Annotated in this window: 44 protein-coding genes and 2 tRNA genes (1 of these 46 only partly in view); 21 read left to right on the forward strand and 25 right to left on the reverse strand. The window is 50.0% G+C overall.

Going from position 1 to position 42,497, the window contains the following annotated elements; genetic code table 11:
- Both mrcB and hrpB read right to left on the reverse strand, forming a co-directional pair.
- On the reverse strand, positions 1-392 hold the 5' end (the start) of the coding sequence (gene mrcB, locus J5067_RS22670) for a bifunctional glycosyl transferase/transpeptidase (protein WP_264652073.1). It extends 2,086 nt beyond the left edge of the window; only the first 392 of its 2,478 coding nucleotides appear in the window; its start codon is at positions 390-392; its stop codon lies off the left edge, out of view.
- 135 nt (positions 393-527) lie between these two features.
- Positions 528-2,990, reverse strand: coding sequence for an ATP-dependent helicase HrpB (hrpB, locus tag J5067_RS22675; protein ID WP_264652074.1), 2,463 nt, complete (start codon positions 2,988-2,990; stop codon positions 528-530).
- Between the two features lie 166 nt (positions 2,991-3,156).
- Here hrpB and thpR point away from each other — a divergent pair, with 166 nt between their 5' ends.
- From thpR to panD, 9 genes are all read left to right on the forward strand, one after another.
- Positions 3,157-3,699: an RNA 2',3'-cyclic phosphodiesterase gene (thpR, locus tag J5067_RS22680; protein ID WP_264646003.1), complete on the forward strand. Its 543-nt coding sequence runs from the start codon at positions 3,157-3,159 to the stop codon at positions 3,697-3,699.
- Between the two features lie 4 nt (positions 3,700-3,703).
- Positions 3,704-4,435: a DNA/RNA nuclease SfsA gene (gene sfsA, locus J5067_RS22685; RefSeq protein WP_264652075.1), complete on the forward strand. Its 732-nt coding sequence runs from the start codon at positions 3,704-3,706 to the stop codon at positions 4,433-4,435.
- A gap of 179 nt (positions 4,436-4,614) precedes the next feature.
- Entirely contained in the window at positions 4,615-5,070 is a 456-nt protein-coding gene (dksA, locus tag J5067_RS22690; protein WP_196905643.1) for an RNA polymerase-binding protein DksA, read from the forward strand.
- A gap of 102 nt (positions 5,071-5,172) precedes the next feature.
- Positions 5,173-6,030 carry a tRNA glutamyl-Q(34) synthetase GluQRS gene (gluQRS, locus tag J5067_RS22695; protein WP_264652091.1) on the forward strand — a complete coding sequence of 286 codons (858 nt, stop codon included), beginning with the start codon at positions 5,173-5,175 and terminating at the stop codon, positions 6,028-6,030.
- A 243-nt stretch (positions 6,031-6,273) separates the two neighbouring features.
- A complete protein-coding gene (gene pcnB, locus J5067_RS22700; protein WP_264646048.1) occupies positions 6,274-7,677 on the forward strand; it encodes a polynucleotide adenylyltransferase PcnB in 1,404 nt (467 codons plus the stop codon).
- Positions 7,674-8,165, forward strand: coding sequence for a 2-amino-4-hydroxy-6-hydroxymethyldihydropteridine diphosphokinase (folK, locus tag J5067_RS22705; RefSeq protein WP_264652076.1), 492 nt, complete (start codon positions 7,674-7,676; stop codon positions 8,163-8,165). The genes pcnB and folK overlap by 4 nt, the downstream gene beginning before the upstream one ends.
- Before the next feature lie 96 nt (positions 8,166-8,261).
- Positions 8,262-9,056, forward strand: a complete 795-nt coding sequence (panB, locus tag J5067_RS22710) for a 3-methyl-2-oxobutanoate hydroxymethyltransferase (RefSeq protein ID WP_264652077.1) — start codon at positions 8,262-8,264, stop codon at positions 9,054-9,056.
- Positions 9,057-9,241: 185 nt separating this feature from the next.
- Complete coding sequence (gene panC, locus J5067_RS22715) at positions 9,242-10,096, forward strand: pantoate--beta-alanine ligase (RefSeq protein ID WP_264645999.1); 855 nt, start codon at positions 9,242-9,244, stop codon at positions 10,094-10,096.
- A 34-nt stretch (positions 10,097-10,130) separates the two neighbouring features.
- Positions 10,131-10,511 carry an aspartate 1-decarboxylase gene (gene panD / locus J5067_RS22720; protein WP_264645998.1) on the forward strand — a complete coding sequence of 127 codons (381 nt, stop codon included), beginning with the start codon at positions 10,131-10,133 and terminating at the stop codon, positions 10,509-10,511.
- A 33-nt stretch (positions 10,512-10,544) separates the two neighbouring features.
- Here the strand turns inward: panD and J5067_RS22725 are convergent, their stop codons facing one another.
- Positions 10,545-11,315 carry an ABC transporter permease gene (locus tag J5067_RS22725; RefSeq protein ID WP_264645997.1) on the reverse strand — a complete coding sequence of 257 codons (771 nt, stop codon included), beginning with the start codon at positions 11,313-11,315 and terminating at the stop codon, positions 10,545-10,547.
- Complete coding sequence (locus J5067_RS22730; RefSeq protein WP_264645996.1) at positions 11,312-12,265, reverse strand: ABC transporter ATP-binding protein; 954 nt, start codon at positions 12,263-12,265, stop codon at positions 11,312-11,314. The genes J5067_RS22725 and J5067_RS22730 overlap by 4 nt, the downstream gene beginning before the upstream one ends.
- Positions 12,266-12,379: 114 nt before the next feature.
- Here J5067_RS22730 and can point away from each other — a divergent pair, with 114 nt between their 5' ends.
- On the forward strand, positions 12,380-13,021 hold the full coding sequence (gene can, locus J5067_RS22735; RefSeq protein WP_264645995.1) for a carbonate dehydratase: 642 nt from the start codon (positions 12,380-12,382) through the stop codon (positions 13,019-13,021).
- Positions 13,022-13,065: 44 nt separating this feature from the next.
- On the opposite strand, the gene hpt is transcribed toward can, so the two are convergent.
- Complete coding sequence (hpt, locus tag J5067_RS22740) at positions 13,066-13,602, reverse strand: hypoxanthine phosphoribosyltransferase (protein WP_264645994.1); 537 nt, start codon at positions 13,600-13,602, stop codon at positions 13,066-13,068.
- A 287-nt stretch (positions 13,603-13,889) separates the two neighbouring features.
- Between hpt and J5067_RS22745 the strand changes: the two genes are divergently transcribed.
- Positions 13,890-14,198, forward strand: coding sequence for a hypothetical protein (locus tag J5067_RS22745; protein ID WP_264629232.1), 309 nt, complete (start codon positions 13,890-13,892; stop codon positions 14,196-14,198).
- Positions 14,199-14,202: 4 nt separating this feature from the next.
- Here J5067_RS22745 and J5067_RS22750 read toward each other — a convergent pair whose 3' ends face one another.
- Positions 14,203-15,279, reverse strand: a complete 1,077-nt coding sequence (locus tag J5067_RS22750; RefSeq protein ID WP_264652078.1) for an ABC transporter ATP-binding protein — start codon at positions 15,277-15,279, stop codon at positions 14,203-14,205.
- Positions 15,276-16,880 (reverse strand): iron ABC transporter permease, encoded by a 1,605-nt coding sequence (locus tag J5067_RS22755; RefSeq protein ID WP_264652079.1) that lies wholly within the window; start codon positions 16,878-16,880, stop codon positions 15,276-15,278. The genes J5067_RS22750 and J5067_RS22755 overlap by 4 nt, the downstream gene beginning before the upstream one ends.
- Before the next feature lie 242 nt (positions 16,881-17,122).
- Between J5067_RS22755 and J5067_RS22760 the strand changes: the two genes are divergently transcribed.
- From J5067_RS22760 to nrdF, 7 genes are all read left to right on the forward strand, one after another.
- Positions 17,123-17,470, forward strand: coding sequence for a YacC family pilotin-like protein (locus tag J5067_RS22760; RefSeq protein ID WP_264645990.1), 348 nt, complete (start codon positions 17,123-17,125; stop codon positions 17,468-17,470).
- Positions 17,471-17,582: 112 nt separating this feature from the next.
- A complete protein-coding gene (speE, locus tag J5067_RS22765) occupies positions 17,583-18,437 on the forward strand; it encodes a polyamine aminopropyltransferase (protein ID WP_264645989.1) in 855 nt (284 codons plus the stop codon).
- A gap of 29 nt (positions 18,438-18,466) precedes the next feature.
- On the forward strand, positions 18,467-19,261 hold the full coding sequence (speD, locus tag J5067_RS22770) for an adenosylmethionine decarboxylase (protein ID WP_264645988.1): 795 nt from the start codon (positions 18,467-18,469) through the stop codon (positions 19,259-19,261).
- Positions 19,262-19,543: 282 nt separating this feature from the next.
- Complete coding sequence (gene nrdH / locus J5067_RS22775) at positions 19,544-19,780, forward strand: glutaredoxin-like protein NrdH (protein ID WP_196905655.1); 237 nt, start codon at positions 19,544-19,546, stop codon at positions 19,778-19,780.
- A 9-nt stretch (positions 19,781-19,789) separates the two neighbouring features.
- A complete protein-coding gene (nrdI, locus tag J5067_RS22780; RefSeq protein WP_264625785.1) occupies positions 19,790-20,194 on the forward strand; it encodes a class Ib ribonucleoside-diphosphate reductase assembly flavoprotein NrdI in 405 nt (134 codons plus the stop codon).
- Positions 20,194-22,335, forward strand: a complete 2,142-nt coding sequence (gene nrdE, locus J5067_RS22785) for a class 1b ribonucleoside-diphosphate reductase subunit alpha (protein ID WP_264652092.1) — start codon at positions 20,194-20,196, stop codon at positions 22,333-22,335. The genes nrdI and nrdE overlap by 1 nt, the downstream gene beginning before the upstream one ends.
- A gap of 24 nt (positions 22,336-22,359) precedes the next feature.
- A complete protein-coding gene (gene nrdF / locus J5067_RS22790) occupies positions 22,360-23,322 on the forward strand; it encodes a class 1b ribonucleoside-diphosphate reductase subunit beta (RefSeq protein WP_264645987.1) in 963 nt (320 codons plus the stop codon).
- Positions 23,323-23,389: 67 nt separating this feature from the next.
- On the opposite strand, the gene J5067_RS22795 is transcribed toward nrdF, so the two are convergent.
- The 15 genes from J5067_RS22795 to dnaQ form a co-directional block, all read right to left on the reverse strand.
- Entirely contained in the window at positions 23,390-24,079 is a 690-nt protein-coding gene (locus tag J5067_RS22795) for a hypothetical protein (RefSeq protein WP_264645986.1), read from the reverse strand.
- A gap of 24 nt (positions 24,080-24,103) precedes the next feature.
- Entirely contained in the window at positions 24,104-25,897 is a 1,794-nt protein-coding gene (locus J5067_RS22800; protein ID WP_264652080.1) for a hypothetical protein, read from the reverse strand.
- Between the two features lie 36 nt (positions 25,898-25,933).
- Positions 25,934-26,560, reverse strand: a complete 627-nt coding sequence (gene tadF / locus J5067_RS22805; RefSeq protein ID WP_264628177.1) for a tight adherence pilus pseudopilin TadF — start codon at positions 26,558-26,560, stop codon at positions 25,934-25,936.
- A 1-nt stretch (position 26,561) separates the two neighbouring features.
- The gene (locus J5067_RS22810; protein WP_264628176.1) at positions 26,562-27,056 is read right to left on the reverse strand and encodes a TadE/TadG family type IV pilus assembly protein; all 495 of its coding nucleotides are present in this window, start codon (positions 27,054-27,056) and stop codon (positions 26,562-26,564) included.
- A 17-nt stretch (positions 27,057-27,073) separates the two neighbouring features.
- On the reverse strand, positions 27,074-27,520 hold the full coding sequence (locus tag J5067_RS22815; RefSeq protein WP_264652081.1) for a prepilin peptidase: 447 nt from the start codon (positions 27,518-27,520) through the stop codon (positions 27,074-27,076).
- Between the two features lie 135 nt (positions 27,521-27,655).
- Positions 27,656-28,831: a tetratricopeptide repeat protein gene (locus tag J5067_RS22820; protein ID WP_264652082.1), complete on the reverse strand. Its 1,176-nt coding sequence runs from the start codon at positions 28,829-28,831 to the stop codon at positions 27,656-27,658.
- On the reverse strand, positions 28,819-29,667 hold the full coding sequence (locus J5067_RS22825; RefSeq protein ID WP_264652083.1) for a type II secretion system F family protein: 849 nt from the start codon (positions 29,665-29,667) through the stop codon (positions 28,819-28,821). Before J5067_RS22825 ends, J5067_RS22820 begins: the two co-directional genes overlap by 13 nt.
- Before the next feature lie 7 nt (positions 29,668-29,674).
- The gene (locus J5067_RS22830; RefSeq protein ID WP_264628211.1) at positions 29,675-30,577 is read right to left on the reverse strand and encodes a type II secretion system F family protein; all 903 of its coding nucleotides are present in this window, start codon (positions 30,575-30,577) and stop codon (positions 29,675-29,677) included.
- Positions 30,574-31,869, reverse strand: coding sequence for a CpaF family protein (locus J5067_RS22835; protein ID WP_264652084.1), 1,296 nt, complete (start codon positions 31,867-31,869; stop codon positions 30,574-30,576). The genes J5067_RS22830 and J5067_RS22835 overlap by 4 nt, the downstream gene beginning before the upstream one ends.
- Before the next feature lie 61 nt (positions 31,870-31,930).
- Complete coding sequence (locus tag J5067_RS22840; protein WP_264652085.1) at positions 31,931-33,079, reverse strand: hypothetical protein; 1,149 nt, start codon at positions 33,077-33,079, stop codon at positions 31,931-31,933.
- A gap of 37 nt (positions 33,080-33,116) precedes the next feature.
- On the reverse strand, positions 33,117-34,517 hold the full coding sequence (locus J5067_RS22845; RefSeq protein ID WP_264627939.1) for a type II and III secretion system protein family protein: 1,401 nt from the start codon (positions 34,515-34,517) through the stop codon (positions 33,117-33,119).
- Positions 34,518-34,574: 57 nt separating this feature from the next.
- On the reverse strand, positions 34,575-35,414 hold the full coding sequence (locus tag J5067_RS22850) for a hypothetical protein (RefSeq protein ID WP_264652086.1): 840 nt from the start codon (positions 35,412-35,414) through the stop codon (positions 34,575-34,577).
- A gap of 220 nt (positions 35,415-35,634) precedes the next feature.
- Positions 35,635-35,880 (reverse strand): Flp family type IVb pilin, encoded by a 246-nt coding sequence (locus J5067_RS22855; protein WP_264628506.1) that lies wholly within the window; start codon positions 35,878-35,880, stop codon positions 35,635-35,637.
- A gap of 910 nt (positions 35,881-36,790) precedes the next feature.
- Positions 36,791-36,867: transfer RNA gene (locus J5067_RS22860), tRNA-Asp, on the reverse strand.
- Between the two features lie 134 nt (positions 36,868-37,001).
- On the reverse strand, positions 37,002-37,736 hold the full coding sequence (gene dnaQ, locus J5067_RS22865) for a DNA polymerase III subunit epsilon (RefSeq protein WP_264652087.1): 735 nt from the start codon (positions 37,734-37,736) through the stop codon (positions 37,002-37,004).
- A 57-nt stretch (positions 37,737-37,793) separates the two neighbouring features.
- Between dnaQ and rnhA the strand changes: the two genes are divergently transcribed.
- Positions 37,794-38,258, forward strand: a complete 465-nt coding sequence (gene rnhA, locus J5067_RS22870) for a ribonuclease HI (protein WP_264645973.1) — start codon at positions 37,794-37,796, stop codon at positions 38,256-38,258.
- A 5-nt stretch (positions 38,259-38,263) separates the two neighbouring features.
- Here the strand turns inward: rnhA and J5067_RS22875 are convergent, their stop codons facing one another.
- Positions 38,264-38,998, reverse strand: coding sequence for a class I SAM-dependent methyltransferase (locus J5067_RS22875; RefSeq protein ID WP_264645972.1), 735 nt, complete (start codon positions 38,996-38,998; stop codon positions 38,264-38,266).
- A gap of 62 nt (positions 38,999-39,060) precedes the next feature.
- Between J5067_RS22875 and gloB the strand changes: the two genes are divergently transcribed.
- Positions 39,061-39,816, forward strand: a complete 756-nt coding sequence (gloB, locus tag J5067_RS22880) for a hydroxyacylglutathione hydrolase (RefSeq protein WP_264652088.1) — start codon at positions 39,061-39,063, stop codon at positions 39,814-39,816.
- A 71-nt stretch (positions 39,817-39,887) separates the two neighbouring features.
- Positions 39,888-41,267: a murein transglycosylase D gene (gene mltD, locus J5067_RS22885; protein ID WP_264645970.1), complete on the forward strand. Its 1,380-nt coding sequence runs from the start codon at positions 39,888-39,890 to the stop codon at positions 41,265-41,267.
- Positions 41,268-41,340: 73 nt separating this feature from the next.
- On the opposite strand, the gene J5067_RS22890 is transcribed toward mltD, so the two are convergent.
- On the reverse strand, positions 41,341-42,132 hold the full coding sequence (locus J5067_RS22890) for an endonuclease/exonuclease/phosphatase family protein (protein ID WP_264652089.1): 792 nt from the start codon (positions 42,130-42,132) through the stop codon (positions 41,341-41,343).
- A gap of 172 nt (positions 42,133-42,304) precedes the next feature.
- Positions 42,305-42,381, reverse strand: a tRNA-Asp gene (locus tag J5067_RS22895).
- Between the last annotated feature and the right edge of the window lie 116 nt (positions 42,382-42,497).

Consider the following 42,497-nt stretch of genomic DNA (forward strand, 5'->3'; position numbering starts at 1 on the left):
AGGTTTATCATCTCTTTCTGGCTGTAGGACATGCCCGGCTCGAGGTTCACCATCCGGCCATACACCGCCGCAGGCAGTTGCCACACTTTGCCTTCGATTCGGCTGCGAATCTGGCTGTCGAGATAGACGCCATACAGCGCCAGCACCACGGCGAAGACCAGCGATAGCTTAATGAACAACCCAAGCCAGCGTCTTTTTTTACGCGGTTTTTTGCTCATCTCGTCCTCATCGTCGTACTCGTCATCGTCTTCATCAATGTCATCCTGATAGACGTCATCCTCTTCTTCATAGTCATCCTTTCTACTACGACGCCGGGTCGCCTGAGGGCGCGGCGGTTTTCGTCCTGACGCTCTTCCTTTGCGTCCGATAGGTTCACGATCGTCCTGTGACATTGCGGTTACTTCTCCGTCAGGTTAATGACAATAACAGCACCACTATAGACGTTGGCGCTGACTGTCGTCGCTTACTCTGTTGTTCCGCCCGGTTTCAGAAAAGCAGAACCGTCCGAAATACGTTGCGATAACGTATCAGGGCGCTTGGTATTTCTTCGTGCGCCGCGTCGGCGCGGTATTGGCAGGATCGTCCGGCCATACGTGTTTGGGATAGCGCCCTTTCATCTCTTTTTGCACCTCACGATACGCCCCTTGCCAGAAGGCGGCCAGATCGCGAGTGATCTGCAAAGGCCGGTGCGCCGGAGAGAGCAGTTCCAGCACCACGGCAACGCGCCCTTCTGCCACCGTGGGGTTTTGCCGCTCGCCAAACATCTCCTGCATGCGCACCGCCAGCGCTGGCGGCCGATCGTGATGATAGCGCAACGGCAGATGGCTGCCGCCCGGTGCGGTATAATGGCGCGGCAGCGCACTTTCCAGCCGCTGCCACATTGGCCAATCCAGCAGGCGCAGCAGCGCGTCGTAAAGGTCAAGGTTTCGCAGAGTCCGCACATCGCGCACGCCGTTCAGCGAAGGCAGCAACCAGGTATCCAGCGTTGCCAGCAAAGCCTCATCGTCCATGGCGGGCCAGTTGCCCTCGGCGAGCCAACGCTGGGCGCAGGCCACGCGTATCCGCAGTTGTTCCGCGTCGGTTTGCCAGTTGAGTGCGGACAGACCCTGCTCGCGCACCCAGTTGAGCAGCGCCTGCTGCATGGCCTCCGCAGAGGGTTTATTCAGCGGCTGTTGGCGCAGCGTCAGACAACCGATCCCCTCACGTCGACTGGCGCGCAGGGTACCTTTTTCTTCATCCCAGTGCACGATGTTCTGTTCTGACACCAGGTCGGGGCGCTGCGCGATAAGCGCCTCAATATCCACGGGCAGCGCCAGCGTAATGCGCGCATCAGCGCTCTGCGTCCCTTCTGCCAACATCAGCGCGGGCGCAATCAGCCACTCCTGCGCCGCCAGCGGCTCATCCAATGGCAGGCGTGCGCCCAGCCCGCTCGCCAGTTGATAACGCCCATCGGCACTGCGCCGTTGGGCAATGCGATCGGGATAGGCAAACGCCAGCAGCGCAGGCAATGTGGCGAAGTGCTGTGGCTCGCGCCAGCTTGCCGATTTTCCCGCCAGACGCGTCATCAACTGCGTGGCACGCTGCCGCCAGGAGGGCGACGGCCGCGCAAGCAAACGCTCAATATCCAATGCCCCCGTGCGCGGCGGCTCTTCCAGCAGTGCCGCCAACAGACAGGCGGTAGCCTGCGTTTGCGCATCCTGCTGCGCGGTGCTGTGCAGCATCGCTGCCAAACGTGGCTCAATGCCCAGTCGGGCAATATGGCGTCCGCGGGTCGTGAGTTTCCCCGCGTTGTCGGTGACCTGCAACTGCGTCAGCAAACGACGCGCGGCATCAAACGCGGGCAACGGCGGGGTATCGAGCCAGGTGAGCGACTCAACGGAGGTGCAGCCCCATTGCAGCAGTTCAAGCCAGACGCTGCTCAAGTCGCTGTTCAGAATCTCCGGGCTGCTCTGTGCGGCGGCACGCTCCGCCTGCTCTTTCGCGCACAGGTGCACGCACAGGCCCGCTTCCAGTCGTCCGGCACGCCCTGCCCGTTGCGTCATCGACGCCTGACTGATGCGCTGCGTCACCAGGCGCGTCAGCCCGCTTTTCACATCAAAACGGGCCACGCGCTCCAGTCCACTATCGACCACCAGCCGGATACCTTCAATCGTCAGGCTGGTTTCTGCAATATTGGTGGACAACACCACTTTACGCCGCCCCGACGCGGCAGGGTGAATCGCTTTCTGTTGATCGGCCAGCGTCAGTGCGCCATACAGTGGGCAGATGTCCACATCGCTGGCAAGCGTCTCTTGCAGCATGGCTTCAACCCGTTTGATCTCGGCCACGCCGGGCAAAAACACCAACGCGGATCCGGACTGTTCCATCAGCAAACGGCGAATCTGCCGGGCAATGCCCTCTTCCAACCGCTCCTGGCTGCCCAACGGCTGATAATTGCGATCCACTGGGAAAGCCCGCCCCTGTGACACCACCGTCTCCGCCATCGGTAACAGCGCGGCCAGACGCGCGTTATCCAGCGTGGCGGACATGATGAGCAGCGCCAGATCCTCACGCAGCCCTTGCTGTACATCGAGCAGCAACGCCAATGCCAAATCTGCCTGCAAACTGCGCTCGTGAAATTCATCCAGAATCACCAGCGACACGCCCGTCAGTTCGGCATCCCGTTGCAGCATGCGTGTCAGCACCCCTTCGGTGACCACTTCGATGCGCGTCTGGGGGCCGACGCGCGTTTCAGCGCGCATACGGTACCCGACGGTGCCGCCCGGAGTTTCACCTAACTGTTCCGCTAGGCGCCACGCCACGTTTTTAGCCGCCAACCGACGCGGCTCGAGCAGAATGATCCGGCCAGAGAACCCGCCCATTTCCAGTAATTTTAACGGCAGCCAGGTGGATTTTCCCGCTCCGGTGGGGGCGTGCAGCAGCACCTGGGGCGCATGGCCTAACGCGTCAATCACCTCATTCAGCACGGCGCTGACCGGCGGTAAACTCACAGCATTCTCCTCTATAGCATCGTGAGAGCCACTTGGATCTCGGACAAAACGGCGCGTTCCTGACGCAATGCATGTTCGCACAAAATAGGGTATTGCGCGAAAGCGGTGGTTGTCGCCTTAGAGCGGGCATTGTAGCATCCTCGGTTATCTGCGTAGAGAGAGAGCCATGCTAACCACACGTCGCCTGTTTTTTGCCTTGTCCTTGCCTGATTCGCTGGCGCAAACGCTGGTTCAGTGGCGTGCGCAGCACTTTACCCCAGAGGCGGGACGCCCGGTCGCTGCCGCCAATATGCATTTGACGCTGGCCTTTTTGGGTGAGGTGAGTGAGCAAAAAGAGCGCGCCCTTCGGCTGCTGGCCGACAGGATCCGCCAGCCTGCGTTTCAGTTGCATCTTAATGATGCAGGCCAGTGGCCGCGTCCCGGCGTGGTATGGCTGGGCTGCCGTCAGGCACCGCGCGGCCTGCTGCAATTGGCCGCACTGCTACGATCGCAAGCGGCACGCAGCGGTTGCTACCAAAGCCCGCAACCCTTTCACCCGCACATCACATTGTTGCGCGGTGCCACGCGCCCCGTGGCGCTTCCCCCCGCCCATTTTGACTGGACGTTGTCTGCCGAGCGCTTTGCCCTGTATGAATCTCGCTGGGAGCAGGGAAAAACCTGCTATCAACAGTTAGCAGAATGGTCGTTAGCTCAGCACAACGCAGGATAGCCCGATGAACTTTACACCGCCGCTCAAACCGGCACGGTTGATTAAGCGTTACAAACGTTTCCTTGCTGATGTGGTTACGCCCGAAGGAGAAACCTTTACGCTGCACTGCGCCAACACCGGCGCGATGACCGGGTGCGCCACGCCGGGCGATACGGTGTGGTACTCCACCTCGGATCATCCCAAGCGGAAATACGCGCACAGTTGGGAACTGACGGAAACGGCGCAGGGTCACTGGATTGGTGTCAATACGCTGCGCGCCAATCATCTGGTGCATGAAGCGCTGCTGGCACAACGCATTCCTGAGTTGGCCGGTTACAGCCAAATCACCCCCGAAGTGAAGTACGGCACGGAGAACAGCCGCATTGACCTGCTGTTACAGGCACCTGGGCGGATTAACTGCTATATTGAGGTGAAGTCAGTTACATTATTGCAACAAACGCCGTTGCATTTGTCGCCTCACCAGGGATTTTTTCCCGACGCCGTGACACAGCGCGGACAAAAGCACCTGCGCGAATTGATGCAGGTGGTCGAAAACGGCGAACGTGCGGTGCTGTTTTTCGCGGTCCTGCACTCTGGCATTGCCGAGGTCGCGCCTGCGCACCACATCGATGCCCGCTATGCAGAATTATTTTGCGAAGCGCGGCAAAAGGGGGTTGAAATTTTTTGCTATGCCACCACATTATGCCCTGACGGTATTACGCTCACGTACCCGTTGCCGTTAACCGTAACGCGATAGAAGCGGCAGGAGGCTTTACCTGTTGTTTATTATCGGATGTGACGACGAGGTTCCTGACACGTTATCAGGCCTGTGACAGGAATTATTGCCAACCCCAGTTCCATCTGCTATTTATAGCGGCCTGTTTTTCTCCCCCTTAGGGATCGATAGTGCGTGTCGTGTTATGTAGGAGAAGCAACATGCAAGAAGAGCAAAACCGTAAGACATCTTCTCTGAGCATTCTCGCAATTGCCGGAGTGGAGCCGTACCAGGAAAAGCCGGGCGAAGAGTACATGAACGACGCCCAATTGGCTCATTTCAAGCGTATTCTTGAAGCATGGCGCAATCAACTCAGGGATGAAGTGGATCGCACCGTTTCCCATATGCGCGATGAAGCAGCCAACTTCCCGGATCCGGTCGATCGCGCCGCACAGGAAGAAGAGTTCAGTTTGGAACTGCGTAACCGCGATCGGGAACGCAAGTTGATCAAAAAGATTTCTAAAACACTACAGAAAATCGAAGACGAGGACTTCGGCTACTGTGATTCTTGTGGTGTTGAAATTGGTATCCGCCGCCTGGAAGCGCGACCCACCGCCGATTTATGCATTGACTGCAAAACGCTGGCGGAAATCCGCGAGAAACAGATGGCGGGATAAATCCCACAGTAGGGCGGAAAAGCTGTTCCGCTTTACGTTTTTGCCGTAGCGTCATCTCCCGGCACCGAATGCGGGAGTGACGTGCTGGCTTTGTTCACCCGTATGCCTGATACCCATCGTTATACCGGCCGCTTTGCCCCATCGCCTTCCGGCGATCTTCATTTTGGTTCCCTGATCGCAGCATTAGGCAGCTTTTTGCAGGCACGTGCTCATCGTGGCCGCTGGCTGGTGCGCATCGAAGACATCGATCCGCCGCGCGAAGTCGCCGGCGCGGCAAGCCGCATTCTTTCACAGTTGGAACACTATGGGTTGCTGTGGGATGGCCCGGTGCTTTATCAATCCCAACGGCATACCCGCTATCTGGAGGTGCTGGACGCGCTGAAAGCCCGCCATCTGTGCTATTACTGCGATTGCACGCGCCAGCGCATTCATTTGCTGGGTGGGCAGTATGACGGCCATTGCCGTACGCGCCAACTGGGGCCAACCGACGCCGCGCTGCGTTTGCGACAAGACAACCCGGTGCTGCACTTTCACGACAGACTGCGCGGAGAGTTATATGCCGACCCGGCGTTGGCGCAGGAAGATTTCATCATTCATCGCCGCGATGGATTATTCGCCTATAATCTTGCCGTTGTGGTGGATGACCACGATCAAGGAGTAACAGAAATTGTGCGCGGTGCCGATCTGATAGCCCCCACCGTCCGACAGATTGCGCTCTATCATCAGCTACACTATCCGGTGCCGGATTACATCCACTTACCGCTGGCGCTCAACGCGCAGGGCAATAAGCTTTCCAAGCAGAACCACGCGCCAGCGCTACCGGATGGCGATCCGCGTCCGGTGCTGTTGAGCGCGCTGCGTTTTCTTAACCAACCGGTGCCGGAGCACTGGCAGGATATGGCGTTGCCTGCGCTTTTGCAGTGGGCCGTTAGCCATTGGTCACTCGCGTCTATATCCTAAATAATTCGAGTTGCAGGAAGGCGGCAAGCGAGTGAATCCCGATGAGCTTACTCAAGTAAGTGATTCGGGTGAAAGCGTGTAGCCAACGCACCTGCGGCTTGAAGTATGACGGATATATTCCGTTAATCGGGGCATCCGATGTGGCTAAGGCAACATCGGCATTCTCAAAGGTGGCGCGGTGAGCTATGATTAGCCGCTATTTTTTGTTGTGCCGTTATTTTTTCATCACTATCGAGGTGTACCATCTTTACCCGAGTCGCTAATTTCTGTCGTAAGGTACTCAGCCGCGACAATGACGTGGCCACCGCGGAGCCCGTGCGTCAGGCCATGACCGTGATTCCGCGCGACCAGCATACCCTTTCGCGCAGTGATATCAGCGAAAATGCGCTGAAGGTACTCTATCGCCTGAACAAGTCGGGCTATGAAGCCTATCTGGTTGGCGGCGGCGTCAGAGATCTGCTGCTGGGGAAAAAGCCGAAAGATTTCGATATCACTACCAATGCAACGCCGGAGCAGGTGCGTAAACTATTTCGCAATTGCCGCCTGGTTGGCCGCCGCTTCCGCCTCGCTCACGTGATGTTTGGCCCTGAAGTGATCGAAGTCGCGACCTTTCGCGGCCATCACGAGCAACATCAGGAGCAGCAGCTAAAAACCACGTCTCAGCAGGCACAGAGTGGCATGCTGTTGCGCGATAATATTTTCGGCAGCATTGAAGAAGATGCGCAACGCCGCGATTTCTCCATTAACAGCCTCTATTACAGCGTCGCCGATTTCAGCGTACGTGATTACACCGGCGGGTTAAACGATCTGCATCAGGGTGTGATTCGGTTGATTGGCGATCCGGAAACCCGTTATCGGGAAGATCCGGTACGCATGCTGCGTGCTGTGCGTTTCGCCGCCAAGCTGAACATGACCATCAGCCCGGAGACGGCTGAGCCGATTCCGCGTCTGGCGGCACTGCTGCACGATATCCCCGCTGCACGTATGTTTGAGGAATCGCTGAAGCTGTTGCAAGCGGGCTACGGTTACCCGACTTACCGCCTGCTGTGCGAATATCAACTGTTTCAGCCGCTGTTCCCGTTGATCAGCCGCTACTTTACGCCTAACGGCGATAGCCATCTGGAAAACATGGTGGCGCTGGTGTTAAAGAACACCGACCAGCGGCTGCAAAATGATATGCGCGTTAACCCGGCGTTTCTGTTTGCTGCCATGCTGTGGTATCCGTTGATCGAGCATGCGCAAAAACTGGCACAGGAGAGTGGATTAACCTACTTCGACTCCTTCGCCCTTGCCATGAACGATATTCTGGACGAACAGTGCCGCTCCCTTGCCATTCCCAAACGCATCACCTCGTTAGTGCGTGATATCTGGCAGTTGCAACTGCGCCTGTCACGGCGTCAGGGCAAACGCGCTTACAAGCTGATGGAACACCCGAAATTCCGGGCTGCCTACGATTTGTTGAGCCTGCGCGCCGAAATAGAGCGTCAGCCAGAGTTGCAACGTCTCTCTCAATGGTGGGGAGAATTTCAAGTCGCCACGGTGCCACGCCAGCAAGCCATGCTCAGCACGCTGGATGACGGGCCTACGGCGCATCGCCACTCCCGCCGCCGTAAGCCAAGCGCGCCGCGCAGAGAAAGAACCTCGTGACACGCGTTTATCTGGCGCTGGGTAGCAACCTGGCGCACCCGCTGCAACAGGTTAACTCTGCGCTGGCGGCGTTGGATGCCGTGCCGCACACCCGCGTACTGCGCTGTTCACCGTTTTATCGCAGCCGCCCATTGGGCCCGCAAGATCAGCCCGACTATCTCAATGCGGTGGTGGCATTGGACACCACGCTCGCGCCGGAAATTCTGCTCGATCACACCCAAGCCATTGAGCAGCAACATGGGCGCGAGCGTAAAGCACACCGCTGGGGGCCGCGCACGCTGGATCTGGATATTCTGCTGTATGGCAATGAAACCCTCCACACCGCGCGGCTAACCGTGCCTCACTACGACATGAAAAACCGGGAATTCATGCTGTATCCGCTGGCCGATATCGCCCCGGACTTGCACTTTCCTGACGGTGAAGCGCTGGCATTACGCCTGTCCGTCGTGCCGCGCAACGGCATGACGCTGTGGGATCAGCAAGGCTAACATCACCGACGTTACATTTCCCCCTTCAACGGCTATGCCTTAAGCCAGGCTTCCTTTAAGATGCTCTCCTGACTTTTTGATTCTGGGAGGCTGCCTATGAAACCGACAACCCTGACCTACCTTCGCAAATGTAAGCAGGAGAAGCGTAAATTCGCGACCATTACCGCCTATGACGCCAGTTTTGCCCGCTTATTCTACGAAAATGGCATTCGCGTGATGCTGGTGGGTGATTCGCTGGGCATGACGTTACAAGGCCACGATTCCACGCTGCCAGTCACCGTCAGTGACATTGCCTATCATACCCGCTGTGTACGGCGCGGTGCACCGCTCTGTCTGCTGCTTGCCGACCTGCCGTTTATGGCTTACACCACGCCAGAGCAAACGTTTACTAACGCGGCGGAAGTGATGCGCGCCGGTGCTAACATGGTGAAACTGGAAGGCGGCCAATGGCTGGCTCCCACGGTGAAGATGCTGACCGAGCGCGCGGTACCGGTATGCGGCCATCTGGGCTTGACGCCGCAGTCGGTGAATATTTTCGGCGGCTACAAGGTGCAGGGACGCGATGAGGCTGCGGCGGCGCAATTACTGGATGACGCGTTAGTGCTGGAGGCGGCGGGTGCTCAGTTACTGGTACTGGAATGCGTGCCCGTGCCGCTGGCACAGCGTGTCACCGAGGCATTGTCGATCCCGGTTATCGGCATCGGTGCGGGCAACGTCACCGATGGTCAAATTCTGGTGATGCACGATGCGTTCGGCATTACCGGCGAGAACACCCCAAAATTTGCCAAAAACTTTTTGGCACAGAGCGCCGATATCCCCGCCGCCGCGCGTCTTTATGTGCAGGAAGTTGAGCAGGGACTCTACCCTGCCGAGGAACATTCGTTCCGTTAAATTAGCGTTTTCGCTGCCACAGCAGATATTGAAAATATAATGAACATTACCCTAAATAATTCGAGTTGCAGGAAGGCGGCAAGTGAAGGAATCCCGATGAGCTTACTCAGGTAAGTGATTCGGGTGAGTGAACGCAGCCAACGCATCTGCAACTTGAAGTATGACGGGTACAAAGGAGCAAGACCGTGTTGATTCTTGAAACCCCTTTGCTATTACGCCGTGAGATTCGCCGCTGGCGTCAAGAGGGGAAACGCATTGCATTGGTGCCCACCATGGGCAATCTGCATGACGGACACATGACGCTGGTAGACGAGGCGCGGGCACGCGCCGATATTGTTATCGTCTCCATTTTCGTCAACCCGATGCAGTTCGATAAGCCTGACGATCTGAAACGTTATCCACGCACCTTGCAAGAAGATTGCGAGAAGTTAACCCGGCGTAATGTGGATCTGGTGTTTTCCCCCTCGCCTGAGACAGTCTATCCCCATGGGCTGGGTCAGCAGACGTTTGTCGAGGTGCCGGGACTGTCTGCCATGCTGGAAGGTGCCAGCCGTCCGGGCCATTTTCGCGGTGTGGCAACCATTGTCAGCAAGCTGTTTAACATGGTACAACCCGATATCGCCTGCTTTGGTGAAAAGGATTACCAACAGTTAGCGCTGATTCGCCAAATGGTGCGCGATATGGGCTACGACATTGATATCGTCGGTGTGCCGATTGTCCGTGCACCGGACGGGCTGGCACTCAGCTCGCGCAACGGTTATCTTAGCCCGGAAGAGCGCCAGTCTGCGCCCGCGCTTAAACGCATCATGGATCAGATGGTAGATAAACTCAGCAACGGCGATCGCCAGCTTGAGGAAATAGTAACCAGTGCCGCAGAAGCATTGCGCGAAGCCGGGTTCACGCCCGATGAGCTCTATATTCGCGACGCGGATACGCTGCAAGCACTGACCGTGGCTAGCACGCGCGCGGTGGTATTGATGGCAGCCTGGCTGGGTAAGGCCCGTTTGATTGATAATCAGCAGGTCGTTCTGGTCGACTGACTGGCATGACAGACATAAACCGAGGTAACCGACAGTGATACGCACCATGCTACAAGGTAAGCTGCACCGGGTAAAAGTCACCCAGGCAGATCTGCACTATGAAGGCTCTTGCGCCATCGATCAGGATTTCATGGATGCGGCGGGCATTCTGGAATATGAAGCCATCGATATCTACAACGTGGATAACGGGGCGCGTTTCTCTACCTATGCCATTGCGGCAGAAAGAGGATCACGCATTATTTCTGTCAACGGTGCGGCGGCACGCTGCGCCTGCGTCGGCGACAAACTGATTATCTGCTCCTATGTACAGATGTCAGACGAAGAGGCGCGCACGCATCACCCGAAAGTCGCCTATTTCTCCGGTGATAACATGATGTCACGCCAGGCGAAGGCGATTCCGGTTCAGGTCGCCTAACAGCAACGGGGCCATCATGGCCCCGTTTTTCTCTCAACTGCGCAGACCGCGCCCGCGTTCAATCAGCCACCACGCCAGCACGTAAAACACCAGAATAAACACCAGCAACACCGTCATGGTGAAGACCAGCGGTACATCCTGAATGCCGAGAAAGCCGTAGCGGAAGCCGCTTATCATGTACACCACGGGATTGAGCTTGGACACCGCTTGCCAGAATGGCGGCAGCAGCGTCAATGAATAAAACACGCCGCCAAGGTAGGTTAACGGCGTCAGCACAAACGTCGGGATAAGGCTGATGTCATCAAAGGTTTTGGCAAATACCGCATTCAGCAAGCCGGCCAGTGAGAACAGTACTGCCGTCAGCAGCAGCGTAACCACCACTACCCACCAGGCGTGCACATGCAGCGGAACAAAAAACAGCGACACCGCGGTAACCAGCACGCCCACACACACGCCGCGGGCTACCCCGCCCCCCACGTAGCCGGCAATAATGATGTATGTCGGAACGGGTGCCACCAGCAGCTCTTCAATATTGCGCTGAAATTTGGCGCTGAAGAAAGACGCCGCGACGTTAGCATAGGCGTTGGTGATCACCGACATCATGATGAGCCCAGGAACGATAAACTGCATGTAGTCGAAACCGTGCATTTCACCGATGCGGGAGCCAATCAGGCTACCGAAGATGATGAAATAGAGCGTCATGGTGATCACTGGCGGCACCAGCGTTTGTATCCAGATGCGGCTGAAGCGGTTGATCTCTTTGGTCCAGATACTTTTCAGGGCGACCCAATATAACTGCGTCATGCTTTTTTTGCCTCCCCGCTGGCCTTCACTCGCTTCATCTTTTCACCGTTAACCATGGAGACGAACAGCTCTTCCAGACGGTTCGCCTTGTTACGCATACTCAATATTTGAATCCCTTGCGTGCTTAGTTGGCTGAAAACACTATTGAGTCCCTGCTCACGCATCACGTCCACTTCCAGCGTTGAGGTATCCGTCAGACGGTGGGCATACCCCTCCAGCTTGGGCAGCGGACTTTTCGGCGCTAAATCAAAGATAAAGGTTTCCGATTGCACGTTGGCAAGCAACGCCTTCATCGAGGTGTTTTCCACCAGTTCACCATTCTGAATAATGCCGATATTGCGGCACAGCATTTCCGCTTCTTCCAGGTAGTGCGTGGTGAGAATGATGGTAGTGCCCTGCGCGTTCAGCGCCTTGAGAAACCCCCACATGGAACGACGCAGTTCAATATCCACCCCGGCGGTCGGCTCATCGAGGATCAACAGCTTGGGCTCGTGCATCAAGGCGCGCGCAATCATCAAACGGCGCTTCATGCCGCCGGAAAGCATGCGTGCCTTTTCCTGGCGCTTTTCCCACAGATCGAGCTGCTTGAGGTATTTTTCCGCCCGTTGCAGGGCGTCCTGACGAGATACGCCATAGTATCCCGCCTGATGGGTAACGATTTGCAGCACCGTTTCAAACGGGTTGAAGTTAAACTCTTGAGGCACCAGCCCGAGTTGGCGCTTGGCGTTAACGATGTCGCGATCCAAATCGTAGCCGAAAACGCGCACCTTACCGGAAGATTTGTTTACCAGTGAGCTGATGATGCCAATGGTGGTCGATTTTCCTGCGCCGTTCGGTCCCAGAAGCGCATAAAAATCCCCGGCCTCCACGCGCAGATCGATACCGCGCACTGCCTTGACGCCCCCTGGGTACGTTTTGGTCAGTTTCTCCAGTTCAAGTGCATATGTCATAACAAGTTAACTAGCCCTATTATCAATGAGTGACTCAGTTTCGATTTTAAAACATTCACGCTTGCCTTATATTACCTTTCACTGCCCTTTTTTTGTCACAGGCCATTTACTTTCATGAAAGATATTGAAACGCTCATCGCCAACAACCAGCGCTGGTCAGACACCATGGTTGAAGAAGATCCGGGTTACTTTGAACGTCTGGCGTTGGCGCAAAAACCCCGTTTTTTGTGGATTGGCTGCTCTGACAGTCGCGTCCCGGCTGAAAGCTTGACCAGCCTTGCGCCCGGCGAACTGTTCGTTCACCGCAATGTGGCAAACCTGGTTATCCATACCGATTTAAACTGTCTTTCCGTGGTGCAGTATGCCGTTGAAGTGCTCGAAGTCGAACACATCATCATTTGCGGGCATTACGGTTGCGGTGGCGTGCAAGCGGCGGTAGAAAACCCTGAATTGGGGCTTATCAACAACTGGCTGCTGCACATCCGTGATTTGTGGTACAAGCATAGCTCGCTGCTGGGAGAATTGCCGCCCGAAGAGCGCTTTAACAAACTGTGTGAAATCAATGTCGTAGAACAAGTCTACAACCTGGGCCACTCCACCATCATGCAATCCGCCTGGAAACGCGGCCAAAAGGTCACGATTCACGGTTGGGTGTATGGCATCAAGGACGGTTTGTTAAGCGATCTGGAGGTTACCGCCACCAGCCGCGAAACGCTGGAACAGCGCTATCGCCGCGCCATCTCTTCCCTGATCTGATTTTACAGGGGCACGTTTTGTGCCCCTGCATCTGACGCGACGACTTATTCCTGCGGAATCACTTTGCCAACATAAGGCAAATGCCGATAGTGCTGGGCGTAGTCGATACCGTATCCCACCACAAATTCGTCAGGAATAGAGAAACCAACCCACTCAACTTTCACTTCGACTTCCCGACGCTCCGGCTTATCCAGCAGCGTGCAGATAGCCAGCGACGCGGGCTCACGCAGGCGTAGGATTTCGCGCACTTTGCTCAGGGTGTTACCGGAATCAATGATGTCTTCCACGATCAGCACATGTTTACCGCGAATATCTTCATCCAGATCTTTGAGGATCTTGACGTCTCGCGTGGAACTGGTACCGCTGCCGTAGCTGGACGCCGTCATGAAGTCCACTTCGTGGGAGACATCGATCGCGCGGCACAAATCGGCCATGAAAATAAACGAACCGCGCAGCAGCCCGACCAGCACCAGATCACTGTCACTGCCACGATAGTGCTGGCTGATTTCCTGGCCCAATGCGCTCACGCGCGCGCGAACGTCTGCCTCGGCAATCATGACGTCCACAGTATGTTTCATCATACACATCACTCGTTTTTAAAAAGGGCGACACCACAGCACTACGCAAGCACTACGCCGCTTTTTCGCAGCCTGTTTACGGTCTCGTTGAGGCGCGCAGTATAACGCCACAGGACAGGGTTCTCAATGATACAGGGAAAGGCTTATGTGCCGTTCATCGCCAGACGATCGCAAAATGACAGGAGTGTAAGTGAAGCGTTATCGCAGCATAAAACTGGGTAAAACGCATTGCGCCCCCCTGCCAGAGCGGCTTTGATAGGGCCTGAATTCAGCCAGCGAGAAAGGTCTTTATGAACATCACACATCCGCACCCTGCTCTTTTGTTTGCCCTGCTGTTAGGGATATCCTGGATAGCGCAGGCAGCGCCAGACACACCGCGGCCACAGCCGATGGATGCCCCGCCCTTTGCCAAAGGCGAGCTTCCCCCACCTCCCACACCGCCGCTTTACCAGGCCTCGATGCAAACCCACCAGCCCGCGGAAGCGCTCAACAAACTGATTGCCAACGCCCCGCAGGCGGAGAACAAAAACTATGAAGTGAGGGTGATGATTCGCGAACTGCCGGCACCGCCTTCTGAGGTAAAAAAAACCGACAAATAGCCCCTCAGGGCGCGTTCTCTTCAGCAACGGGCTCAGGCGGCAAGGCAGGATACAGGATCGGCTGATCCGGTCGGATACTGATCCTGACCTGCTGCCCCGGTTCAAACCAGTTGCTGGTTTGCACCGTAAGCACGCGTTCCGCCAGCCGAACCCGGTAGACGTTTGAGGTTCCCAGAAACACGCGATCTTCAATCAGCGCTGCGCCATCCGGATCGAGCGCCAGCGCAATTTCTTGCGGCCGCACCAACCAGTCGCACTGGCTGCCAGTCGGGAAACCCAGCGGATAGTTGGCATGAAAATCCCCCATCGGGCTTTGCCACTGATGTTCGCTCAGCACGGTGATCGGCAGATAGTTGGTGTTGCCCAGAAAATCAGCCACCACGCGCTGCACCGGTCGGTAATAGAGTTCGTAAGGATTGCCTTGTTGTATCACCTTGCCTTCATGCAATAACACCACATGATCTGACCAGGCAAACGCTTCTTCGCGACTGACCGTCGCCAGAATGGCGGCAATCTGGCGCTGTTTGAGCAAATCGCGAATTTCCGCAATCAGCCGATCGCGCTGCTGACTATCCATCGCCGGGAACGGCGCATCCAGCAGCAACAGACGCGGCTTACACAATAACGCGCGCCCCAACGCCACGCGCAGCTGCTGCTCGGCAGAGAGATCGCGAGGATAGCGCGCCGCGCACTCGGTCAATCCCAACAGCATCAACATCTCCTGCACCGCATCTTTATGTGCTGGCGTGATGGGCACCGGGCAGGCAAAGGCCAGATTCTCCTGCGCGCTCAGATGCGGAAACAGAGCATAGTCTTGAAACACCAGCCCAACAGGACGCTGATGTGCAGGAACAGAGACCATCGGGGTGCTCATGCGCTCACCGACAAGCGCGATCTCCCCTTTGCTCACCGGCAACAAGCCAGCGATCGCTTGCAACAGCGTGGTCTTTCCGCTGTCGTGCGGACCCAATACGCAAATCAGTTCCTGCTCGCGCACTGAAAAGGTTACCGCGTCCAGCACGGGCTGCTGCCTGAGATGACAAGACACGCTTTGCACCGCCAAAACCGTGGTGGGCGTCATCGATTATTTCCCTTCCAAAGCCATTGAAACCACAACATCGGCACACCACCAATCACCACGAGACACAGCGCAGGCAGTGCACCCCACTGCAACAGGTTATCGGCAGCAAGACGAAAAACATACGTCGGCAACGTTTCCCATCCGAACGTGCGGAACAAAAATGCGGCATTTAACTCTTTCATGCCTTCGAAAAACAGAATCACCGCGCCCATCATCACCTGTGGTTTCAGTAACGGGAAGTAAACGCGCACCCCGCGTTGCCAGAGCGAAAGACCCGCAGCCTCGCTGGCCCGATCGAGCAGGCTCGGAATGCTCGCCATACGCACACTGAGTGGCTCCAGCACAAAACGACTGAATTTGGCGCAGTAAACCAGCACCATGATCAACCAGACGCAGGAAAACAGCGGGGGAGAAAACGGTATCTCCGCCAGCATCGCCAGAGAACGGAGCCCGTTATCGAGCGCAATCAGCGGAATGGCAATGCCCGTCGCCAGCGCGGCCCCCGGAAACACATACCCCCACTGCGCCAGCGCGAAAGAAACGCGTCCGGCACGCAAGCCCGCAAGACGAATAAACAACAGAAAAGGAATCATCATCAGGCACAGAATAATGGCGGCAAGCGATGCCATGGTCAGACTGTTCAACAGCGCGTCGAGCAGCGTTGCGTTCCAGCCGTCGCTGATATTCGCTAATTGCCAATACAGCAAACGCCCGAGCGGCAAGCCGAAAGCCAACAGCGCCAGCCCCCAGCATACCAGCGTGACCAAGCGCGCTTTGCCTGCCGTCAGCACCGGCTTGGCGACGTAATCCGTGCTACCCGGAAAGGTATTTTGCCGCTGCTGCCGGGCAAAGCGCAGCCCAAGCCAGGTAAACAGTACAACGAAAGGCAACAGAGAGAGCGTCCAATGGGCGACGGCCTGAGTATCCCCTTGCAACACGCCAGCATCGATCAGACGCGTTGTCAGCGTCGGCAGTGCCAGCAAGCGCGCGGTACCATAATCATTCAAGGCCTCGACGGCCACCAGCATGGCCCCCATCCCGATAACCGGGCGCACCAGCGGGAAAGATAAACGCCAGAATACCTGACGCGGCGTCAGTTTGAGTAGCTGCGCAGCCTGCAACCAGTGCGGAGGTTGGGATTCCAGCGCATGACGGACCGGCAGATAAACATACGGGTAAAAAGCCAGCGCCAGCGCGACGCAAGCGCCCGACAGCGTTAGGCGGTGCGCGCTTTCCTCGTTGAACGCAGGGAGATCAAACAGGGACCACAGCACACCATGTTGCCCCAGCATATCGGCATAAAAATCAGCCATGAGAAAGGCGGGCATCGCCAGCGGCAAGCACAAGGCCCAGGCAACACCGCGTTTGCCGGGAAAACGGTAATAGGCCATGACCCAGGCGGCAGGCAGCCCAATCAACAGGCTCAGCGCCACCGCACCACAGACCAGAATCGTCGTATGCAGCAGATAAAGCGGCATCCCCTGCTGCCACAGTGCCAGCAGGCCGCCAGCCTCGGGCCAAAATGCCAGCGCAAAGACGATCCCCACGGGAAGCAAAAATGCTCCGTTAATCACCCAAAAACTGATACGCCAGAGACCCACTATCATCACACCAGCAACGGTAAATCCTATTGACCATCATCTATTAATAACAGAGGCTGCGCGCGACGTCATGTTATCAACACGGAATAAATGGGGCTTAATCCGGCCATTGCACTCAAGCGTACAGAGTGGCACATCAGGAAATAACCGGTTTTACTAACCTGAACGCGTAAAATAAACCTTGAACCCACTTACCCCATCTGTGATAACGTCATTTTACGATTGTTGATACAGGTTTAATCATGAAACGCTCTGCGCTGGCACTGCTGCTTATGAGTCTGATGGGATTTTCGTCAGCCAGTAACGCACTGAATGAATTTGAGGCAGAAGATCTCGCTGACTTGACGGCCATTTTCGTCTATTTGAAAAACAACTGTGGCTATCAAGACATTCCCAACGATCATATTCGACGCGTGCTGATCTCTTTCGCGCAACAAAACCGTTGGAATCTCAACAATTACAGTGACTTTGATATGACCCGCCTGGGTGAGGATAGCTACCGCGATCTGAGTAATATCCCCATCCCGACCCCCAAAAAGTGTCAATCACTGGCACAAAACTCACTCGGCCTGCTCGCTTACGCAAAATAATGCTCGCGTAACGTTTCCCGCACTGCCTGAAATTTCGCCGTGCATGCCATCAGCGAGTTAGCTATGATGGCGCGCTCATTTTCACGGCAGTTATCGCAGAGGAAGCCCTGACATGTCCCGAAAAGAGATGTGGCATGAAACGTTACATGCCAGCTTCGGCCAGTATTTTTCTATTGACCGGGTGCTGTTTCATGAAAAAACTGCACATCAGGATCTGATTATCTTCGAAAATGCGGCGCTGGGGCGCGTGATGGCCCTGGATGGCGTGGTGCAAACCACCGAACGCGACGAATTTATCTACCATGAAATGCTGACCCATGTCCCTCTGCTGGCCCATGGCAATGCCAAGCGTGTGCTGATCGTCGGCGGCGGCGATGGCGGCATCCTGCGCGAGGTGTGTCGCCATCCGGAAGTAGAACACATCACCATGGTGGAGATTGATGCGGGTGTGGTCAGTTTCTGTCGCCAGTATCTTCCCAACCACAGTGCCGGAGCTTATGACGATCCGCGTTTAACGCTGGTGATCGCCGACGGCGTTGATTTTGTCAGCCAAAACCGCGACAGGTTTGATGTGATCATTTCTGACTGCACCGATCCCATCGGCCCCGGAGAAAGCCTTTTCAGCTCTGCGTTTTACGATGGCTGTGCGCGCAGCCTGAATCCTGGCGGCCTGTTTGTGGCGCAAAATGGCGTCTGTTTCCTGCAACAGGATGAGGCCATCAACAGCCATCGCTTACTTAACCGTTCCTTTTCGGATGTCACCTTCTATCAGGCGGCGATCCCCACCTATTACGGTGGCATCATGACCTTTGCCTGGGCCAGTAACGATCCGGCATTGCGCCAGGTAGCGCAGGAGACGCTTGCCGCACGCTATCATGCCTCTGGCATTACCTGCCGTTACTATACGCCGGCAGTCCATACCGGTAGCTTTGCGCTGCCACAATATCTACTGAATGCATTAGCCTGACGCTTGCAGCCATCAGGAGGTGACGAAAATTGCACAAGCTGAAACTGCACGGCTTTAACAACCTGACCAAAAGCCTGAGTTTTTGTATCTACGATATCTGCTATGCCAAAACCGCTGACGATCGCGACGGCTATATCGCCTATATTGACGAACAGTACAACGCCAATCGTTTGACGGAGATCCTGACAGAAACCTGCGCGATCATTGGTGCTAATGTGCTGAACATCGCACGGCAGGACTACGATCCTCAGGGCGCCAGCGTGACCATTCTGGTCAGCGAGGAACCGATGGATCCGCGCGATGTCGATAACTCCGAACATCCCGGACCGCTGCCCCATTCCGTGGTTGCGCATCTGGACAAAAGCCATATTTGTGTACATACCTACCCGGAAAGCCATCCCGAAGGTGGCCTGTGCACCTTTCGCGCCGACATTGAAGTGTCAACCTGCGGCGTGATTTCCCCACTAAAAGCGCTGAATTACCTGATTCACCAGTTGGAATCCGATATTGTCACCATTGACTACCGCGTGCGCGGCTTTACACGTGATATCAACGGGGTGAAACATTTCATCGACCATCAGATCAATTCCATTCAAAACTTTATGTCGGAAGATATGAAGTCGCTGTATCACATGATGGATGTGAATGTGTATCAGGAGAATATGTTTCACACCAAAATGCTGCTCAAGGATTTCGATCTGCGGCACTACCTGTTCAACGCCGCGCCGGAAAATCTGCAAGCGGCCGAACGTAAAAGGATCACCGATCTGCTCTATCATGAGATGCGAGAGATCTACTACGGTAGGAATCTTCCGGTTTTGTAGACGATGCACCGACGGGCCCACAGCGGCCCGTTTTTTTTATTCTCAAGGCTGTCCCCGTTTTCCGCTTGGTAGTGCAGCCCTCTTCCCCCCATTCAGGTGTCGACCTGAACCCATTCGCACTAAACACCATATATTGTATGGTTGAAATTAAAAACATCTACATCTAGTATTTAAACACGCCACGGTTATCGATGAGGCGCGTTTCGCAGAAAGGCGGCAGCGGAAGGGTGTCACAAGGCTGCTTCACCATACTGACTTTAACCCAAAAGGTAAATACGAATCATGCGCATTACTATTTTCACTAAACCGCACTGTGTTCAGTGCAATGCGACGTGCCGTGCTTTGGATAAACAAGGTATCGCTTATCAGCTTATCGACCTGACGGAAGACGAGCAGGCGTTACAGCGGGTAAGGGCATTGGGTTATCAACAGGTGCCGGTCGTGATGACAGAAGATGACCACTGGAGCGGTTTTCGCCCGGATAAACTCGGCGCGTTGCGCTCAGCGCAGTTGCAGTAAGGGGGCGTAATGAATCCACTGGTCTATTTTTCCAGTCAGTCGGAAAACACGCATCGGTTTATCGCTCGTGTGGGTCTGCCCGCCCTGCGCATTCCGATAGCAGAAGACCAGCCGGTACTCAACGTGGCACAACCGTTCATTCTGGTGGTGCCCAGCTACGGCGGAGGAAGCAGCAAAGGTGCCGTGCCGCACCAGGTGATTCGCTTCCTTAACGACGCCAACAACCGGGCCGGTCTGCGCGGCGTGATTGCCGCAGGCAATATGAACTTCGGCACAGCGTATTGTCTGGCGGGTGACATTATCGCGCAGAAATGCCAGGTGCCGTACCTGTACCGCTTTGAACTGCTCGGCACACCGGAAGACGTCATCAATGTGCGCAAAGGAGTAACCCAATTTTGGCAACAACATCCGTAATCAACACCCCCGTGCAGGGAAAAAGCGATAACGCGCTTGATTACCATGCGCTCAATGCCATGCTGAATCTCTATGATGCTGACGGGCACATTCAGTTTGAAAAAGACCGGCTGGCGGCACGACGCTATTTCCTCCAGCACGTAAACCAGAACACGGTGTTTTTCCACAATCTGGAGGAGAAGCTGCGCTATCTGGTGGAGGAAGGCTACTATGAAGCTGAGGTATTGGAACAGTATCAATTCAGTTTTATCAAGAGCCTGTTTCAGCAAGCCTATGCGCACAAATTCCGTTTCCAAACCTTCCTTGGTGCGTTCAAATATTACACCAGCTATACGCTGAAAACCTTTGATGGCAAACGCTATCTGGAACGCTATGAGGATCGGGTCTGTCTGGTTGCCTTGGCGCTAGCCAAAGGCGATACCCAACTAGCAAGCGCCCTGGTCGACGAGATCATCAGCGGACGTTTTCAACCCGCCACGCCAACCTTTCTCAACTGCGGTAAAAAACAGCGCGGTGAGTTGGTCTCCTGTTTTCTGTTGCGTATCGAAGACAACATGGAATCTATCGGGCGTGCCATCAACTCGGCGTTGCAGCTCTCCAAGCGTGGCGGTGGCGTTGCCTTTACCTTGACCAACATTCGTGAAACCGGCGCGCCGATCAAACGTATTGAAAACCAGTCTTCCGGAATCATCCCCATCATGAAGATGCTTGAGGATGCGTTTTCCTATGCCAATCAACTGGGTGCACGGCAAGGTGCAGGCGCGGTCTACCTCAACGCGCACCATCCTGACATTTTGCGTTTTCTCGACACCAAGCGTGAAAACGCCGATGAAAAAATCCGCATCAAAACGCTCTCTCTTGGCGTAGTGATCCCGGATATCACCTTCCAATTGGCGAAAACCAATCAGGTGATGTACCTGTTCTCTCCCTACGATGTGGAACAGGTGTATGGCGTACCCTTCTCGGAAATCAGCGTGAGCGAGAAGTACCATGAGATGGTAAACGATAAACGCATTCGCAAATCGCAGATCAAGGCGCGCGAGTTTTTCCAGATTCTGGCCGAAATACAGTTTGAGTCTGGCTACCCCTACATGATGTTTGAAGATACGGTGAATCGCGCCAACCCGATTCATGGCCGAATCACCATGAGCAACCTGTGTTCGGAGATCCTTCAGGTCAACGAAGCCAGTCTTTACGATGACGACCTGGGCTATCGCCATATCGGCAAGGATATCTCGTGTAATCTGGGATCGCTGAACATCGCCAAAACCATGGATTCACCTGATTTCGGCAATACGGTGGAAACCGCTATTCGCGCCTTGACGGCGGTTTCTGACATGAGCCACATCGGGTCTGTGCCCTCCATCGCCAAAGGCAATGATGACTCTCATGCCATTGGCCTCGGACAAATGAACCTGCACGGTTATCTGGCGCGGGAACGGATTTTCTATGGCTCACTGGAAGGCATCGATTTTACTAACATCTACTTCTACACCGTGGCATATCATGCACTGCGCGCCTCTAACCAACTGGCGATTGAGCGTGGGCGCACCTTTGCCGGGTTTGCACAATCGACCTATGCGTCCGGCGACTATTTTACCAAATACATCGAACGTACCTGGCAGCCGGAAACGCAACGCGTGCGTGAACTGTTCGAGGCGGCGCAGATTGTTATTCCTTCCCAGCAAGCATGGGCTGAGTTGCGCGATTCCGTGATGGCGCACGGGCTGTATAACCAGAATTTACAGGCCGTGCCGCCCACCGGATCGATCTCTTACATCAACCATGCAACCTCCAGCATTCATCCCATCGTGTCGCGTATTGAGATCCGAAAAGAGGGCAAGATTGGTCGCGTGTACTACCCTGCCCCCTATATGACCAATGACAATCTGGATTACTACCAGGACGCTTACGAAATAGGCCCGGAAAAAATCATCGACACCTATGCCGCCGCCACCCAGCACGTCGACCAAGGGCTGTCGTTAACCCTGTTTTTCCGCGATACCGCCACCACCCGGGATATCAACAAGGCACAGATTTATGCCTGGAAACAAGGCATTAAAACCATTTATTACGTGCGCATACGCCAGATGGCGCTGGAAGGCACCGAAGTGCAAGGCTGTGTCTCCTGTGCGCTCTGATAGGTTTCTCGAAGGAATTTAACGATGACTCTGCTCACACGCGTAAAAGCGATCAACTGGAATAAAATCGAAGACGACAAGGATTTGGAAGTATGGAATCGTCTGACCAGTAACTTCTGGCTGCCGGAGAAAGTACCGCTGTCGAACGACATTCCCTCCTGGGGCACGCTAACCCCTCAAGAGCGCCAGTTGACCATTCGCGTTTTTACTGGCCTCACGTTGCTGGACACGATACAAAACACCGTGGGCGCCCCCACCTTGATGCCAGACGCCGTCACCCCGCATGAGGAAGCGGTGTTGTCCAACATCAGCTTTATGGAAGCGGTGCACGCCCGGTCGTACAGTTCTATTTTCTCGACACTCTGTCTCACCAGCGAAGTGGATGATGCCTATCGCTGGAGTGAAGAAAACGCCACGCTGCAAAAAAAAGCCACACTGATTCTTGAACAATACCGCAGCAACGATCCCTTAATGAAAAAGGTCGCCAGCGTATTTCTCGAATCTTTTCTGTTCTATTCCGGCTTTTATCTGCCGATGTATTGGTCCAGCCGTGCCAAGCTGACCAACACCGCCGATCTGATTCGTCTGATTATCCGTGATGAAGCCGTGCACGGGTATTACATTGGCTATAAATTCCAACAGAGCCTCGCCACCGTTGACACAGCAAGGCAACAGCAGATAAAGGACTACGCCTTCGATTTAATGCAGGATCTTTATGACAACGAAATCCTCTACACGGAAGCGCTGTACGACGGTGTGGGCTGGACCGAGGATGTGAAAAAGTTTCTGCATTATAACGCCAATAAAGCGTTGATGAACCTTGGTTATGAAGCCCTGTTCCCTGCCAACATGACCGATGTTAATCCGGCAATTCTTTCCGCATTGTCACCCAACGCGGATGAAAATCACGATTTCTTCTCCGGATCGGGCTCTTCCTACGTCATCGGCAAGGCGGTGAATACCGAAGATGACGATTGGGATTTTTAAGCGACAAAATGCGGCCCGGAAGCAATGCATCCCGGGCCCACCTTCCTCTCAGCACGACGTAACCGCGTTAACGCAGAAAAAAATAGCCGTGGGGAATGGGCGGCGTAGCCGATACTTTTCGCGGTACGGGCGTTCTGACCCTGCTGCGGTTACTGTCCATCGAAAAATTGTTTAAAGAAAAAATCCCTCTATGCGTTATCCGCCACAGCAGATAAAGGGAGTATTCACTGCGAATATCCATTTTTCGCTTTAAACGACTAATAACGGAGTAGGCTATATCCTTAAGCCCGGCAGGAATACGGCCATGCGTTATCTCCTCCCAGTACTTTAACAGTTGTCGCTCGTGTGAGTTAAACCTGACATAGGCGCATTTCTCTTTGTCTAGCGATCCCAACCAAGAGTGGCTTAGCATAAATAAATCACGATTGGCGATATCTGAAGATACCACGATACAATAAGGACTCAGCACCAAATGTCGCTTCAACCGCCGTAGCTTAATTACATCAGAAAAAAAGATACGATAGACAATGATATCGCTGTTATTAGCAAGTAATAACTGATTTGTTTTCTCCATCTCATGAAAGGTTTGATTACCTATAACCAACGCATTACGGTATTCCCCCCTACGTGTTAGCTTTTTCTCGTTGTAGTGATCGAATACATCCACATCAGGATTGCCATCGAATTTTTTATAAAAAAGATCGCTCAACCCTATATAACGATAATAGAGTGTATCCGCAATAACTATTGTTCTCATACCCCCCCCAAACATGGAAACAACTTATCGATTAAAACCACTTTTATCGATAAAATTAATTTTTTCTTTTTTGGATATTTTTGCCAAAATATTTACCAAACTTAAGTAATTATCCACCACAAATGCATTATCATTGCCGACACAGAATTCCTTCCAAAACTTAATATTTTTACCATCAAGACCGTCCTTAGCCAAGGAAATAAAAAAAATATCCACCTCCACTGTTTTATGGATTTTATTATAATTTAACAAACCCTCTTTTATGCGTTTGCAAATATGGTATTCCTTATGAAGCGCTGTAGCCAATTCTTTCGGCCTACCGCTATCTTCCCCATCAGTAACCATGATAATAACTTTTTTAGGGTTAATACCCTTAGCAATCACAGGTAGCGATCGCAACAAACCACTGCTACTGTCTGTATTTCCTCCTTGTATCTTCATTGTTTTAAAATGAGAGATGACATCAGCCTTCGAGGTTAATTCAATCAAATATGAGGTCGGAGACTCTCTGTTTCGCGAAAATTCGGCATAATCAGTTATCTTCTTTACATCAGATTCGCGTGGTAACTTTATTGTATGCCAATGATCAAAACACATATTGTTAAACATGCCATCTTTATCATGATAAGGAAAGTAGGTATAAGTAGTAACTGAGTTTTCAGAAAACAAATAGTCATCCTTCAACGTTTCATCGAAATCAATAGTTTCAACATTTACCACATTTAAATAATTTTTTGCCAGTGTGGATAATTTATCAGCCTTATGATAATGAAGAGTAAACTCTTCAGGATGTGCCCGCAAATTGGCACGAGGATCAGCATCACAGCTATAAAAAGGAAATGAATTTCCATTCATTTTTGAAATTTCAGCACACCATTTTTTATCATCAACCATTTTCGCCATAGTAAGCCCCAAACCAGGTGAGACGATTGATTTATAATAAGAGGTGATGATCTCATCCTGCTGGTTGATATCCTTATTTTTCAAAGCAAAGTTTTTGTTATACCAAAAATCGAAATCAACCCTTTTATTTTTAAACTCCGCATACTCTTTTTTAAGTTTTCCAACAAAAGAACAGCCTGTTTCTTTTCCACCAAAAACATTTTTTTTACTCAATTTAACAGGAACGCCAATGTTAAAAGGGACAATGCCAATGGTGTTTTTCTCGTTACTATTAAGAATAGTTTGAGAGAAATTCACTACTGCATCTTTTAAAATATCATATTTAATACCAGATTTCAGCCCATTAATCTCACCGCCCATAGAAGAAGAAATATCTACAACAAAAACAAAATCCGTAGGGAGACTTTTCTGTTCCATCGATTTTCTGACTGTACCGGCAGAACTGTCAGCACGAATAAGGACATTATCGCTAAATCCCACCTCGTTATATTTCTTGAAAATAGGATGTAATATTGCGATCCCTGATGCATTATAATCAATTGAGGTTAACTTTTTTGCATTATCACGGTTTAAACTGACCATAACGTCCAGATCGTTATCATTAAAGGCTACGTTGGGCAGATAATAATTCAGATAGCGGCTCAGAAGCTTTTCATTCGCCTCCTTGTTGCCATGCTTGATACCACATTCTTTATCCGCAACGTAATCGCAGCGATCGTTTATCGCAATGGCTAACACCCCCTGATTCATCGCATCAGCCAATCGGGCGCGGTTTGCCTGAAAATGAGCTCCATCAAGTGCTAAAGAAAAAAACATCAGCAGCATTGGAAACATAATAGCAAACAACAATGTCGTTGCCCCAGACTCTCTGCGGAAAACCAAGAGAAAGAAATCAACAGCATGTTTTATCTTCATGACTCTCCCTGAGATGATTATCGAACGCCAAAAAACTCACCGAGGAATTACCGCATTACTAACCGAGATATTTCCAATAGATAGTCCAATAGCATTTAACATTCTTATTAATAAACTATACTGACCTTGAGTACAGAGGGTGACTTGATAAACAGGTAGCCAACGCCCCCCCTGCACTGATGCAGTATCAGCATGAGAAAAAGGGGAAAGCGGAATTCGTTTAGTAAAATCCTTGGCAAAGTCAGACTTTGGACAATAGTCATCCTTAACATTATCAACAGTAAACGCTATCGGGCTTCCTTTTAATTTTTTCTCTGATTTGGCAGCATCATCGAAATAGATGGCATCCACGTAGAGATTGTACTTTTTTCCGAGGTGAGTTTCAGCCAAGAGCATCGCCGCCAACATATCTAACTGATCGACATCATCCTGTGTCAAAACTTCTTTTCCTTGATAAAGTGCTGTGCGCTCACGCAACACACTGGCAAGAGACTGACTGACACGTTCCATATATCCTTTGTTTAAAAAATATCGACTGTAATCAATTAATAAAAAACAAAGCAGCATAATAGAAAAAAAATAGAAAATAAACTCAATCACTACACTTCCTTTCTCACTTTCTATCCCAAACAGCAATTTTCTTTTTCTGTAACGCGAAGACATATTACAATTCTCCTCGCTGAAATTCCTGAACAAAAGCAATCTTTCGCTTCCATCGCTGTTCAACCATCACCGTTGGAAATATAAAGAAGAGAGGTTGATAATGAATGTTAACATCATACAGCGCCAACGGTTTTCCAACCGCATGGGTAGATGAGCAATGTTTGCCATTCTCAATTAACGCAGCAATGTCATTACAATATTGTGCAGATACACGTATCGTATTTTTTTGGGTAAATAACGGCCATACATCTAAACGCTCATTAAAGGCTTTCTTGAAATAAGCGCGGTAATCACTATCAGGCTGACGAAGCGATGTACGATAGCTGGATTCGGCCAGAATCAAATCCAGGGCAGATGAAATATAAACCACCCGACACAGTTCTGCGAGAAAAAGAAGTGCCATAATAAAAGGGATAAGGATCAAAGAAAACTCAAGCGCGGCACTTCCAGTACTCGAACGGTACCATAAAAGCACATATTTCCTTTTGTTGTTCAATTTTTAATCCTTCTTACTTACACAGCCCACAACAGCCAATAGCCACAGCAGATAGCAACACCGTAGGGTACGGTGATGACATTCTGTTTTGAGAACACTCGGTAATATAAACACGTAAGCAACGTGAGTGGGATCCCTGCCATTCCCGTCAATAAGAGAAAATCCCCTATATGTGGCGTTGAAAGCCCCGTTGATAATGCACATACCAGTTTAATATCACCTGCACCTATTACTCCTGCTACAGAGAAAACAAAACCGACACAAAACAATAGCGACAATATAATTAATGAGAGATCGTCAACATGGTGAAAAGCTAATAAAAGTGAAAGCAAAAAGATAAGCAATGTTGTCACATTGGTAATTTGTCTAAAACGAATATCTGTATAACAAACGAATATCAATATTACACTGATAGCTATTGCCAGCATCCCTTCTACTTTCACTTTTAGTTGTCCCTTAAACATGCCAGAAGCGTTTATAATCCACTGAATAGTATGGTGTATGCAATCGACAGGCGATACGGTAATCAACGTAATACAATTATAAACCGCCTAACAACACCAGCTCAGAGAAAATAAATAAAAGGAGCCCAAAAAAGATTAGCCGTGATAGAAATCAAACACCAATCTTTCCGGTTCTGATTTTTCAGCCGCAAGGTGGAATACTTTCAACTTATCCAGTTTTTTCTTTAATATGAACTTAACAAGAATAGTGTTATTATCTTTATGCGCAATTGAAATTGACCGTACATTACCATCTACCATCAAGCTGTTTCCTATGCGTAATATGTCATCACTTGCCGTCACGCCTCGTAATTCATAGACTACCTGGTTCAGTGTCCGATCACCAAGTTGTTTAATTGCAATTCGTTCCCGAGATGCCATTGCCATGCGGAAATACTTTTCATGTTGTCCCGCCCGGACCGCAATAATCTCGTTATTATGTTCTTTCGATAACGGTAAAGCGGGCGTAGCGTCTTCATCACCTTGGCCTTTTTTTATCAATACCTCTTGCTTAGCCAGCAATTCGCGTTGCTGTAACTGGAGTTGAGAGCGGGGCTTGATTTTTGATAACGATTCAAGCAAACCATCACTGACATCAACGTTCTTTGCTCGATGCAGCACCGCTTCCGCGCCCTCAAAATCCCGCATTTTCACCAGCACAAACACTAAATTATGTAATAGGTTTTCACCCGTATACCCTCGCGCATATAAGGGTGCCAGATAATCCCTCGCGGTAGGATAATCCTCCTGCATGATGGCCAGCATCGCCAGGTTGTTAATGACCTTATCTTCATCAACAAAATGCGTCCGAGCTTTATCGAACGATGCCTTGGCAGCAAGATAATCGCCCTGCTGCGCCAGCAACACGCCTTGTGTGTTTAACGCTTCCCCGTGTTCAGGATTTTTACTTAAAGCCGCCCTGACGCAACCAAGCGCTTGCGCGATCTGTCCCTGTTCCAGCAAATTCTTGCCTTCAAGCAACAGAATATCTTCATCGGGATTATCGACCAGCAAAGGCGCTAAATAATGCCTTGATGATTCATAATCCATGGCAGAGTGGTAATGATTTGCCAAAATATACCGTGTTTTTGCATCCTCTTTTCGATTTAGTTTTTCACGATATAACTTAATGAGTCCTTGGAAATCATTCATCTTGGTAAGAATAAACTCCTTCTGTTCCTCATCGATAGCATCGTGATCTCCGGCTTTCGTAACACACCCGCCGAGCAACAACCCTGAAAGTAATAATAAAATATTAACTAACTTCCCCATAATGCCATCATCCCTATCAAACCTGGTCCGACAATTATTGCCAACAATGGAAACATAATAAAGCCAATCATCGGCATGGTCATTTTGGCAGATAAGCTTGCCACTTTTTCTTCCATATCGAGTAACTGTATATCTCTCATTTCCTTGCCTAAAGCGATTAACACTTTATAAATGGATGAGCCAAAATTTATGCTCTGCTGCAATGTAGTACAGAACATTCTCACTTCATTACTGGCCATCTCTTGATAAAGTTGTTCCAACGCAGCATTGATTCCACTCACCTCTGTTTTTAGCATCACACGTTCCAGAATTCTGGCAATATCCTTATTAACATGTTTAGTGTTATCACTAATATATCGCATAGATTTTTCAACAGTCATTCCAGACTGAATACAAACCGCCATCATATCAATAATAAAAGGTAAATCATTTGATATGCTTTTTAAGCGTTTTCCAATGATACGTTTTTTTACCATATCAGGTAAAATAATGACTACCACACTCAGTATTAAAAGACAGATGAGTAAAACATTCATCGACACCTGAAGCACACCACTGATGCTCAGTAAAAATAATATGCCGCCAAGCGTAACGACGGTTAACATTTTTAGTAGCACATTTTTATCTAACAATGATGCAATCGAAATTAAACGACTTGATTTTATCAAAATCGTTTCAACATGCGATGCGTCATCCTGGTTTGCAGCCTCACTCAATGAATGCTTATGTACATTCAACAACCCTAATGACCTGTTTTTATTCTTGTCTTTAAAAAAATGGATGAGAAGTCCACCCAGGCCCAATACTATCATGAGCAGTGAAAATAGATAAAACATAACTCACCTATAGCTTATTCATCATTAACCAAAGAATAAAAATGCCTGAGGAAATGCTACCTATCGCATAATAAAGTATGACTTTACCCATTGGATCATAAAGCAATATAGCAAAACTGTCTGGAGAACTGTATTTTATAAAAAAGAAGAAAAAAATCGGGATGGCTGTTAATATTTTTACAGACATTCTTACTTCAGATGTCATGGCCAACTTTTTTCTATCAATAATTCTTCCATTGGAGATCATGGCTGCTAACCGCGTCATGACGTCCTTGATTTGCCCTCCCCCCTTCATATTCACCAAGACAGTGACAATAAAAAAATAATATTCTCTATAAGGTAAACGTCGATACGAATCCATCAAAACACTTTCAATATCCTCACCGATTTCAAGGCGCTGAGATATTTTTCTAAACTCTTCACCAACAATACCTGCAACTTTCTCACCACACTGTTCAATGCCGAGCATCACTGAATTCCCAGCGCTAATAACGCTGTTAATTATATTCAACGCTTCCGAAAATGCGGTTTCAAAGGCTATTCGTGCCTCTTTTTTACTCCGTTGAAAAAGTATATACAATGTCAACAACAACATGAGCGGTGATACAATAAGCACATCAAGTTGTAAATACTCCAGGCTACTATAAATGCTTGCCCCTTGAACAGCGAAGACAATCAAACCATTTTTTAACGCCAGGTCATACTTTTTACCCAGCAAATACCGGGAAATATCACTGAAAAGCGTCACCAGATGTTGCCATAATATGTGCTGTTTAAGTTGGTGGGTTAATTTGTTGGTTTTCGGCACGGTAGCAACGTGACGTAATCGTTGAATGTTTTTTTTCTTCCGATGCTCGAGCACGAGTTGGAGCAAGCCAAGCAGGAGCATGCTTGTGAAGATAACGATCATGGTAATTTATTTCCGAACAGTTGCTTCAAGGGTTCTTGCATATCATGGATTATTGCCTGTTGGTACACGGCTGAGCGCTGTAATAGACCGTAAGAGGTAAAACTTCCCTGAATTTCCCCCGTTTCAGAGCGTTCTGCCTGCGCGGAATAGCTGAAAATATCTTGCAAGATAATGTTATCGCCCTCCATCCCCATCACTTCTGTAATATTGATGACTTTTCGTGAGCCATCAGGCAAACGCGATACCTGAACAACAATATGGATGGCCGATACGATATTGCGGCGGATTGCTGTAAGGGGAAGCGCCGCGCTTGACATCATGACCATACTTTCCAGACGCGCCAAGGCATCGCGTGGGGAGTTGGCATGCAAGGTTGACATGGAGCCATCATGGCCGGTGTTCATTGCCTGCAACATTTCGAACGCTTCTTCTCCCCGGCACTCTCCGATAATGATGCGATCGGGTCTCATACGCAGTGCATTGACCACGAGATGACGCATTGTAATCTGGCCTTGGTTCTCAGCACCGGCCATACGGGTTTCCAGCCTGACAACGTGCGGTTGCTGTAAACGTAGCTCAGCCGCATCTTCCAGTGTCAGTACCCGCTCCCCTTCATCGATATAATGGGACATGGCATTTAATAGGGTTGTTTTCCCTGACCCGGTCCCGCCAGAAACAATAATGTTGACGCGACAGCGACTCGCGATGACCAGGAAATTAGCCATCATTTCATTCATACTGCCGTACTCAATCAGATTGGCCAGCGTTCTCTGCCCGGAGCCAAACTTACGAATAGAGATCGAAGCCCCATCCAGTGCAACAGGCGCAATGACCACGTTCAGGCGACTCCCGTCAGGCATGCGCGCATCGACCAACGGTTGCGAGTCATCAACGCGGCGCCCCACCCGCGCAACCAGTCGGCGCGCAATATCAATCAACTGCTCGTTGCTGATAAAACGCTTATCGACTAATTCCAATTTCCCCGCGCGCTCCACAAAAATACGTTCGGGCCCATTGACCAGAATGTCGCTGACACTTTCATCCTCCATCAACTCACGCAGCGGCCCATACCCCGTAATCTCATCGGCAATAAGCTCGCTTAAGCAGTTGCAAACCCGGCTTGAAAGATATTGTCCTGTGCTATTCATCACGCGTTGAATGGCGTCGTTAACTTCTCGCAGCAGCGCATCGCGCTGATTCTTCAACTCATCAATGCGTTCTAAATCGATATTTTTGAGCACCTGCTCGCGAAAATAGAGCAGCGTGCTGTTCATTTCAGTTTCAAAATTCATCGCCGTTTCCCCCTATCACCTGTTCCATTTCCCACCTCCCTGATATCAAACAGACCAAAAATCACACAACCGCATTTTGACGCGCGGGGCGAAGAAAAGTCGGTAGAGTAAACAGGGTTTTACGAGAGGACGGAGGGCCCAATGGTTTGCCTAACAGGTGAGCAGCAAGTCGATAGAGCGCACTCTCTGAGGAGAGTGGATTATGATGAACGTTGTAGGCATTCACGCTAAAAATATCGAGCCCGAGATACTCTTCAATATCAGCGTTAACAAGCTCATCCGTATTTTTGGGATGACTCTCGTTTAAACACAGCAAAATACGTACTTCTTTCAGTGGGTTTGCCAACAAGAAACGTTTATGTTCTTCAAGTATATTTTTCGCCACACGCAGTGAGGCTAACGCCCGTGAAATGACCAACACAATGACATGGGACTGCATGAATACCTGTTCCAGCTGCTGTTCGACGTGTGTGTGAATTCCATGATCAAAGAAAACCAGGTTATAACGATTAAACGCGGTATCCTCATACAGCCATGCAGCGTCGCACGTTTCCATTTTTACCGACTGATGAGCGGTAAGATCGGCAATGCTGCCGTCGCTGGGTAACGCTTTAGCTAACAATAAATCCAAATCCCGGCTGCCACTGCAACCCTGCACCAACAGCATGGGTATTGAGGTCAGCATTCCCGCAGCCTTAAAAAGCTGATGCGCCACGGTGGATGCTCCTGCCCCTCCCTTGCATCCCAGAATGCTGATTTTCATTGTTGCTCGGTTATGTGCAGCCGGAATAGGGTCACGAATCAGATCGGGCAGTTGCGGTAACTGCGAGCCAATATGTAAATAGTTAGCGCCTGCTATCATCAACGCATGAGCAAAGCGGATTGAGTCATTATTACCCACGAGAATCGGTTTTGCCGAAACCGGGATGAGTAGCGCAACCATCTGCATAATAAGTTCAACATTATCCACATCGTTAATATCAACAATGACCGCGATGGCATCGCTGGCGCCTGGATTATCACTCATGGTAAAAAAATCCGCTTCATGCGGTATGACATCAGCCAAATGATGCATCAGCAGTTGGCTGACAATATCAGACATCACATCAGGACGAGGTGAAATAATTAAAATGGGCTGTGCGAATTTTTTCTTCTGCGACTTCACCGCTGTATTCTTATTATTCGATTTGGTATCAAAAAATAATTTCATGCGAAACTCCAATGTTCAATGTACTGGCTTATCGCGACTATTTGGAAAATCCACCGCGGTCCATAAAACTGCGTGCATCACTGGCAAGCCGTCCTTCAAGGGTATTTTTATCTACTCCGCTATTAAAAAATAATTGAACGGAAGAGCTACGATGATAATCAGGCAACTTAATTTGCTGTCGTGATGCCGCGGATACCGGCTTTACAAGATCGACGGTAGCAAAAACCACCAACTCTGTTTTATTTCGCGCTGTGTGCGATTTACGCGCCAGCGCCCCAAGAATGGGAATGTCGCCAATGAAAGGGATTTTCGTCAATGATTCCACATCCTCTTCATTGAGTAGGCCCCCAATCACAAAACTATCGCCATCTGCCAGTTCGATCGTCGAACTGGAACGCCGCGTTTTTATCTGAGGTATATTGTAATTATTGTACGCATAACTCCCAGCAACGCTGCTGATCTCATTCGAGATCAACAATTTTATTTTCTGTTTCTTTTCAACTTTGGCAGCAACATTTAACCGAATACCATACTCTTTATATTGTACGGTAGTCCCCTCTTTGCTTTGCACTAAAAGCGGGATTTCTCCACCAACTAAAAAGCTGGCTACCTCACCGGACAACACCGTGAGATTGGGTTGCGCAAGCACTCTAGCCAAACTGTCATTATTAACGGCACTGATTGTGGTACTGATATTTTCTGCATCAAACCCATGTTTGAGGCCAATCAAACTGAAAACCCCTGGGTCATTAACAGCGCCATTGCCTTTAATCAGCCCACTCAGCGTTAAATTACTCCATTCAATCCCTAATGTGTCTGTGAATTTTTTACTTACCTCAACAACGCTAAGCTTAACATTAACTTGATTTGATGAGGGCAATTGCAATCTATTTATTACATTGCTATAAACTCTCTTTGTCATAAAGAAAACTTCTGAACTTTTCTGATCCTCAGAATCATTTTTCACCTTAAGTTCTCGACTTTCTTTTCCAACAACACTGCCCACCAGCTGATATACTGCCCCTCGGGTTTCCTCATCGGGCACCGTTCCGGTCAGAATATAAGATTTATTTTCACCACTGATGAAACTTTTAACCACTACTTGGCTTCCGGGAAACTCCAGCGCAATGCGCTGATTGATATCACCGAGAAAAGAATCAACATTTATCTGTAAATCAGCCAAAATTCTTGTGTCAGCATCATAGGCTGTGACCTCTGAAATACCGGGCGCTTTCGCATACAATACGATGGTATTTTCATTCAATACTTTATAGTCTGCTACCGTAGGATCTGAGATAAATACCGTATTAACACGGCCTTTGGTCCGTAATGTTTTTGACTGGCCTGGCTTTAAAAAGAGTTGATCGGCCATTGCCGCTAACGGATACACTAAAATCAGCGTTAGCATCAGGCTAACGTGAAATGAGAAGCGCTTCATAATCAAACTTTTTTCCTCTGTTAAAATTTCCCTATCAGCCCTAATAGACAAGACCTGTTAACCGCGCCACTCATGTGTGGGCCGCGAGCGGGGTTCATCAAACAGGGGCGCGCTGCTGACTGGCCATGTCGCCTCTTTGCCGGATAGCGTTTCACTGCCTCTTGAACGCAAGTCAATAGGGCCTCTGATTGAGGGAAATAGCAGTATCCTGGCGTTTCCTTCTAATCCTTTCAGCAGCTTGAGCTCTGCATCTCTCAGTTCCACCAGCAGTTGACTTCTGCTTTCTTGAGCCTTCTCTTTTTCATCCCGGTTTACCCGACGGATTGCCAATACACGCCTGTTGACCATAAGGGGTTTAAGTCGTGTATCACGAATAGATTTTGCGGGAGAGATGATGTCCTCACTTCCGTTATCGTCTTGGCGGAGTCCATATGCGAGATAGATATCCACACTGGCACCTGACTTTACATTGTTTAGCAGATAATTATCAGAAGCATCTAACTCAAAAGGATAAAGCACATTCCCTGGTGTGATAAACATGGCAATATAATCATCGCTTCCGGGTTCAACCAACGCGGTTGGCTGAAGATAACTGTCTTTGGCTACCGCACTTTTAAGTGCCCAATGCGTCAGGTCATTTTCCATTATATTGAACTGCATCTCTGTGCTTTCAGGTGATACAGATATATTTTTCAATTGAAAATCATCTTTCTTCAGAATACTGTTGGCAGCCAGATCGCGCTGGGCGACGGCCACGATAATGGTTTCTGTTAAAGAATGCGCCTGCATTTCACTCGCTCCTGATGCTGGCGTATGTGCGGATTTTATATAGAATAAAATACCTATACCACCAGTCAGGATCATTAATATATAAATAATCAGTGCGCTCTTTTTCATTTCAACGCTAATCCGCTCTCGCTAATGTTATAAAATAATTATAAGGTATAACACAAATTATAAAGCGCACTCTTACTTTTAACATATAGCTACCGCATGCGCATTAATACAATAAATACGGTTGAAATAGGCACCCTATATATACATGCATATATAAAGTACCTAATTTCATATTCACCTATCGCTAATACCTTTCAGAGGGTAATTATTAGCCTCAACTCTATTTTCCAGGTATAGACGACTCGACCGTGGTTTTGATTTTTTCAAAGACAGCAGTCAACATTCCTTTAACCGGACCTTCATCGCCGAAAATAACCGTAACCACCGCAGCAACGCCCGCCGCTACAATAGCATATTCAACAGCAGTCACACCCCGCTTGTCTTTTCCAAAGCGACGCACAGTCTCAGTAAAATACACATAACTCGCGATAGACTTCCCCTGAACGTAGCTTACTAAAGAATACATATCCAATCACCTCCATTTATTGATGCTATTATTTCACCGCGTCCTACTTTCGACTTGGTAATATTCACACTCATTATTTTGCGGGGATTTTATAGCATCTCTTTTTCGCCATTAACAATGGTTATATTGTCAAAAAAAAACACAATAACGATTGTTAAAACCTATCAATTAACAAAACACTAGCAAAATTAAAAAAATAATAAGAATTTTCTTACTTATTAACCCCACCCCTTAAAATAAACATCAGCGAATATAACCTTTCTTTAAACACGCCTTAAGAATAACTAACCTAAATAAATTGGACAGATGTTCATTCATAAGAACATTAAAAAAACGGCATATCTACATCGAGCCATCAAAAAAATGAATGATAAATCAACATTTAGCATTTTGCGCCAAACATTCAAAGATAAAAAAAATAAAATATCGACATTCACAATGAAACAATCAATTAAAATAAGCGACACAGCCTTAAAAATGAGATTGCTAACCTCACGCACACATGCAGCCCATGTGATATCAGGTCACTTTCACAGAGACAGTACATTGTTTTATTGTGAATTTATTAGTATTCAAAAGTAATAACAAACGCAGACAGAGGGTAATACACATTACCTTCAGTAAAGGTGGTATGGCTCAAACCAAGAAAATAAAATATGAATTATCTGATCAAAATTCCTATAACCGATAATATCTAACACAGCAAGCGGACCGATTCACTTACGTAATTTTATGACCGGATTTCATCTAACCAGCTTCCAAAGCGTGCTGCAAGGTTAATACTTAGCATTTTCAGCACAGGAATTACTACACAATTTCGTTTTCTTTGCTGTTGATAAATTCATCAACCATCGAAAAAGCAAAAAAAAATGCTGATATAAGCGAACTTATATCAGCATTCTTTAGTTATTGGCGGAACGGACGGGACTCGAACCCGCGACCCCCTGCGTGACAGGCAGGTATTCTAACCGACTGAACTACCGCTCCCCATTAACATGCCCTTGCGAGCGGGATGAATACTAAGGTGATCTGGGTATGGCGTCAATGCTTTTTATAATCAATTCATACTGTTTGTTTATAATTACAGCGTCATGCTGCAATCATCATCAATCGGGTGGTGATTACTGGCGCCACAGGCAACTGCCCCCCTTTTTGGCAATCAGATCGAGGCGCGTTTCATGCGCAGCCAGTTCTTCCGTGCTGGCATAAACGATGGGCAAAGCAGACGCCTGGCGCGTAATTCGCTGCACGCTCTCACTTTCTGCACTCACTTGCTGGTTCTCACTCTCCATGGCAAACGCCAAAGAGGTTTGTCCCCCCGTCATGGCCAGATAGACATCTGCCAAGATTTCGGCGTCGAGTAACGCCCCGTGCAGCGTTCGTTTGCTGTTATCTATCTGATAACGGTCGCACAGTGCGTCCAGGCTGTTTCTTTTACCGGGAAACAGCTTACGCGCGACCATAAGGCTATCGGTGATCTTGCAAAAGGTTTCTGTCTTCGGGATATCCCGATTCAGCATCCGGAATTCATAGTCCATAAAGCCGATATCAAACGCGGCATTATGAATAACCAGCTCCGCACCGCGAATGAACTCAATAAACTCTTCGGCTACCTCAGCGTAGGCGGGTTTATCTTGTAAAAATTCATCGCTGATGCCGTGGACCATGAAGGCTTCCGGGTCAACCAATCTATCAGGCTTGATATACACATGATAATGGCGCCCCGTCAGGCGGCGATTGATGACCTCCACCGCACCGATCTCAATGATTTTATGGCCTTCATAATGAACACCGAGCCTGTTCATCCCCGTGGTTTCGGTATCCAGAACGATCTGTCGTGTAATTGCAGTGCTCATCGCTTTCGTTTTATGTCAGACTTACGGTTTTTATGATTAAGGCAGAGTCTACCAGAGATGACAAAGCAGGTAGAAATTTTCACCGATGGTTCTTGTCTGGGAAATCCCGGCCCGGGTGGTTATGGTGTTGTGCTGCGCTACAAGCAGCACGAAAAAACCATGAGTGCAGGTTATCATCTGACGACCAATAACCGCATGGAATTAATGGCGGCGATTGCCGCGCTGGAAGCATTGACGACCCCATGTACGGTGGTACTGAGTACCGATAGCCAATATGTGCGGCAGGGTATCACGCGCTGGATCCACAATTGGAAACTTAAAGGCTGGAAAACTGCTGACAAAAAACCGGTCAAGAATATCGATCTCTGGCAGCGACTGGATGCCGCTATTCAGCGGCATACGATGCGTTGGGAGTGGGTTAAAGGTCACGCGGGTCATCCAGAGAACGAGAAATGCGATGAACTGGCACGCCAGGCGGCCTCACACCCGACGCAGGACGATACCGGGTATCATCCGGAATAATCGGCTCAGAATGGCTTGTATCCTTTACGGTAACTCTTGGTTGCCCCCACCGCTCTGCGCACCGGTACCTTATTGAACTTCTGGCGCATAGGGGACATGGTGAGCGGAATGGTACGTTTGCGCGCAACCAGGAGCATCAGGCAGCCTAAGAGAGCAGAGTGAGGTGCTGATGTTGTTGTCATCTGCGGTATCTTCCACGGCACCACGTGGAAGGTCCCCTGATACAACACTTCATAATTGAGCAAGCTGAGCCAATCGATCATACGCATCTGCGTGAACATACGTGCGCAATAGGGTTGGCATTGACGAAGACCGGGCGTCAGCTTCCCAGCCCCGAGCAGGCTTATAGGATTAAAACCACTCAGCAATAGCCATCCGTCATTGATCAGTACCCGATCCACTTCGCGTAAAATACGGTGTGGGTCCGACGAATAAGAGAGCGTATGCGCCAGCAAACAGGCATCTATAGACTTCTCAGAAAAGGGCAGTTGATAAGGATCGGCCAAGACATGCACATCATCAGCCGCATACGGGTTGATGTTGACCTGATGAGAAATGGCACACGTGTCCGTCGCGATAGCGTTGCTGAGCGCGCCGACTTTCAGTAAGTGGAAGCCGAACACACGCGGCCACCATGCAGCCAGTGCATGTTCAAGCGTCTGCTGGTAATGTGTGCCCCAAGGGATATCCTCCCAACACGTTGGCGTAGAGTAAGCCTGGGGCGTATGCGCTGGCTTCATATCTTAGTATTCTCCCTCAGACCCAATAGCTATCTCAGACCAGGTAATAAATGGGGTATCGCATGAATCTTATCAGTATTGCAGCACTTTCAGACAACTACATTTGGCTATTACATGACACACAGCACCGTTGTGTGATTGTCGATCCCGGTGAAGCGGAACCAGTATTACAAGCGCTAGGTAAACACCAACTCACACCGGTAGCGGTCTTGCTCACCCACCATCATAGTGACCATGTGGCGGGGGTTCCTGAAATTCTGAAGGCTTATCCTGACTTGCCGGTTTATGGACCCGAGGAGACGGCGCAGCATGGTGCAACACGCATTTTGCGCGACGGAGATCACATTCAGTTACTCAATTCGGATTTCTCCGTGTTTTCTGTGCCGGGTCACACTTTAGGTCATATTTCGTACTACTCCGCGCCGTATTTGTTCTGCGGAGATACGCTGTTTTCTGCTGGATGCGGACGAATTTTTGAAGGAACACCAAAACAAATGTATGAATCTATAGAAAAAATATCAAAATTACCCGATGACACACGCATTTGCTGCGCGCACGAGTACACGCTGTCAAATCTTGAGTTTGCTCACACTATCTGGCCTGAAGAGTGCAATATTACCGCTTACCTTTCTGAAATCAGGCTATTACGCGATAAATCTCAATCATCGTTGCCAACCACCCTGGGTCTTGAACGAAAAATCAACCTTTTCCTTAGATGCCATGACATTGATTTAAAAGAAAAATTAAAAATAAAACCCGGTAACATAGCGGATTGGCAAGTTTTCGCCCAATTACGTGGTAAGAAAGATTGCTTCTGAAGGTTTTTGTTGTGCTGATCGGCTAATCAAAGTATTATTGCTCGTCTTTTAAGCAAACTATTGACACACATATGAAGGCTCAAGCGATTATTATCGCCTCAGTCTTGTTGGCAGGTTGCCAAGGGGTCTACCAGGACACCTCACAACCGAAACAACATGGGCAGAGTCTGTCTTCAGCAGGTCAAGGTGAAGCAGGAAAGTACACAGGAAGTCGAGAGACATCCGCGCGCTGGTTGGATAATAATGGCCTAGCGCAGCGCGACCTGTGGAACTTCATTAGCGACGAGCTGAAGATGGAGGTTCCGGATAATGTCCGGATCCGCGAGCAAAAAACACGATACTTAAAAAATAAGAGCTATCTCCACGATGTAACATTACGGGCAGAGCCGTACATGTACTGGATAGTCGAGCAGATTAAGCAGCGCAAAATGCCGATGGAACTGGTACTGCTACCCATAGTGGAGAGCGCTTTTGATCCCAAGGCCACATCATCCGCCAATGCCGCAGGGCTCTGGCAGATTGTGCCAGGCACTGGGCGTAACTACGGTTTGAAACAAAACCAGTGGTATGATGGTCGTCGCGATGTTGTTGCATCAACGACGGCTGCCTTAGACATGATGCAGCGCCTCAACACGATGTTTGATGGTGACTGGCTACTTACCATCGCCGCTTATAACAGCGGTGAAGGACGTGTCTTGCAAGCGGTAAAAGCAAATAAGGCAAAAGGCAGGTCAACGAGTTACTGGGCATTGGCGTTACCACGTGAAACGTCACTTTATGTCCCCAAAATGCTAGCCTTAAGCGATATTCTTAAGAATAGCAAAAAATACGGCATTGAGTTACCCAAGCCCAACGAAAGTCGGGCACTGGCGCAGGTAGACCTGGGTCAACAGATGGAGTTGACGCAAGCGGCTGAAATGGCAGGCTTGTCGCTAACAAAACTGAAGAGCTACAACACAGGCTACAAACGTGATGTGACCGCTCCGAACGGGCCACATTACATAATGGTGCCTAAGGCACACGTTGAGCAGTTGAAGGATTCGTTGGCAGATGGCGATATCGCCGCTGTACAACCCACTAAACTGGCGCAGCTATCCGCAACTACGGAATACAAGGTTCGTTCAGGCGACACGTTGTCAGGTATTGCGGCGAAACTGAAGGTCAGTGCGCAGGATCTGCGTAAGTGGAACAATCTGTCCAGCGCTAACGCGCTGAAGATTGGTCAATCGCTTCAGGTAGCACAAACCGCTGCGGGCAGTAAGAAGGGTAACAGTAATTCCATTACCTATCAGGTGCGTAAAGGAGACTCTCTTGCGAGTATCGCCAAACGTCACGGGGTAGATATCGCAGATGTCATGCGGTGGAATTCAGTCATCAATAAAAAGGCGAATATTCAGCCTGGAGATCGTTTGACGTTGTTCGTGAATACGGCAACAGCGCCAGACTCTTAAGTACTGCATAGCCTATAAAAAAGCCACGGTTGTTGATAACGACCGTGGCTTTTTTTCGTATGCTGTTTTATCGTCATGCTGGCAACTGAAATTCAACCAATAATGGATTATGGTCAGAAGCCTGAGTAACCAGAACGGAAGATTGCATGACGTGCAAACCACGGTAAAAAACAAAATCTAACGGGCGGCCGAACGTTCGACGCCGCTGGTCGTCAACAAAGCGAACCTCACGCAAGGCAATCTCACTGGCAAATTGATAAAGCGCATTGATACGCTGCCGGCTCCAGGCATTAAAATCTCCCGCCATGATCACTGGCCCGGTATGACGTTTCACCTGCTCACCAATCGCATCCAGCTGTTTGCCATACACTTCAACACCGATGCTGAAATTAATGGCGTGGATATTAATCACCATCAGTTGCTGAGTGCTCTGCAATGCATAAACCGTTATCAGCGCCGATTTAGACAGGCGCAGCAGAGGCTCTCTCTCTCTCAGAGGGCAGCAATATAACGGTTGAGCCGCGGAGAGCGTCATCACACCAGAAGGGTGTTGGGGGAGAATAATGGCGGGAACCTGATCGGTCGCAACGTAGTTCGCCGTTGCAAAGCGAATCAGCTCAGGCGTACTTTGCGCCTCTTGCAGTAAAACGAGATGTGCATCTTTACCAAAGTTTTGTAATACCGAAAGCCAATGCAGACGCTGCTGTTTGTAGATATTCCACACCAACACACGCAGTACGTCGTTTTTTTCAAGCAGCGGCGCCTCTGGCAGTGCCTGCATAACAGGATACTGTATACCAGAGGAAAAAATTCTCTCTACGGGTTGCCCCGCACTGTACCTCACCGCATAGGTTTTCTTTCGCACAACGAACCTGCTTGTCTCTTCAGTGCTACACGCTATTACTTTAAGCAAAGAACGTCCTGAGTGACAGGGATATTCGGCAAGACTTGCACTGCATAACAGATCTTTACAGAGTGAGCAGACTATAGCACACAGTAAAAAGCCCTGAGCAAATGCTCAGGGCTTTTCTTTTTAGTGGCGGAACGGACGGGACTCGAACCCGCGACCCCCTGCGTGACAGGCAGGTATTCTAACCGACTGAACTACCGCTCCACCTATACTTTTTCATTACCAGACATCGTCTGATAATCGATATAAAAACCTGGCAGTTCCCTACTCTCACATGGGGAAGCCCCACACTACCATCGGCGCTACGGCGTTTCACTTCT

The organism is Candidatus Symbiopectobacterium sp. NZEC151 (genome assembly GCF_025962655.1).
Lineage (GTDB): Bacteria > Pseudomonadota > Gammaproteobacteria > Enterobacterales > Enterobacteriaceae > Symbiopectobacterium.

Excerpts from the sequence above, each read along its gene's own strand:
- J5067_RS22850 (WP_264652086.1), bottom strand. The coding sequence starts at position 35,414 with ATGAAAAAGAGCGCACTGATTATTTATATATTAATGATCCTGACTGGT.
- J5067_RS22825 (WP_264652083.1), bottom strand. The coding sequence starts at position 29,667 with ATGTTTTATCTATTTTCACTGCTCATGATAGTATTGGGCCTGGGTGGA.
- J5067_RS22830 (WP_264628211.1), bottom strand. The coding sequence starts at position 30,577 with ATGATCGTTATCTTCACAAGCATGCTCCTGCTTGGCTTGCTCCAACTC.
- J5067_RS22855 (WP_264628506.1), bottom strand. The coding sequence starts at position 35,880 with ATGTATTCTTTAGTAAGCTACGTTCAGGGGAAGTCTATCGCGAGTTAT.
- J5067_RS22875 (WP_264645972.1), bottom strand. The coding sequence starts at position 38,998 with ATGAAGCCAGCGCATACGCCCCAGGCTTACTCTACGCCAACGTGTTGG.
- J5067_RS22795 (WP_264645986.1), bottom strand. The coding sequence starts at position 24,079 with ATGAGAACAATAGTTATTGCGGATACACTCTATTATCGTTATATAGGG.
- J5067_RS22840 (WP_264652085.1), bottom strand. The coding sequence starts at position 33,079 with ATGAAATTATTTTTTGATACCAAATCGAATAATAAGAATACAGCGGTG.
- dksA (WP_196905643.1), top strand. The coding sequence starts at position 4,615 with ATGCAAGAAGAGCAAAACCGTAAGACATCTTCTCTGAGCATTCTCGCA.
- J5067_RS22745 (WP_264629232.1), top strand. The coding sequence starts at position 13,890 with ATGAACATCACACATCCGCACCCTGCTCTTTTGTTTGCCCTGCTGTTA.
- J5067_RS22820 (WP_264652082.1), bottom strand. The coding sequence starts at position 28,831 with ATGGGGAAGTTAGTTAATATTTTATTATTACTTTCAGGGTTGTTGCTC.
- nrdH (WP_196905655.1), top strand. The coding sequence starts at position 19,544 with ATGCGCATTACTATTTTCACTAAACCGCACTGTGTTCAGTGCAATGCG.
- nrdI (WP_264625785.1), top strand. The coding sequence starts at position 19,790 with ATGAATCCACTGGTCTATTTTTCCAGTCAGTCGGAAAACACGCATCGG.
- tadF (WP_264628177.1), bottom strand. The coding sequence starts at position 26,560 with ATGTCTTCGCGTTACAGAAAAAGAAAATTGCTGTTTGGGATAGAAAGT.
- gluQRS (WP_264652091.1), top strand. The coding sequence starts at position 5,173 with ATGCCTGATACCCATCGTTATACCGGCCGCTTTGCCCCATCGCCTTCC.
- J5067_RS22750 (WP_264652078.1), bottom strand. The coding sequence starts at position 15,279 with ATGACGCCCACCACGGTTTTGGCGGTGCAAAGCGTGTCTTGTCATCTC.
- J5067_RS22730 (WP_264645996.1), bottom strand. The coding sequence starts at position 12,265 with ATGACATATGCACTTGAACTGGAGAAACTGACCAAAACGTACCCAGGG.
- gloB (WP_264652088.1), top strand. The coding sequence starts at position 39,061 with ATGAATCTTATCAGTATTGCAGCACTTTCAGACAACTACATTTGGCTA.
- panB (WP_264652077.1), top strand. The coding sequence starts at position 8,262 with ATGAAACCGACAACCCTGACCTACCTTCGCAAATGTAAGCAGGAGAAG.
- can (WP_264645995.1), top strand. The coding sequence starts at position 12,380 with ATGAAAGATATTGAAACGCTCATCGCCAACAACCAGCGCTGGTCAGAC.
- thpR (WP_264646003.1), top strand. The coding sequence starts at position 3,157 with ATGCTAACCACACGTCGCCTGTTTTTTGCCTTGTCCTTGCCTGATTCG.
- J5067_RS22815 (WP_264652081.1), bottom strand. The coding sequence starts at position 27,520 with ATGTTTAAGGGACAACTAAAAGTGAAAGTAGAAGGGATGCTGGCAATA.
- dnaQ (WP_264652087.1), bottom strand. The coding sequence starts at position 37,736 with ATGAGCACTGCAATTACACGACAGATCGTTCTGGATACCGAAACCACG.
- J5067_RS22760 (WP_264645990.1), top strand. The coding sequence starts at position 17,123 with ATGAAACGCTCTGCGCTGGCACTGCTGCTTATGAGTCTGATGGGATTT.
- J5067_RS22800 (WP_264652080.1), bottom strand. The coding sequence starts at position 25,897 with ATGAAGATAAAACATGCTGTTGATTTCTTTCTCTTGGTTTTCCGCAGA.
- J5067_RS22845 (WP_264627939.1), bottom strand. The coding sequence starts at position 34,517 with ATGAAGCGCTTCTCATTTCACGTTAGCCTGATGCTAACGCTGATTTTA.
- hpt (WP_264645994.1), bottom strand. The coding sequence starts at position 13,602 with ATGATGAAACATACTGTGGACGTCATGATTGCCGAGGCAGACGTTCGC.
- mltD (WP_264645970.1), top strand. The coding sequence starts at position 39,888 with ATGAAGGCTCAAGCGATTATTATCGCCTCAGTCTTGTTGGCAGGTTGC.
- speE (WP_264645989.1), top strand. The coding sequence starts at position 17,583 with ATGTCCCGAAAAGAGATGTGGCATGAAACGTTACATGCCAGCTTCGGC.
- rnhA (WP_264645973.1), top strand. The coding sequence starts at position 37,794 with ATGACAAAGCAGGTAGAAATTTTCACCGATGGTTCTTGTCTGGGAAAT.
- sfsA (WP_264652075.1), top strand. The coding sequence starts at position 3,704 with ATGAACTTTACACCGCCGCTCAAACCGGCACGGTTGATTAAGCGTTAC.
- J5067_RS22835 (WP_264652084.1), bottom strand. The coding sequence starts at position 31,869 with ATGAATTTTGAAACTGAAATGAACAGCACGCTGCTCTATTTTCGCGAG.
- nrdF (WP_264645987.1), top strand. The coding sequence starts at position 22,360 with ATGACTCTGCTCACACGCGTAAAAGCGATCAACTGGAATAAAATCGAA.
- J5067_RS22725 (WP_264645997.1), bottom strand. The coding sequence starts at position 11,315 with ATGACGCAGTTATATTGGGTCGCCCTGAAAAGTATCTGGACCAAAGAG.